Source organism: Streptomyces sp. NPDC012466 (assembly GCF_042955215.1).
Classification (GTDB): Bacteria; Actinomycetota; Actinomycetes; order Streptomycetales; family Streptomycetaceae; genus Streptomyces.
This window is the reverse complement of record NZ_JBIBEQ010000006.1, coordinates 347,005-403,955: the sequence shown is the minus strand read 5'-3', so window position 1 is coordinate 403,955 and position 56,951 is coordinate 347,005. Positions and strand designations below refer to the sequence as shown.

The window sequence follows — 56,951 nt, the reverse complement described above, 5'->3', positions numbered from 1 at the left end:
ACAGGACCGTCGGTGTACGCGAAGTGGGGCGGAAGGGTAGCGTGCGTATCTCAGCCATCCCGCAAAATGGATGAAGGACGTCGACGCGGTCCCCCGGTCCGCTCCGTCCGCCCCCCGCGCCGGGAGTGGCGCACTCGTGAGACGGCGTATGGAGAGAAGCGATACCTGTGAGCGCAGCGACAACGCGAAGCCGCACCCCTGACCGTCTGTGCGCCGAGGCAGTCGACCTCGCACGCGCCGCAGCCGAGGAGGCGGCGGCGCCAGGAATCGTCGGGGAACACGTGGGGCTGGTCTCCGAGGGGGACCGCGTTGTCACCCACTTCTTCGAATGCCGCGAGCTCGGGTACCGGGGCTGGCGCTGGGCCGTGACGGTGGCCCGGGCCTCCCGGGCGAAGATCGTCACGATCGACGAGGCGGCGCTGCTGCCCGGCCCCGACGCGGTGCTCGCGCCCGAGTGGGTGCCGTGGAGCGAGCGGCTGCGCCCCGGCGACATGGGGCCGGGCGATCTGCTGCCCACCGATGCCGAGGACCTGCGTCTGGAGCCGGGCTACACGGGCGAGGACGAGCCGGCGCCGAAGTCCCCCGTCTCGCACGAGATGGCCGACCTGGTGGAGGCGGAGGACGCGGACCTCACCGCGGATTCCCCGGCCGGCTACACGGTCCCGCCGCTGCGCGGTTCGATCCCGGCGGTCGCCGAGGAACTGGGCATGCGCCGGGCCCGCGTCCTGTCCCGCTACGGCCTGCACACCGCGGCCGACCGCTGGGAGGAGGCGTTCGGCCCCAAGACCCCCATGGCCCAGGCGGCCCCCGCGGCCTGCGTGAGCTGCGGCTTCCTCGTCCCCATCGGCGGCTCCCTCGGCCAGGCCTTCGGCGCCTGCGCCAACGAGTTCTCCCCGGCCGACGGCCGCCTGGTCTCCCTCTCCTACGGCTGCGGCGGCCACTCCGAGGCCGCGGTCATGCCCCGGCCGCCCCAGCCCGCCGCCCCGGTCATCGACGAGACCCGGGTCGACCCCTTCCCGCTGCGCCCGTCCTCGGACTCGGGCTCGGTGACACCGACCGCGGACGCCGACACGGAGGAGCTGGGTCACTCCTAGCCGCCTGCGGCCCGCCCGGCTCCGGGGCCGCTCCGGACCCGGCGGCCCGCGCCGGGCAGGCGCACGGCGGGTGCTCCCCAGGCGGTACCTTCGTCCTCACGTCCACGAGGAGAAGGAACGGAACGTGAGCAGCAAGTTCGTGCGGCCCGCCGCCGAGGGGGCCGATCCGTTCGGTACCGCCCGTCTGCGGCGCGGTGTCCTCGACGCCTGGGCCACCAGCCCCGCCCGGTTCCGCGAGGACGCCAATGCCGAGGAGGACCTGGTTCTCGGCGGCTACCGGGACCGGCTCGTCGTGGAACTCGCCCAGAACGCGGCCGACGCGGCGGCCCGGGCCGGAGTGCCGGGCCGGCTGCGGCTCACCCTGCGGGACGGGGTGCTCGTCGCCGCCAACACCGGAGCCCCGCTGGACGCGACGGGGGTCGAGTCGCTGTCCACCCTGCGGGCGTCGGCCAAGAGGGACTCGGGGGACACGTCCTCCGTGGGGCGGTTCGGCGTCGGGTTCGCCGCCGTCCTCTCCGTCACCGACGAGCCCGCCGTCGTCGGCCGGCACGGCGGTGTGCGCTGGTCGCTGGCCGAGGCCAGGGCCCTGGCCGCCGAGACCGCCCGGCACAGCCCCGGCCTCGGGGACGAGGTCCGGCGGCGGGACGGGCACGTACCCCTGCTGCGGCTGCCCTACGCCGCCGAGGGCACCGCCCCCGACCCGTACGACACCGCCGTCATCCTGCCGCTGCGGGACGCGGCCGCCGCCGACCTCGCCGAGCGGCTCCTGCGGGCCGTCGACGACGCCCTGCTGCTCACCCTTCCCGGACTCGAAGAGCTGGTCGTCGAGATCAACGGGGAGAGCCCGCGGACCCTCACCCGCCGGACCGACGGGCCCTTCACCGTCGTCGACGACTCCGCCCACGGCGTCACCCACTGGCGCAGCGCCGCCGCCCACGGCCCCCTCACCCCCGACCTGCTCGCCGACCGGCCCGTCGAGGAGCGGCTGCGGCCCCACTGGTCCGTCACCTGGGCCGTGCCCGTGGACAGCGACGGCAGCCCGGCCCGGCCCCGCACCAGCGCGGTCGTGCACGCCCCGACACCGAGCGACGAGCCGCTCGGTGTCCCGGCCCTGCTCATCGCCTCGTTCCCGCTGGACTCCACCCGCCGGCACGCCGCCCCCGGCCCGCTGACCGACTTCCTGGTCCAGCGCGCGGCCGACGCCTACGCCGAACTCCTCGGCGACTGGCGGCCGGTGACCTCGGGGATCATCGACCTCGTGCCCGGGCCGCTCGGCAAGGGCGAACTGGACGGCGCCCTGCGCCAGGCGATCCTGGAGCGGCTGCCGCGGACTGCGTTCCTCCCGCCCGCCCTCCCGCCCGGCGAGGGCGACGACCTGCCGGAATCCCTGCGGCCCCGGGACGCCGAGGTCGTCGAGGGCGCGGGCGCGGACACCGTGCGGGTGCTCGCCGAGGTGCTGCCCACCCTGCTGCCCGCCGGGCTGGAGCGCCGCGCCGAGCTGCGGACCCTGGGCGTCGCCCGGGTCCCGCTGACCGACGCGATCGACCGGCTGGCCGGTCTGGAGAAGGAACCCGGCTGGTGGCGGCGGCTCTACGACAGCCTGGCCGGGATCGACCCGGAGCGGCTGTCGGGGCTTCCGGTTCCGCTGGCTGGGGGCACCTCCCAGGCTTTCGGCACCGGGGGAGGCCGGACGGCGATCGGGCCCCGGCAGGTGCTCCTGCCCGGCGCGGAGGCCGCCCGGATCGACCCCGAGGTGCTGGCCCGGCTCGGCCTGAAGGTCGCCCACCCGGACGCCGCCCATCCGATCCTGGAGAAGCTCGGCGCCCTGCCCGCGACCCCCCGGGCCGTCCTCACCACCCCGCAGGTCCGGGCCGCCGTCGCCGCGTCCCTGGACGACGAGGGGGGCGTGAACTGGGAAGAGGACGTCCTCGACGCCGACGAACTGGCCGACACCGTCCTCGCGCTGGTGCGGGACGCCGGTCTCGAGCCCGGTGACGAGCCCTGGCTCGGCGCGCTCGCCCTGCCCGACGAGGACGGCGAACCGGCCCCGGCCTGCGAACTGGTCTACCCCGGCGGTCCCTTCGCCCAGGTCATGCGCGAGGGCGAACTCGCCTTCGTGGACGCCGAACTGGCCGCCAAGTGGGGCGAGCAGCCGCTGGCCGCCTGCGGGGTCCTGGTGAACTTCGCGGTCGTCCGCGCCAACGACGTCGTCCTCGACCCCGACGAACTGGAGCCCCGCGACGGCGACTTCGCCGAACCGGACGACGCGGGCCTGCTGGACGCCGTCGACGTGTGGTGCGAGGACATCCTCGACCGCTTCCCGGACAGCCCGGTGCCGCCGGTCGCCACCGAGATCCTCGCCGTGCGGGACCTGGACCTGGTCGACGAGGACAAGTGGGCGCAGGCGCTCGCGCTGCTGTCCCGGCCGCCGCTCAGGGACGCGATCGTGCAGCCCGTGCGGATCCTGCTGCCGGACGGGACGCACGAGGTCGTCCGGTCGTACACCGCCTGGTGGCTGCGCGGGAACCCGGTGCTCGACGGCCGCCGCCCGGCCGGACTGCGGGCCGCCGGCGGCGACCCGCTGCTGCGCGGGCTGTACGACGAGGCCGACGCGTCCGGGTTCGAGGACGAGCAGGTGCTGCGGGCCCTGGGGGTGCGCACCTCCGTCGCCGCGCTGCTGGACGAGCCCGGCGGTGCCGCCGAGCTGCTCGACCGGCTCGCCGACCCCGAGCGGGAGGTGACGGACGCTCAGCTGCACGCCCTGTACGGGGCGCTGGCCGATCTCGATCCCGAGCAGGTGACCCTGCCGGACGACCTGCGGGCCGTCATCGACGGCCGGGTGGAGGTCGTGGACGCGGCCGACGCCGTGGTGTGCGACTCGCCCGACCTGCTGCCGTTCACCGAGGGCGTCCCGCTGCTCCCCGTACGGCCGTCACGCGCCGCCGGGCTGGCCGAACTGTTCCAGGTGCGGCGGCTGAGCGAGTCCGTCACCGGGGAGGTCACCTCCGAGGGCACCGAGCACGACGTACCGGAGCCGGTGCGGGTGCTGCTGGGCCGGCGGACCCCGTCCTCGTACGTCGAGCACGAGGAACTCGTCGTCGACGGCGTGGAGATCGACTGGCGGCTCACCGACGACGGCGTCCTGCACGCGGCCACGCTGGAGGGCGTCGCCGCGGGGCTCGCCTGGGCGGCGGGGCAGTGGCCGCGGCGGTTCGAGGTGGGGGCGCTGCTGGAGGACCCGTCCCGCACGGAGGAGCTGGCGCGGGACCGGTGGTTCGACTGACCGGAATCGACCGATTCAGTGGAGACATGGGGCTGTTGGTGAAAACTGGCGCACATATTTTTCACCTGCCGTACAACCAAGCGCACTGCTGAGCTATCTGATCACGTGAGTCAACAGACTCCACGATCACTTGGGCCCCGAGAGCCGACGACGAGCACCGGGGCCCCTCTCCACCTGGAGAACGCATGCGTATCCGAGCCACCGTGGCCGCCGTCACCGGCGCCCTGGCCCTCTCCGCCCTCGCCGTGCCGGCCGCGCAGGCCGCGGAGCCGAAGGTTCCCGCGAACATCGCCGCCGCCAGCGAGGTCGTCCACGCCGACTCCGGCCGGTCGGCCTTCGCCGCCGACGCGGACGGCGAGCCGATCGCCCTGAACGCGACCTTCTCCTCGGTCAAGGTCAACAACGGCAAGAACATCTCGGTCGGCACCACCAACGTGGTCAAGGTCCCGGTGTCCTTCACGCTGACCCACGGCCAGGAAGTGGACATCCACGCCCCGGACTTCTTCGCGGCCGTCGAGCTGTACCGCGGTGCCTCGTTCGAGGAGACGGTCTTCTTCTTCGACAGCGACGACGCGACCTGCACGGACTCCTCCGCGACCGTCGCCCAGTGCAAGGCCACCGTCGCGATCGACCCGTACGCGCTGCTGAACGAGGACGCCGGCTCCTGGAAGGCGGCGGCGTTCGCGGTCGCGTTCAACGGCGAGGACCCGGAGAACCCGAACCTGGACAACGTCGGTGTCGCGGTGAAGGACCCGACGAACTCCTTCAAGCTCCAGCGCTACTCCAAGCTGACGGTCAACGCCTCGCCGGAGCCGGTGAAGAAGGGCAAGACCATCACGGTCACCGGCAAGCTGTCCCGCGCCAACTGGGACGACAACCAGTACCACGGCTACACCAACCAGTCGGTGAAGCTGCAGTTCCGCAAGAAGAGTTCCAGCACCTACACCACGGTGAAGACCATCAAGTCCAACTCCACGGGCGAGCTGAAGACCACCGTCACGGCCTCGACGGACGGCTACTTCCGCTACTCCTTCGCGGGCACCACGACCACCCCGGCGGTCAACGCCGCGGGTGACTTCGTCGACGTGCGATAACCGTCCGCACGACCGTTCGCGCGACGACGGACACCGCCGGTCCCGGTGCCATACCGGGGCCGGCGGCGCCGTCTGCACGCCGTGCATATGCCACGGGCGTGTCAAGCGTCGCGGATGAGACGGCAAAATCCGGGCCGAGCCGTACAACCCCGCCCGGGGTTCGTGGATCTGATCGCGTGAGTCAACAGACTCCTAGATCACTTCTCCACCTGGGGAACACATGCACATCCGAGCCACCGTGGCCGCCGTCGCCGGCGCCCTGGCCCTTTCCGCCCTCGTCGTCCCGGCCGCGCAGGCCGCCGACGCCCCGTCCGGCAAGCAGGCGTTCAGCTCCGCCGCGGCCGACGCGGGCACGGGCACCACCGCGTCGAACCTCGACGTCACCTTCTCCAACATGAAGGTGAACAGCGGCAAGAACATCGCCGTCGGCACCACCAACATGGTGAGCGTGCCCGTCACCTTCACCGTGACCCACGCCGCGGACCTCGACACCAGCACCGACAACTTCGCCACCGGTCCGCTGATCTACCACGGCTCCTCGCTCGACACCGCGGACAACGTCCTCATCAGCGACGACCCGGCCACCTGCACCGCCGCCTCGTCGACGGTCCTCAACTGCAAGGGCGTCATCAACATCCGCCCGGCCGACGGCGACCTGTTCAACTCCGACGCCGGCACCTGGGGCGCCGGCGCCCTCGCCGTCACCAGCGACGGCGCCGAGAAGATGCAGGGCGGCCTGGGCGCCACCAAGGTCCAGCGCTACTCCAAGCTGACGGTCAACGCCGGCCCCGAGCCCGTCTACAAGGGCAAGACGATCACGTCGACGGGCAAGCTGTCCCGCGCCAACTGGGAGGACAACGCCTACCACGGCTACACCAACCAGCCGGTCAAGCTCCAGTTCCGCAAGGCGGGCACCAGCACGTACACCACGGTCAAGACGGTGTACTCCGACGGTTACGGCAACCTGAAGGCCACGGCCACCGCCCAGTACGACGGCTACTGGCGCTTCAGCTTCGCCGGCACGACGACCACCCCGGCCGTCAACGCCACGGGCGACTACGTCGACGTGAAGTAAGACGCCCCGCAAGGGGCGCGGGCTGTGTCGATGTGCGGCTCCGCCGCGTGGGCGCGACAAGCCCGCACGGCGCCGCGCTCAAGCGGGAAAGCGGCGGTCCACCCACCTCCACAGGAGTTCCAGGGCGGCCGCCGCCACCGCCGCGATGCCGACCGCGATCCACGGCATCGTCATCCCGACCAGCTTCAGCGCGAAGAAGTGCTGCAACCACGGCACGACCAGCACCAGCAGGAACGCCCCGGCCATGGACGCGACGAGGGCGACACGCCACCAGGTGTAGGGCCGGGCGATGATCGCCAGCACCCACATCGAGACGACGAACAGCGTCAGCGTCGCCGCACTCGTCTCCGCGTCCAGCGCCCCCGCACCCGTGTAGTGCTCCCGGGCGATCAGATACGTCGCGAAGGTCGCCACCGCGGCCACGACCCCGCCCGGAATCGCGTACCGCATGACCCGCCGTACGAAGTTCGGCTGCGCGCGTTCCTTGTTGGGCGCGAGCGCCAGGAAGAACGCCGGGATGCCGATGGTGAGCGTCGACAGCAGGGTCAGATGGCGCGGCAGGAACGGGTACTCCACCTGCGAGCACACCACCAGCACGGCGAGCAGCACCGAGTAGACCGTCTTGACGAGGAACAGGGTCGCCACGCGGGTGATGTTGCCGATGACCCGGCGCCCCTCGGCCACCACCGACGGCAGCGTCGCGAAGCTGTTGTTCAGCAGCACGATCTGCGCGACCGCCCGGGTCGCCTCCGAGCCGGAGCCCATCGCCACGCCGATGTCGGCGTCCTTCAGGGCGAGCACGTCGTTCACCCCGTCACCGGTCATCGCGACCGTGTGCCCGCGGGACTGGAGCGCCCCCACCATGTTCCGCTTCTGCTGCGGGGTGACCCGCCCGAACACCGTGCCGTCGTCCAGGGCGTCGGCCATTCCCTCCTGCTCGGCGGGCAGCCGGCGCGCGTCGACGGTGGTGCCGGACAGCCCGAGCTTGGCGGCGACCGCGCCGACCGACACCGCGTTGTCGCCGGAGATGACCTTGGCCCGGACGTCCTGGTCGGCGAAGTAGCGCAGGGTGTCGGCGGCGTCCGGCCGCAGCCGCTGCTCCAGCACGACCAGGGCGGTGGGCTTCGCCCCGGTCGTCACGTCGGGATCGTCCAGGTCCCGCGCGACCCGGGCGAGCAGCAGCACCCTGAGGCCCTGCTCGTTCAGCCGCCCGGTCTCGGCGAGGGCCGGATCGTCCTCCGCCAGCAGCACGTCGGGTGCGCCCAGCAGCCATCGGCTCGACCGCCCGTCGCCCTCGCTGAACGCGGCGCCGCTGTACTTGCGGGCCGAGGAGAACGGCAGGGCCTCGGTGCAGCGCCAGTCCTCGACGGCCGGGTAGGTGTCGATGATCGCCTTCAGGGAGGCGTTCGGCCGCGGGTCCGACGCGCCGAGCGCGCCGAGCACCTTGCGTACGTACGTCTCGTCGGCGCCCTGGAGCGGCCGTAGCTCGGTGACGTCCATGCCGCCCTCGGTGAGGGTGCCGGTCTTGTCGAGGCAGACGGTGTCGACCCGGGCCAGCCCTTCGATCGCGGGCAGCTCCTGCACCAGGCACTGCTTGCGGCCGAGGCGGATCACGCCGATGGCGAAGGCGACCGAGGTGAGCAGGACCAGCCCCTCGGGGACCATCGGGACGATGCCGCCGACCGTGCGGGCGACCGAGTCGTCGAAGGCGTTCTCCTTCACGACCAGCTGGCTGATGACCAGGCCGATCGCGGTCGGGACCATCATCCACGTGACGTACTTGAGGATCGTGGAGATGCCCGACCGCAGCTCGGACTGGACGAGGGTGAAGCGCGAGGCCTCCTCGGCGAGCTGGGCGGCGTAGGCCTCCCGGCCGACCTTCGTCGCCTGGAACGCCCCGCCGCCCGCGACCACGAAGCTGCCCGACATGACCTGGTCGCCCGGGTGCTTGACGACCGGGTCGGCCTCGCCGGTGAGCAGCGACTCGTCGATCTCCAGCCCGTCGGCCTCGACACAGACGCCGTCGACGACGATCTTGTCGCCGGGCCCGATCTCGATCAGGTCGTCCAGCACGATCTCGGACGTGCTGACCTGTGCGGCGGTCCCGTCGCGGCGGACGGTCGGCCGCACCTCGCCGATCAGCGCGAGCGAGTCCAGCGTTTTCTTCGCCCGCCACTCCTGGACGATCCCGATGCCGGTGTTCGCGAGGATCACGAACCCGAACAGGCTGTCCTGGATCGGCGCGACCACCAGCATGATCAGCCACAGCACGCCGATGATCGCGTTGAAGCGGGTGAAGACGTTCGCACGGACGATGTCGACGGTGGACCGGCTGCTGCGCACCGGCACGTCGTTGACCTGGCCGCGCTCCACCCGCTCGGTGACCTGAGCACCGGTCAGGCCGGTCTCGCGGGAGGTGACCGTCGCCGGCCGCGCGGAGTCGGTCCGGGCACCCGTGTCGAGATGCGTCATGCATTCGACGGTACGTGCGGTTTTGCCGCTTCACCCGCTGAATGCGGCGAAGATCCGACCTGGGAAGGACGGACTTCGTGCCGTGGTCGTACGGCAGTTGCAGGGCGCCGGACCCCGGTGCCACGCCCCGGTGTCAGCCCGCCCGGCGTGCGGTGAACAGCAGGTACTCCCACTCCAGGACCGTCCCGTCCGCGCCCGTGCCGAGGTCGCCGTCGCGGGCGAGGTCCACCAGGGCGCCGTCCAGGGCGGCGGCGCGTTCGGGCTCACCGGCGATGTTCTTGTAGACGCTGATCGTCGGGCCGTAACGCTCCTTGAAGTAGTCGCGGAACATCTCGGGCGTCTCGAAGCGGTCGACCCTCACCGTGCGGCGCTCGGCGCCGACGTCCGTGACCCTGTCGCCGAGGAGGGCGCGCACATGGTCCTCGTCCCCCCACAGCGGGGGCGGCTGGGCTCCGGGCGGGGGCGGTGGCGCGTACGGCTTCATCGCGGCGAACATCCGGCCGATGAAGCCCTGCGGCGTCCAGCTGAGCAGCCCGATGGTGCCGCCCGGACGGCAGACCCGGACGAGTTCGTCGGCGGCCCGCTGGTGGTGCGGGGCGAACATGACGCCCACGCAGGACAGCACGGTGTCGAACTCCGCGTCGCCGAAGGGCAGGGCCTCGGCGTCGGCCTCCTGCCAGGTGAGGTGCGCACCCTGCTTCTCGGCCGCCCGACGGCCGGCTTCGAAGAGCTCCGGGGTCAGGTCGGAGGCCACCACGTCCGCGCCGGCCAGGGCCGCCGGGATCGCGGCGTTGCCGGAACCGGCTCCCACGTCCAGCACCCGCCGGCCGGAGCGTACTCCGCACGCCTCGACCAGGATCGCTCCCAGTTCCGGGATGACCTCGGCGGCCAGCGACGGGTAGTCGCCCTGGGCCCACATCGCCCGGTGCTTGGACTTCAGGGCACGGTCGGCCTCGGCCGCGCTGTCTTGCATCGTCATCGCTGCGCTCCTCACCGGTCGGGCGGCGGTTTCGCGCCGACGGTTTTCGAGCGTTTCGCCGCCTTATACGAGCGTAGGGAGGGGGCGACGGCGTGTCTCGCCGGAGAGCGGGAAGGAAGGTGCCTAGGGGGCTTCGGGCGTCGCCGTCAGGTTCTCGGCGGACGCCGCCTTCTTGATCGCGGCCTCACGCCTGCGGACGTACCAGATGCCGATCAGTCCCAGCCCGGCGCCGGCCAGGCAGGTCCACACCCACCAGGTGTGGCCGTGGTCGTCGAACCAGCCGTAGAAGGGGAGCTGGACCAGGAAGAGGACGAACCACAGGATCGTGCCGCCGGTGATGGTGGCGACCACGGGGCCCTCCAAGGGCTCCGGCGCCTCGTGTCGGGGGGTCCATTTCGCCATGGGGACAGCTTACGAGGCGATCAGGTCTACGCGCGGAGATGTGCGATCGGGGCCTTATATGTTCATACTGAAACGGTTTGTGTCTGTCCGCTTCTCTTCGTAGGAAACACCAAACACATGTCCTCCTCGGCTCCCGCCAAGGTCCCCGCCCCTGAACAGCCGGGAGCCGGGCCCACGTACGGCGCACTCGACCGCTTCTTCCGGATCTCCGAGCGGGGCAGCACCCTGTCCCGCGAGGTCCGGGGCGGTCTCGCCACCTTCTTCGCGATGGCCTACATCATCGTGCTGAACCCGATCATCCTGGGCAGCGCGAAGGACATGTACGGTCACCAGCTCGACAACGGTCAGCTGGTCACCGCGACGGCCCTCACCGCCGCGCTCACCACCCTCCTCATGGGCGTCATCGGCAACGTCCCGATCGCGCTGGCCGCCGGCCTCGGCGTGAACTCCGTCGTCGCCCTCCAGCTCGCCCCGCGCATGTCCTGGCCGGACGCGATGGGCATGGTGGTCCTCGCCGGGTTCGTGGTCATGCTGCTGGTCGCCACGGGACTGCGCGAGCGCGTCATGAACGCCGTGCCCTACGGGCTGCGCAAGGCCATCTCCATCGGCATCGGCCTGTTCATCATGCTGATCGGGCTCGTCGACGCGGGCTTCGTCTCCCGCATCCCGGACGTCGCCCAGACCACCGTCCCGCTCCAGCTCGGCGGGGACGGTCACCTCAACGGCTGGCCGGTGCTGGTCTTCGTCCTGGGCGTCCTGCTGACCCTCGCGCTCATCGTGCGCAAGGTCTCCGGCGCGATCCTGATCTCGATCGTCGCCATGACGGTCCTCGCGGTCGTCATCAACGCGGTGGCGACGGTGCCGAGCTGGGGTCTGACCACGCCGAAGTGGCCCGGCAACCCGGTCGCCAGCCCCGACTTCGGGCTGATCGGGCAGGTCAGCCTGTTCGGCGGCTTCGGGAAGGTCGGCGTGCTGACCGGGGTGCTCTTCGTCTTCACCGTGCTGCTGTCGTGCTTCTTCGACGCGATGGGCACGATCATGGGCGTCTCCGACGAGGCGAAGCTGACCGACGGCGAGGGGCAGATGCCCGGCATCAACAAGGTGCTGTTCGTCGACGGCCTCGCGGTCGCCGCCGGCGGCGCCAGCTCCTCCTCCGCGACGACCGCTTTCGTCGAGTCCACCGCGGGCGTCGGCGAGGGCGCCCGGACCGGTCTCGCGAACGTCGTCACCGGTGGCCTCTTCGCCGTCGCCCTCTTCCTGACACCGGTCGCCACGATGGTGCCGTCCCAGGCGGCCACGCCGGCGCTGCTCGCGGTCGGCTTCCTGATCATGGCCGGCTCGGTCAGGGAGATCGACTGGGCGGACTACACGATCGCCGTCCCGGCCTTCGTGACGATGCTGATGATGCCGTTCACCTACTCGATCACCAACGGCATCGGCATGGGCTTCATCACCTTCGTGGTGCTGCGGCTGGCGGCCGGGCGGGGCCGAGAGGTGCCGGTGGCGATGTACGTCGTGTCGGCGGTGTTCGCGTTCTACTACCTGATGCCGGCGCTGGGTCTGACCTGATCCTCGTCACCGGGGTCGGGTGAGCCGTAGAACCTCTCCGTCTCCTCGACGGCGGCCTGGAACCGCTGGTCGAAGTCATCGCGAATGAGCGTCCGGACGACATGGTCCTGGACGCTCATTCCCCTTTTCGCGGCCTGGTGCCGGAGCCGTTCGAGCAGGTCGTGGTCTATGCGCAGGCTGAGCACACTGGTCCCCATGACCAAGAGGGTCGCGGCACCGTTCGCCACGGTGGAGCGCGTTCCGCAGCTTTGTCACCCATATGAGTGATGTCACGCTTCAGTGGCGGGCGTCACGGGCGGTCTGTGCGTGACCGCTGGTCTTTAGCGAGAGTAATGAGTTACGCTAAAGAACATGCCGGACCTCAACCATGGCGACGACGTAGCCGCCGTGAACTCCCTCCGCTCCGCCGTGATGCGGCTGTCCCGTCGGCTCAAGCACCAGCGGGTCGACGAGTCGCTCAGCCCCACCGAGATGTCGGTGCTGGGCACCCTGTCCCTGTGCGGCAAGGCCACACCGGGCGAGCTCGCCCGCAAGGAACACGTCCAGCCGCCGTCGATGACCCGCATCGTGGCGCTGCTGGAGGCCAAGGGGCTGGTCCGGCTGGAGCCGCACCCCGAGGACCGCCGTCAGAAGGTCGTCACACGCACCGAGCAGGCCGAGGCCATGCTCGAGGAGAGCCGCGCCAAGCGGAACGCGTTCCTGGCCACGCTGGTGGAGAACCTCGACGAGGACGAGTGGGCGAAACTGCGCGCCGCCGCCCCCGTGCTGGAGAAGCTCGCGCACCTGTAAGCCGTATGCAGCAAGGAGGCGAACCCTTTGAGTTCGGGACCCGGAGCAGCTTCCGCCCCCGCACCTGATCCCCACGATTCCCCGCCCACCTCCGGCACATCCGCCGCCCGGCCCGCCCGCAAGTCCTCGATGTTCTCCTCCCTGAAGGTGCGGAACTACCGCCTTTTCTTCATGGGGCAGGTCGTCTCCAACATCGGCACCTGGATGCAGCGCATCGCCCAGGACTGGCTGGTGCTCAGCCTCACCGGCTCCTCCGCCGCCGTCGGCATAACGACCGCGCTGCAGTTCCTGCCGATGCTGCTCTTCGGCCTCTACGGCGGTGTCCTCGTCGACCGGCTGCGCAAGCGGCCCGCGCTGCTCGTGACGCAGTCGGCGATGGCACTCACCGCGATCGCCCTGGCCGTCCTCACGCTCACCGGGCACGTCCAGGTGTGGCACGTGTACGTCGCCGCGTTCGCGGTCGGTCTCGCGACCGTCGTCGACAACCCGGCCCGGCAGTCCTTCGTCTCCGAGCTGGTCGGCCCGGGGCAGCTGCAGAACGCGGTCAGCCTGAACTCGGCCAATTTCCAGTCGGCCCGCCTGGTCGGCCCCGCCGTCGCGGGTCTGTGCATCACCGGCGTCGGCACCGGCTACGCGTTCCTCTTCAACGGCCTGTCCTTCATCGCGCCGCTCACCGGCCTGCTGCTGATGCGCGCCCGCGAGCTGCACGCCGTGGAGCGCGCCCCCCGGGGCAAGGGACAGCTGCGGGAGGGCGTGCGTTACGTCACCGGCCGTCCGGAGCTGATCTGGCCGATCGTCCTGGTCGGCTTCGTCGGCACGTTCGCCTTCAACTTCCCCGTCTACCTGTCGGCCTTCGCGGACGACGTGTTCCACGCGGGGGCCGGTGCGTACAGCATGTTCAACACGCTGATGGCGGTCGGCTCGGTCGCGGGCGCCCTGCTCGCCGCGCGGCGGGGCACGGCCCGGCTGCGGCTGCTGATCGTGGCGGCCATGGCCTTCGGCGCACTGGAGATCCTGGCGGCGACGACCCCCGAGCTGTGGATGTTCGCGCTGCTCATGGTCCCGCTGGGCCTGTTCGGCATGACGGTCAACGTCACGACGAACACCAGCATCCAGATGTCCACGGACCCGGCCATGCGTGGGCGCGTCATGGCCCTCTACATGATGATCTTCCTCGGTGGCTCTCCGGTCGGCGCCCCGATCGTCGGCTGGATCACCGACACGTACGGCGCCCGGGTCGGCCTCGCGGCGGGCGGCGCGGTGGCGGCGATCGCCGCGGCCGTCATCGGCCTGGTCCTGGCCCGTGTCGGCAATCTGCGCCTCGCGGTCGGCTGGTACGGCGGCCATCCCCGGGTGCGGTTCGTGCCCCGCGAGCAGGATCAGCTGGCCCCGGCGGCGTAGGGCTCGATCAGTCCCGGGGGAATTCGCCGGTCTTGAGGACGAGGCCGACCACGGTGCCCGTCAAGTCGATCTCGTCCCCGAAGTCCAGGCTCAGCTCGCCCCGGTACTCGCCGTCCTTGGGCTTGGTGTGCAGATGCCAGCGGCCGGTGTACGGATCGACGATCAGGTACACCGGCACGCCGGCGGCTGCGTAGGCGTCCTTCTTCGGACCGTAGTCGTTGGCGCCGGTCTTCTCGGAGATCACCTCGGCGACGAACTCGACGTCCTGATAGCGCCACAGGCCCTTGGCGTTCTTGGCCGCGCCCTCCGTCATCACGGTGATGTCGGAGGCGAAGCCGTTGAGGTGGCCCGGGTAGTCGACACGGACGTCGGACTTCACGCGCTTGCGCGGGTACGTGCCGCGCAGCTGCTCGACGATGTCCAGGATGATGTCCCAGTGGGTGTCCCGCTGAGGCGCCATGAAGATGTTCCCCCCGACGATCTCGACCTTGTAACCCTCGGGGACGGGCATCGTCTCCACCCACTCGAACATCATGTCGAGGGTGAGTTCGCCGCGGCTGTCGGCCATCTCGATCCTGTCTGCAAGGACGGTCATCGTGGCGCTCCTCCCCGGCCGTGCCCCGTGGACGGGCTCGGCCGCGCGGTACAACGATACGCACGGTGACCTGGACACGCCCGGGTCAGGAGGCCGCCTGCACCCGCCGGGCCAGCAGCTGCCCGGGCCAGTCGTTCTCGCCGACGGTGAAGGCCTCGGTGCGGGTGAAGCCGTTGGCCTCGTAGTAGCGGACGAGCTTGCCGTCGTCCCCGGCGTAGCAGTCGACGCGGAGCAGGGAGATCCCGGCGCGGCGGGTCTCCTCGGCGGCGTGGGCCAGCAGGGCGCTGCCCACGCCGTGGCCCTTGAAGCGGCGGTCGGAGGCCAGCCAGTGGATGTAGCGCTCGGGTTCGCCGGGCTGGGGGAGGTGGGACAGGTAGGCGCCTGCCGAGTCGGTGAGCGTGAGGGTGCCGGCGGGGACGCCGTCCACATCGGCCATGTACACGCTGCCCTCCGCCATGTACCGGCTGACGGACTCCACGGTCTTGGGGCTCTGGGACAGGGGCCGCGTCCCCCACTGCCCCGTGCGCCCCTGGGAGACCAGCCACTCCACGCAGCTGTCGAGCATGCCGAGTATCGAGGGAATGTCGTCGGGCCCGCCGTCCCGGATGGTGATCCGCATGGCCTCATGGTGCCAGGCTGGACCCATGAGACTCTTCGCGGCCGTGCTGCCCCCCGACGAGGTGTGCCGTGAACTCGCCGCGGTGGTGGACGAGTTGCGCGCCCTGCCCGGCGCCGACGGCATGCGCTGGACCGGCCGTCCCGGCTGGCACTTCACGCTCGCCTTCTACGGTGAGGTCGACGACGGCCTCGTCCCGGAGCTGTCGGAGCGGCTGGAGCGTGCCGCGCGCCGTACCGAGCCGTTCTCGCTGGCCGTGCGGGGCGGGGGACAGTTCGGGCACGGGAAGGCGCTGTGGGCCGGGGCCGAAGGGGACCTGGCGACCCTCCGGCTGCTGGCCGAGCGGGCCGAGGCGGCGGCGCGCAAAGCGGGGGTGCCGATGGGGGAGCACCGGCGGTACAAGGCCCATCTGACCGTGGCGCGGAACCGGGCGGCGGGGGACGTGCGGGCCTTCCTGGACGCCCTCGCGGGATTCACGGGACGGACCTGGACCGTGCGCGAGCTGTGCCTGGTGCGGAGCAGTCTTCCGACGTCCGGGGTCGCGGGGGAGCAGCCCCGGTACGAGGCGGTCGGGCGCTGGCCGCTCGGGGGCGCCGGTTAGGCTCGGTGCCGTGGACCCGAAAACCCGCAACCGGATCATGGCCGGTGTGCTCGTGCTGATGTTTCTCGTCGTCGCCCTGGCTTCCGTGCTCGGCAGGTAGGGCGGCGGGGAACCGCGGACGGCCGTTTCCCGGCCGCGGGCCGGTGGGGGGCTGGTCGCGCCCACGCGGCGGAGCCGCACGCCGGACCAGCCCCGCGCCCTCACGGGGCGTTCACCAGGCGAAGGCCTCCGGGCTCGGGCCCGGGCCCGGGAAGATCTCGTCCAGGCCGGTCAGGAGCTCCTCGGACAGTTCCAGCTCGGACGCGCGGACCGCTGAGGCGAGCTGCTCGGCGGTGCGCGGACCGACGATCGGGCCGGTGACGCCGGGGCGGGTGAGCAGCCAGGCCAGGGCGGCCTCGCCGGGCTCGATGCCGTGCTTGTCGAGGAGGTCCTCGTAGGACTGGATCTGCGCGCGGGTGGCGGCGTCGGCGAGCGCGTCGGCCGCGCGGCCGGAGGCACGGCGGCCGCCCTCGACCTCCTTCTTGATCACGCCGCCCAGCAGCCCGCCGTGCAGCGGCGACCACGGGATGACGCCGAGGCCGTACTCCTGCGCCGCCGGGATGACCTCCATCTCGGCGCGCCGCTCGGCGAGGTTGTACAGGCACTGCTCGCTGACCAGGCCGATGGTCCCGCCGCGCCGGGCGGCGATCTCGTTGGCCTGGGCGATCTTGTAGCCGGGGAAGTTCGACGACCCGACGTAGAGGATCTTGCCCTGCTGGATCAGGACGTCGATCGCCTGCCAGATCTCGTCGAAGGGGGTGTCCCGGTCGATGTGGTGGAACTGGTAGACGTCGATGTAGTCCGTCTGGAGCCGCTTGAGGCTGGCGTCCACGGCCCGCCGGATGTTGACCGCGGACAGCTTGTCGTGGTTGGGCCAGGCCGGGCCGTCGGCGCCCATGTTGCCGTACACCTTCGTGGCGAGGACGACCTTGTCGCGCCGTCCCTCGCCCTTCGCGAACCAGTTGCCGATGATGCTTTCGGTGCGGCCCTTGTTCTCGCCCCAGCCGTACACATTGGCGGTGTCGAAGAAGTTGATGCCCGCGTCCAGCGCGGCGTCCATGATGGCGTGGCTGTCGGCCTCGTCGGTCTGCGGGCCGAAGTTCATGGTGCCGAGGACGAGTCGGCTGACCTTGAGTCCCGTGCGTCCGAGCTGCGTGTACTTCATGGTGCCCAAGCCAACGTCTTGAAGTGCGCTCCAAGCAAGCACGTACCCGAAGGAGCGTGCTTTGTCCGGGCTCGCCCCCGGCCCGGTGGGGGGCCGCCCGCCGGCCCGGATCGGGTGACAGCCTCAGCGCGTCGCGCCGCGCACGTCTCCAGCGTTTCCGGTCATGAGGACTTCCACGTCATCCCCCTCGCGCCGCAGCGTGCTCGCCCTCGGCACGGCCGCTGCGGCGACGCCGTTACCGGGCACGCATCCGGCTTCCGCAGCTGCTTCCGCCGCGGGCGAGGCCGGCGCCGGCGGCCCGGGCCCGGCGCCGGATCGGGCCCGACCGGGCGGCCCGGGCGCCGCCCGGGCCGACACCGCCCCCGGGGAGCTGGACGAGCTGGGCATCGCCGAGCTGCGCCGCCGGATGTCCGACGGGCGGCTCGACGCCCCTTTTGAGGGGCGGTGGGGTCGGTCGCGGGGGAGCTCGCCGGTCCTGGGGGTGAGGCCGATGTCCGTGCCGGTGGCCAGGACACGGGGGCCGTCTCTAGGGCTCGTAAGGACCGGCCAGGGCCCAGCCCTGGTGCATCGCCCCGGCGAAGGCCGCCGCGATCTTGTGTTCGCCGCTCGCGTTGGGGTGGGTGCCGTCATAGGTGTCGGTGTCCACGTCGTACGACGGCGGGGGTGAGGCGAGCAGGACGGGGGAGCCGGGCTCGTCGAGGTCCGCGGCCGTCTTGGCGAGGAGTTCGTTGAAGCGGGCGACCTCGGTGGCGAAGGCCGAGTCCGACCGAGCGCGCACGTTGGGGGTGACCGGCAGCCACACCATGCCCACCCGCCGGTTCGCCGCTCGCGCCTCGGTCACGAAGGCCCGGACGTTCTCGGCCGTCTGCTCGGCGTTCGTGTAGAAGCCCAGGTCGATCAGGCCGAGCGAGACCAGGAGCACGTCCGCGCGGCACGAGCGCACCGCGTCGCCGATCAGCGGCGCCATGTGCTGCCAGCCCTCGCCCCAGCCGGCCAGGTGGGCCCGCGGGAAGTCCGGATCGGCGTAGGCGCACGACACCGGGGCCTCGGCTGCCTTGTCGTAGAGCGTCTCGCGCGGGCCGACGAGGGTGAAGGGGCCGTCGTAGGAACGGCACAGGTGCTGCCACAGCCGGTAGCGCCATGTGTGTTCGCCCGTGCTTCCGATCGTCATGGAGTCACCGACGGGCATGAACCTGAGCATCCGCTCATCATGGACGATCAGGTCGCCCGGCGGGGTGTGAGTCGGGCCACGCCCCCCTGAACGGTCGGGCGGGATGGCAGGCTTGGGGCATGCGCAGACCGTTCGCCCTTCTCGCCGCGGCCCTTCTCACGGGCGCCCTCGCCGTGCCCGCCTCCGCCGCCGACGGCGACGAGAAGTTCACGATCAAGGACCCGCGCATCACCGAGTCCAGCGGCCTGGCGGCCTCGCGGCAGCACCCCGGCATCTACTGGACCCACAACGACAGCGACGACGGGGCCTACCTCTACGCCGTCGACAGCTCGACCGGTGAGACGGTCGCCACGATCACCCTGTCCGGCGTGGGCAGCCCGCGCGACGTCGAGGCCGTCTCCATCGGGCCGGACGACCAGATCTACGTCGGCGACATAGGCGACAACCTCGGCGGCACCTGGCCGTACGTCTGGATCTACCGGCTGCCCGAGCCGAAGAACCTGCGCGACCAGACGATCAAGGCCACGCAGTACGTCGTGAAGTACTCCGACGGCGCGCGGGACGCCGAGTCCCTCGTCGTGCACCCGAAGACCGGCCGCGTCTACATCGTCGACAAGAACGAGAAGGGCGGCCACCTGTACGAGGGCCCGGCCCGGCTCTCGCCCTCCGGGTCGAACACCTTCCGCCCCGTCGCGGCCGTCCCCGACCTGGAGGCCACCGACGCCACGCTCTCCCCGGACGGCGAACACCTGGTCGTCCGCAGCTACTTCGGCGCGATCGCCTACGACTGGAACGGCGGGAAGATCAAGCGGAAGGAACGCCTCGGAGTGCCGTTCCTCGGGCAGGGCGAGTCCGTCACCTACACCGCCGACGGCAAGAAGCTCATGTACGGCGCCGAGGGGGCGGACAGCCCCGTGGAGCCACAGGACGCCCCCGGGAGCGGCGGCTCCGACTCGTCGTCCGGGAGCGGCGGTTCGGCCGCGTCCGAGGACGGGGGAGACGGGCTGAGCGGCAATCTGAAGACCGGGGCGATCGCCGCGGGCGTCGTTCTGGTGGCGGTGCTGGGTCTGCGGGGGATGAGGCGGCGGCGCTAGCGGGTGCCCGCGAACTCCCGGCTGCCCCGCGGCGGACGAGGCGACGGCTCGGACACTCCGAGGCTGTGCCCGCCGACGACGTTACGGCGCGGAACCTCTAGGCCCTGCGCGCCGCCACCAGTACCTCCAGCCCGTCCAGGATCCGCTGCAGTCCGAACTCGAAGTGGTCGAACTCCGTGCCGAAGGCGTCCTCGGACAGGGAGGCCACGACCGGGTAGCGGCCCGAGGCCAGGACCTTCTCCAGGACCGGGACCTGGGCCTGCCAGAACTCGGCGTCCGTCAGACCCGTCCGGCGCTCCGCCTCGAGCTGGTGGACCTGGGTGCGCGCGGCGCCGACGACGTATCCGTCGATCATGACGATCGCGGAGACCAGCTCGGGGTCGCTCAGGCCCATCGGCTCGCGGATCCGGGTGAGCACCTTCTCCATGCCGTCGAGGGCGCTCGGGCCGAGGATCGGCCGGGACTGGTTGACCTGGAGCAGCCAGGGGTGGCGGCGGTAGAGGGCGAGAGTGGCACGGGCCAACGCCGCCAGGGCCGCCCGCCAGCCGCCGTCGCCGAGGTCGGCCGGGTTCTCGGTGGGGCGCTGCACCCGGTCCAGCATGAGGTCGAGCAGCTCGCCCTTGCCGGGGACGTACCGGTAGAGCGACATGGTGCCGGTGCCGAGTTCGGCGGCCACGCGGCGCATGGAGAGCCCTTCCAGGCCCTCGGCGTCCGCCACCTGGATCGCCGCTTCCACGATCCGGTCCAGCGTCAGGGTGGGCTTGGGGCCGCGGCTGGGGCGGCGTCCGGTGTCCCACAGCAGTTCGAGGGTGCGCGCGATGTCGCCGCTGCCGCTGGTCTCCGTACCGCCCGTGCCGCTCGTCATGGAGCCAAGCTTAGGTCCCCGTCCGAAAACTGAGTACGGCGTACGCGTAATCGGGTACGCTGTACTCAGTTAGATGCCGGCAGGGCGAGAGCACACGGGAGGGCGGCATGGACGGATACGCGGTGTGGGCCGAGGCGCTGGAGAAGAGGTACGGCGAGAAACGTGCCCTGGACGGGTTCGACCTGGCGGTGCGCGAGGGCACGGTGCACGGCCTTCTCGGGCCGAACGGGGCGGGCAAGACCACCGCCGTCCGCATCCTGTCCACACTGATCCGCCTGGACGGGGGCAGCGCGACGGTCGCCGGGCTCGACGTGGCCCGGCAGGCGCGCGAGGTGCGGGCCAGGATCGGGCTCACCGGCCAGTACGCGGCGGTCGACGAGGTGCTCACCGGCCGGCAGAACCTGGAGATGTTCGGCCGCCTGTTCCACCTGGGCGGCAAGCGGGCCCGGCTCCGGGCCACCGAACTGCTGGAGCAGTTCGACCTGACCGACGCCGCCGACCGGGGAGTGGGCAAGTACAGCGGCGGCATGCGGCGCCGCCTCGACCTCGCGGCGTCGATGATCCTCGCCCCGGCCGTCCTCTTCCTCGACGAGCCGACGACCGGGCTCGACCCCCGCAGCCGCGGCGAAGTGTGGGACTCCGTAAGGGAGTTGGTGGCGGGCGGCACGACCGTGCTGCTGACCACGCAGTACCTGGAGGAGGCCGACAAGCTGGCCTCGCACATCACCGTCATCGACCAGGGGCGGGCCATCGCCGACGACACCCCGGACGGGCTGAAGAACCTGGTCGGCGGCGACCGTATCGAGGTCGTGGTCGCCGAGCGGTCCGAGATCCCGCGGGTGGTGAAGGTGGTCGCCCGCGTCACGGACGGGGAACCCGAGGCGGACGAGGCGGAGTTGCGGGTGCACGCCCCGGTCACGGACCGGGTCACGGCCCTCACCGAGGTGGCGCGGACCCTCCAGGACGAGGGCGTCCGCGTCGAGGACATCGGACTGCGCAGGCCGAGCCTGGACGACGTGTTCCTGCGCCTGACCGGACACCGGACCGAGAAGGAGGCCGCCGCGTGAGTGCCCTCGACCTGAGTACGCCGGGTACCCGGAGCGGGACGTACTGGCTGCTCGCCGACTGCTGGAACATCGTCCGCCGCGGCCTGACCCACTACCGGCGCCAGCCCGTCAACATCGCCTGGCAGCTCGGCTTCCCGATCCTGTCCGTGCTGCTCTACGGCTATGTGTTCGGCAGTGCGATGAAGGTGCCGGGCGGCGGTGACTACAAGGACTTCCTGATGCCGGGCATGTTCGCGATGACCATGGCGTTCGGCTTCATCAACACGGCGACCGTCGTGGTCTACGACTCCACCAAGGGCGTCATCGACCGCTTCCGCTCGATGCCGATGGCCTCCTCGGCCGTGGTGGCCGGGCGCGGGGTCACCGACATCATCGTCGCCTGCGCCGAGTTGGCGATCATGATGCTCACCGCGCTCGCCATGGGCTGGCGGCCGGACGGCGGCCTGGGCTTCCTCGGCGCGTTCGGGTTGCTGCTGTGGCTGCGCTTCTCGCTGATCTGGATCGGGGTGTGGCTCGGCCTGATCGTGCCCAACCCGGAGGCGGCGGGCGGACTCTTCGCGGTCGCCTTCCCCTTCACGATGATCTCCAGCATCTTCGTCGCGCCGCAGCTCATGCCCGACTGGCTGGGCTGGATGGCGGCCTGGAACCCGATCTCCTCCACGGCGGCGGCGACGCGAGAACTGTTCGGGACGCCGGCCGGGGGCGGCGACTCCTGGGTGGAGCAGCACGCGCTGCTGATGGCCGGGGTGTGGCCGGTGATCGTCACGGTGATCTTCCTGCCGCTGGCGGTACGGCGGTTCAAGAAGCTGAGCCGATAGCGGTCACGGTGACGCCCACACCTCCCGGAGTCTTGACGTGTGCATGTTGCGTCAGTTCTCTGGGAGGTGCGCGGCATGATGGGAGCGCTCCCATTCTGTTCCGGGTGCCGTGCTTCCCCCTCCCCAAGAGGAACCCGAGAGGAAGCAGCCCATGTTCCGCACTCTGCGCAGAGCGCTGTGTGTCGCCGCCGCGCTCCTGTTACCGCTGGCGGGTGTGCAGTCGGCACGGGCCGACGTCTCCGCCGAGGCCGCCGGTGCCGGGTACTGGCACACCAGCGGCCGGCAGATCCTGGACGCGGCCGGGCAGCCCGTCCGGATCGCCGGCATCAACTGGTTCGGCTTCGAGACCGACATCCACGTCGTCCACGGCCTGTGGGCCCGCGACTACAAGAGCATGATCGACCAGATGAAGTCGCTGGGCTACAACACCATCCGCATGCCCTACAGCGACGACATCCTCAAGCCCGGCACCATGCCGGACAGCATCAACACCGACGGCAAGAACGCGGATCTGCGCGGCCTGACGTCCCTTCAGGTCCTGGACAAAATCGTGGCCTACGCCGGTCAGTCCGGCCTCAAGATCGTCCTGGACCGGCACCGCCCGGACGCGGCGGGCCAGTCGGCCCTCTGGTACACCTCGGCGGTCCCCGAGTCCACCTGGATCGCCAACCTCAAGGCACTGGCCGCCCGTTACAAGGGCGACTCCACCGTGGTCGGCATCGACCTGCACAACGAGCCCCACGACCCGGCCTGCTGGGGCTGCGGAGACACCTCCCGCGACTGGCGCCTGGCCGCCCAGCGCGCGGGCAACGCGGTGCTGTCGGTCAACCCCGAGCTGCTGATCATGGTCGAGGGCGTGCAGTCGTACAACGGCACGAACGGCTGGTGGGGCGGCAACCTCATGGGCGTGGCCCAGCACCCGGTCCAGCTGGACGTCCCCAACCGCCTGGTGTACTCGGCGCACGACTACGCGACGTCGGTGGCGCAGCAGTCCTGGTTCTCCGACCCGTCCTTCCCGGCCAACATGCCCGGGATCTGGGACAAGTACTGGGGCTACATCTTCAAGCAGAACATCGCCCCGGTGTGGCTCGGCGAATTCGGCACGACGCTCCAGCCGGCGGTGGACCAGAAGTGGCTGTCCGAGCTGGTGAAGTACCTGCGCTCGACGTCGGCGTCCGGTGCCGACAGCTTCCACTGGACGTTCTGGTCCTGGAACCCCAACTCCGGTGACACGGGCGGCATCCTGAAGGACGACTGGCAGACGGTCGACACGGCGAAGGACGCGTACCTGGCGCCCATCAAGGCCCCGGGCTTCGACCCCGGCACCCCCGGCCCCGGTCCGGGCGGCCCCGGGGGCTCCACGCCCGCCTGCACCGCCGCCTACACCGTCGGCAGCGACTGGGGCGGCGGCTTCAACGCCGAGGTGAAGGTGACCAACACGGGCACGCTTCCGCTCAAGTCCTGGAAGGTGACGTGGACGTGGAGCGGGTTGCAGAAAATCACGAACATGTGGAACGCGACCCACACCCAGACCGGCGCGACGGTCACTGCGGTGAACGCCGCGCACAACGGCGGCGTGGCACCGGGCGGTTCGGCGAGCTTCGGCTTCGGCGGGGCGCCCGGGGGTGGGGCTGTGCCGGGCGTGACGTGCACGGCGACGTGAGCACGGGGTGAGCGGGGGCGCCCGATGCCCCTCGGGCGCCCCCTGGCCCGCCTGACTGCTCTGCCCCTCGGCCGGCCCGCCTGGCCTCCCCCTCCGGCCTGCCGGCCTGTCCGGAATTGTCGGAACGCCCCCTCTGTGAGGGGTTTCTGAGAGCGGGCTGTGACTCGATTTGGTCAAGTCTCGGTCGAATCCGCACATGAGCGGTGCGCTCATCCGAAACGATGCGGCACGGCCCGTGTCACTCGCGGGCCTGACCCCCCTCACTGTTGCGAGAGAACTCCATGAGAAGAAGCGCAGCCGTATTGTGCGGCGCGACCGTCGTACTGGCCGGGACACTCACCGCCGTCCCCGCCAACGCCAACGCGTCGCAGTCCGCGAACACCGCCCGGACCGCCGCCGCGAAGATCACCTGGAAGAAGTGCGGGACGGACGACACCCCGACGCTCCAGTGCGCGTCGGTGAAGGTGCCGCTCGACTACGCGAAGCCGCGAGGGAAACAGATCACCCTCGCTCTCTCCCGCGTGCCGCACACCGCGCCGAAGTCGCAGGGCCCGCTGCTCGTCAACCCCGGCGGTCCCGGCGGCAGCGGCCTGTCGCTGGCCGAATTCGTCGCGTCCTCCCTGCCCAAGGCGGTCGCCGCCCAGTACGACGTCATCGGCTTCGACCCGCGCGGAGTCGGCCGGAGCCAGCCCGCCCTGGACTGCAAGCCGGGCCACTTCGACCCGGTGCGCCCCGACTCCGTGCCCAGCACGCCGGCGCTGGAGCAGGCCAACCTCGCCCGCGCCAAGTCCTTCGCGCAGGCCTGCGGCCGGAAGTACAAGGACGTCCTGCCCTACATCGACACGGTCAGTGCCGTGAAGGACATGGACTCGATCCGCAAGGCCCTCGGCGCACCGAAGATCAACTACTTCGGCTACTCGTACGGCACCTACCTCGGCGCGGTCTACGCCAAGCTGTTCCCCGAGCGGGTACGGCGCCTGGTGCTGGACTCGATCGTCGACCCGACGGGCGTCTGGTACGACGACAACATCCAGCAGGACTACGCCTTCGACAAGCGCCACAAGGCGCTCATGGCGTGGATGGCCAAGTACGACTCCACCTACCACCTCGGCACCGACCCGAAGAAGATCGAGGCCAAGTGGTACGCCATGCGGGCGGCCCTGGCCAAGAAGCCGGCCGGCGGCAAGGTGGGCGCCTCCGAGCTGGAGGACATCTTCATACCCGGCGGCTACAACAACGCCTACTGGCCCACGCTCGCCCAGACGTTCGCGGCCTTTGTCAACGACCACGACACCGCCGCGCTGGTCAAGGCCTACGACGACATCGCGGCGATCGACGCCTCCGGCGACAACGGCTACAGCGTCTACACCTCGGTGCAGTGCCGTGACGCGTCCTGGCCGCGCGACTGGAAGCAGTGGCGCAAGGACAACTGGGCGGTGTACGAGAAGGCTCCGTTCATGGCCTGGAACAACGCCTGGTACAACGCGCCGTGCGCGTTCTGGCCGACGAAGTCGCTGAAGCCGGTGAACGTCGCCAACAGCAAGCTCCCGCCGGTCCTGCTGTTCCAGGCGACGGACGACGCGGCCACGCCCTACCAGGGCGGCGTCACCATGCACCGGCTGCTGAAGAAGTCCAGCCTGGTCGTGGAGCAGGGCGGCGGCAACCACGGCATCACGCTGGGCGGCAACGCCTGCCTCGACAAGTACCTCGCGACGTACCTCACCGACGGCAAGGTCCCGCACGGCAGCGGTATGGCCGACGCGGTGTGCAAGAAGACCCCCGACCCGAAGCCGCAGTCGGCGGCGCAGAAGTCGCCGAGCACGCCGCAGCCCGCCGTCGCGGCGGTCGGTGACAGCCTGCGGGGGATCCTGGGGTTCGGTCGGTGAGTTCGCCTGGCTGAGCATCGGCTGACGTGATGTGAGGGGCGCCCGGGGCCTCCCGGGCGCCCTCTTGCGTGGGCGTGGGCGTGCAGTTGCCCACTTGATACGCTGCAACGTCCCTACGCCGCACGCCACTTGGAGTGACCGGCGCCACTCGGGGGCATCACGACCCGCGCTGGGGGCGACTTGCTGAACGACATGGTGGCCGTCCCGGCGGGGTCCGTCACGCTGTCCGACCGGCGGACGCGGCGCAGTTGGGCGGTGGAGGTCGGGTCGTTCCGGATGTCGGCGTTCCCGGTCACGCAGGAGTGGTACGCCCGGGTCACCGGTGAGTGCCCGAGCACGGCCCGAGGCGGCCGGCTGCCCGTCGAGGGCGTGTCGTGGTGGGACGCGGTCCGCTTCTGCAACGCCCTGTCCCGCACGGAGGGACTGGCACCCGCGTACCACCTGCGGCCCGACGCGGGGACGGCCGACTGGGACACCACCGCCGACGGCTACCGGCTGCCGACCGAGGCCGAGTGGGAACACGCCTGCCGCGCCGGCAGCGCCGGCCCCCGCTACGGCCCGCTCGACGAGATCGCCTGGTACCGCGGCAACTCGGACGGCGCCCTCCACCCCGTGGGCGGCAAGGAGCCCAACGCCTGGGGTCTGCACGACATGCTGGGCAACGTCTGGGACTGGTGCTGGGACCTCTACGACCCCGAGGTCTACGGCACGTACCGGGTGCTGCGGGGCGGCGGCTGGTCCGACGAGCACTGGAGCTGCCGTGCCTCGGTGCGCCGCCGGAGCCATCCGACGTTCCGGATCGACGACGTGGGGTTCCGTGTCGCGCGACCGGCATGAGCACGTGTGAGCGCGGGAGAGGGCGCCCCGCTCGCGCGGGGCGCCCTCCACACTCACGTACCCGCGAGGGTCAGAGCTTCTCGATCACGTAGTCGACGCACTTCGTGAGCGCCTCGACGTCCGCCGGGTCGATCGCCGGGAACATCGCGATGCGCAGCTGGTTGCGGCCGAGCTTGCGGTAGGGCTCGGTGTCGACGATGCCGTTGGCGCGCAGCACCTTGGCGACGGCCGCCGCGTCGACCTCGTCCGTGAAGTCGATGGTGCCGATGACCTGCGAGCGCTTGGCCGGGTCGGTGACGAACGGGTTGGCGTACTTGATGTCCTCCGCCCAGCCGTAGAGCGTGCGGGCGGAGGTGGCGGTGCGCCGGACCGACCAGTCCAGGCCGCCCTGGCCGTTGATCCACTCCAGCTGCTGGTTCAGCAGGAAGAGGGTGGCCAGCGCCGGGGTGTTGTACGTCTGGTTCTTGCGGGAGTTGTCGATCGCCGTCGGCAGCGAGAAGAACTCCGGGATGTGGCGGCCGGAGGCGTGGACGCGCTCGGCGCGCTCGATCGCGGCAGGGGAGAAGACGCCGATCCACAGGCCGCCGTCGGAGGCGAAGGACTTCTGCGGGGCGAAGTAGTAGACGTCCGTCTCGGAGACGTCGACCGGCAGGCCGCCCGCGCCGGAGGTGGCGTCCACCAGGACCAGCGCGCCCTCGTCGGCACCGGCCACGCGCTTGATCGGCATGGCGACACCGGTCGAGGTCTCGTTGTGGGTGAACGCGTAGACGTCCACGCCCGCCGCGGCGACCGCCTCGGGGTGGGTGCCCGGGTCGGCGGAGATGACGTCCGGCTCGGCCAGCCAGGGCGCGAGCTTCGCGGCCTTGGCGAACTTGGAGGAGAACTCGCCGAAGGTGAGGTGCTGCGACCTGTTCTCGATCAGGCCGTGCGTCGCGATGTCCCAGAACGCGGTCGAGCCGCCGTTGCCGAGGACCACCTCGTAGCCGTCGGGGAGCTGGAACAGCTCGCTGATGCCCTCGCGCACCTGGCCGACCAGGTTCTTGACGGGGGCCTGACGGTGGGAGGTGCCGAGCAGGGACGTGCCGGTGGCGGCCAGGGCGTCCAGCGCCTCCACCCGCACCTTGGAGGGGCCCGCGCCGAATCGACCGTCGGCGGGCTTGATGTCAGCAGGAATCTGGATCTCAGCCACGAAGGGGAGCGTAGCCGTTTCCAGAAACGTGGGCGAAACGTCGTCCGTCGGGTGAGACGGGGTGTGGACGGGTCAGTGCGACGGCGGACCGGGCCAGACGGCCGAGGCGTCGTCGCGGTGCGCGGCCGGCAGCCGGACCGGGCGGACGGGAACCGGGCGGACGCCGCCCTCGGTGGCGGCCGTCCAGGGGGCGGGGCGGCCGGAGTAGCACAGGGTGGTGAGGACGAAGACGCCGTCGGCGTAGACCTCGACGTACTCACCGACGGTCAGGATGCGCAGTGAGGCGGCGGGTTCCGGCAGGAGGGTTTCCCCGAGCAGGTTGCCCTCCGGGCCGGTGACCTGGAGGTTCTTGCCGTCGCACCCGACCGTGAGCGCGGGCCGGTCCCCGTCGGGGACATGCGTGCGCAGGGTGATCTCGGTGCGGCCGGAGATGTCGACGTCGCCGACCGCGTGCAGGGGGGCGTCGTACGTCTTCTCGCCGAGCCAGCGGTCCAGGCCCGGCCACCATGCCAGGCGGGGCGCCGCGTCCTGCGGCACGACGAGGGACTTGGGCTGGGCGAGCATGCCGCGGCAGCGGTCGCCGGTGTCGGTGAGGCCGACGCGGCGCGGGGTGGTGTGCAGCACGACGCGGGAGCCGTCGGGGGCCGCGACGACGCGCGGGGCGTACGCGCCCGTCGGGCCGAGCGGCCCCCGGCGGCTCCACGGGCCGCGCAGGCGCGGCGCGGTCCACGCCTCGAAGCCCCGGGTGGCGCCGACGGAGCCGAGCAGCAGCCAGCCGCCGTCGTCGAGGCGTTCCAGAACCGGGCACTCCAGTTCGTCGATGTCGCCGGGGGAGACGAGCGGCGGGTGGACGGTCCAGTGCTCCAGGTCGTCGGAGGTGGCCCAGGCGACGCAGCCGCCGACCTCGGCGGGCAGGGAGGCGTCGGCGGCGCAGACCAGCATGACCCAGCCGTCGGACTCGTCGTCGCGCACGACGAAGGGGTCGCGCCAGCCCATGCGTTCGCCCGTGCGGTACCAGCGCCCGTCCGCCTTGACGACCGGCCCCGTGCCGTGGCGCCGCCAGCCGGTTCCGTCGGTGCGGTCGGAGTAGGCCAGACCGACCGACTGCAGGGGCCAGCCGCCGGGGGTGAGTCCGGAGACGGCGGTGTAGAGCATCGCCATGCCGGTGCCGTGCGGGAAGGCGTGCATGGTCCACACCGCCTGCTGGTCGAAGCGGCCCGGCAGGCCGTTGCCGAAGGCCGTGCCCTGCGGCTCCCAGTGGACCAGGTCGGTGGAGGTGGCCCGGCCGTAGGAGGTCTCCATGCGCAGGTGGTCGAACTCGGCCGTCCACGGGCCCTGAAGGTGCAGCGCGGTGTAGGTGCCGTCCGCGTGGCGCAGAAGGTCGAAGTCGTTCACGCAGAGGCCGGGCGGCGCGTATCGCATGGACAGGTCCTGTCTGCCGACAGCGGCACTCAAACGTGTGCGCTGTGGTCTGGCTGGCGAGGGTTTCTCTGAGAGTCAGCCGAAGTAAATCTGAACGCAAACGCTTGCGCAACAGGATGGGCGGGTTTACGGTCTCGTCACTCCCCCTCGCACCGACGCGGTTCCGGGCCCCGGACACGCGGCGTGCACCCGATCAAGGAGCGTCCCGTGACGGTCAGCATCACCGATGTCGCCGAGGCCACCGGGGTCTCGGCGTCCACCGTGTCCCGCGCCCTGCGCGGCCGCCCCGGGGTGTCGGAGGAGATGCGGGCCCGGATCGTCGAGACCGCCGCCGAGCTGGGCTACACCGCCTCGCGCTCGGCGTCCAGCCTGGCCAGCGGACGCACCTACACCGTCGGCGTCGTCGTCCCGTACGTCGGCCGCTGGTTCTTCGGCACCGTGCTGGACTCCGCCGAGAAGGTCTTCAGCGCCGCCGGTTACGACGTCCTGTTGTACAACCTCGGCTCACCGGAGGCACGCAAGCGCTTCTTCACCAAGCTGCCGATCCGCAAGCGGGTCGACGCCGTGCTGTCCCTGCTGATCCCGGACCCGGAGGAGGCCGCCGCCCTGCGGTCCCTCGACGTGCCGCTGGCGACCACGGTCGGCGGCGCCCGGCCCGGCTTCACGGTGGTCGGCATCGACGACCGGGGCGGGGCGGAGAGCGCCGTACGGCATCTGGTGAACCTCGGCCACCGGCGGATCGGCATGATCTCCGGGGCCAGTGAGCCGCTGCACTGGACGACGCCCCTCGACCGCCGGCAGGGCTACCTGGACGTGCTGGCCGACGCCGGGATCGAGCCCGATACCGCCCTGGAGGCGGACGGCGGTTACACCGTCGAGGGCGGCGAGCGGGCCATGACCGAGCTGCTGGCGCTGCGCCACCCGCCGACCGCCGTGTTCGCCCAGTCCGACGAGATGGCGATGGGCGCGCTGCGCGCCCTGCGCCGGCACCGGCTGAGGGTCCCGGAGGACGTGTCCGTCGTCGGCTTCGACGATCACGAGCTGTCCGAGGTGGTCGGGCTGACCACCGTGGCCCAGCCGGTCGTGGCCCAGGGCCGGGAGGCGGCCCGGCTGCTGCTGGCGCGGCTGGACGATCCGGACGCCGGGCCGCCGCGCCCCGTCGAGATGCCCATCCGTCTCGTCCTCCGCGAGACCACCGCCCCGCCGAACACCGGCCGGCAGCGGTAGCTCCGTCCGTCCCCTTCCCCGCCCGCCACCGGGGCGCCGCTCCGGCCCGCCCCCGGCCCCCCTCCCCACCGTCCGCGCACCACGCCCACACCCCGCACGGAGGCACCACCATGATCACCGGTAACGGAAGACACCGTCGTACGGGCCTGACGGCCCTCGCTCTGCTGCCCTTGGCCGCGCTGGCCGCCTGTGGCGGGGGCGGCGGCGGCGACACCTCCGCCGAACAGGGCAGCGGCAAGGGCACCATCAGCGTCTGGGCCCACCAGGGACAGGCGAGCGAGACGGCCGCGCTGCAGAACGCGGTGAAGTCCTTCAACTCCTCACAGAGCGCCGTCAAGGCCGAGCTGAAGCTGATCCCGGAGAACGACTACACCAAGACCATCACCACGACCGACGCCTCCGAACTGCCGGACGTGCTGGAGTTCGACGGCCCGACGATGGCCAACTTCGTCTACAACGGCAAGCTCGCCCCGGTCGACGGCCATGTCTCCGCCAAGACCCTCGGAAACGCCACCGACGCGGTCAAGGCGCAGGGCGAGATCGACGGCAAGCACTACGGCCTGGGCATGTTCGACGCCGGGCTCGGTATGTACGCCAACAAGAAGCTGCTGGACGCGGCCGGCGTGAAGTACCCGACGAGCGTGGACGACGCCTGGACGGCCGAGGAGTTCGGCAAGGCGCTGGGGGCGCTGAAGGGCAAGGACTCCGACGGCAAGGTCCTCGACATATCGGAGCAGTACGGCCTGGCCACGGAGTGGGGCACCTTCGGCTTCTCCCCGATCGTCTGGTCGGCCGGCGGCGGCCTGCTGAAGGACGGCAAGGCGCAGGGCGCCCTCGACAGCCCGAAGGTCGTCTCCGCGATGAAGACCTTCCAGTCCTGGAAGACGTACGTCGACCCCAACACCGACGGCAACGCCTTCGCCAAGGGCAAGGTGGCGCTGAGCTGGGTCGGCCACTGGAACTACCCCGCGTACAGCGAAGCGCTCGGTGATGACCTCGTCGTGCTGCCGCTGCCGGACTTCGGCAACGGCCCGAAGACCGGCCAGGGCTCGTGGGCCTGGGGCATCGGCGCCGACAGCAAGAACGGCAAGGCCGCGGGCGTCTTCCTGGACTACCTGCTGAACGACGCCAACATCGGCGCGATGACGAAGGCCAACGGCGCGGTGCCCGCGACCAGGTCCGCCCTCGCCAAGAGCGAGCTGTACAAGAAGGGCGGCCCGCTCCAGCTCTTCGCCGACCAGCTGGCCAAGCCGTGCGGCGACAGCGACATCACCGCCTCCTGCGTCGCCGTCACCCGCCCGGTGACCGCCGGATACCCCACGGTCACCGCCAAGTTCAACACGGCCCTGAACTCGATCTACGGCGGCGCCGACCCCAAGGAAGCCCTGCAGAAGGCCGCCCGCGCCATCGACCGGGACTTCACCGACAACGCCGGCTACGAGATCCCGTAACCCGCAGGACGTATCGGCCCGGGCGGGCCGTCGGCGACGTGGCACGCAGCCATGCACCGGTCGAGCCCGCCCCGCCGGGAAGAGGACCCTGTCGTGAAAACCGTGGAACCCGCGCACCCCGCGGCCCCTGGCCGGGCGCAGGCCGCCTCGTCCGCGCCCTCCGCGAAGCCCGCGCGTCCGTCGCGCGGCAACCGCGACCGGCTGCACGGGCTGCTGATGGCCGCCCCGGCCGTCGGCGGGCTGATCGCCTTCGTCGGCATCCCGTTCGGCTACGCCGTGGTGCTCTCCTTCTACAACGTCCGCCTCGGCTCGCCGCTGGAGCCCACCTTCTTCGGCGTGGAGCACTACCGGCGGCTGTTCACCGACCCCGACCTGTCCGGCCCGTTCCTGCGGGCGCTGCTGAACAACCTGACCTTCGCCGCCGTCGTCGTACCGCTCCAGACGGGTCTGGCGCTGGCGCTGGCGATCCTGCTCAACCGCAAGCTGAAGGCCATCGGCCTGTTCCGGGCCTTCTTCTTCATGCCGGTGGTCTTCCCGATGGCGCTGGTCGCCGTGATCTGGCGGCTCATCCTCGCCCGCAGCGAGCAGGGCATGCTCAACTCCCTGCTGGACGTGGTGAGTTTCGGCAACTGGGGTGCCTTCGACTGGCTCGGCGACGGCCTCACCGCGATGGGCTCGATCATCGTGCTGTCGGTGTGGCAGGGCGTCGGCTTCCAGATGGTCATCCTGCTGGCCGGTCTCCAGCAGATCCCGGGCGAGCTCTACGAGGCCTCCCAGCTGGACCGGGCCTCCCGCTGGCAGCAGTTCCGGCACGTCACCCTGCCCGGCATCCGCGGCACCCTCGTGTTCGTCGCGATGCTGACCTCGGTGCTGTCCTTCCGGGTCTTCGACCAGGTGTACATCCTCATCCGCGGCGGCGGCCTGGACGAGGACGCCACCCGGACGGTGATGTACCAGGCCGTCACCACGGCCTTCGACCAGAACAACATCGGCCAGGCCTCGGCCGTCACGGTGGTGTTCTTCCTGATCGTCGTCGCCCTGACGATCGTCCAGCGCCGCGTCGTCCGGCCCGACCACGAGGACTGACTCCATCATGGCCATGACCCGTACGCCCGTACGCCGCGTCCTCGACTACACCGTCCTGAGCGTCCTGGCGTTCGTCTTCGCCCTCCCCGCGCTCTACCTCTTCCTCGGCAGCCTCAAGCCGTCCGACGAGGTCCTGAACGGCCTGTCCGGCTTCCTGCCCACCCACCTCTCCTTCGACAACTACACCGCCGTCCTCGACAGCCTCAGCTCCGACAGCACCGGTTACTTCTGGCAGTTCATGGGCGTGTCGGTGCTGCTGTCGTTCGTGGTGGTCACCGGCGGGCTGATCGTCAACTCGATGGCGGCCTACGGGCTGACGCGGCTGAAGTGGCGCGGGCAGAACGCCGTGTTCACCCTGGTCCTGCTGCTGATGCTGATCCCGTTCGAGTCGGTGGCGGTGCCGCTGTTCTACATGTTCAACGGCCAGCGCAACACCCTGTTCATCCAGGCCCTGCCGTTCGTCGCCAACGCCTTCGCGATCTACCAGTTCCACACGTTCTTCAAGAAGATCCCGCCGAGCATCGAGGAGGCGGCCCGGCTGGACGGCGCCGGGCCCTGGCGCACCTTCTTCGCGATCATCGTGCCGATGTCCCGGCCGGTGTTCGCCTCGGTCGCGATCCTCACCTTCCTCATCCAGTGGGGCTCCTTCCTGTGGCCGGTGCTGATGGTGTCCGACCCGTCGGTGCGTCCCCTGCCCCTGGAGATGAGCGTCTTCCAGGGGCAGCAGCCCCCGGACTGGGGCCAGATCCTCGCCTTCGGCGTGCTGCTGGTGCTGCCCGTGCTGATCGTCTTCGCGTTCTTCCAGCGCTGGTTCGTCGAGGGCGTGGCCAGCTCCGCCGTCAAGGGCTGAGCCGCGGGGGCATGCTGGTCGCATGACGGATGCCGGGGATCTGGCCGCCCTCGAGGCGGAGCTGCACCGGGTCGTCCGGGGTGACGTGGGTTTCGACGTCACCTCCCGGGCGCTGGTCACCATGGACGCCTCCAATTACCGGCGGGTGCCGCTGGGCGTGGTCGCTCCCCATGACGCCGACGACGTGGCGGCCGTGCTGGAGGTGTGCCGGCAGCGGGGGGTGCCGGTCGTGGCGAGAGGCGGCGGCACGTCGATCGCGGGCCAGGCGACGGGCACGGGCGTGGTGCTGGACTTCACCCGGTACATGAACCGGCTCGTGTCCCTGGATCCCGGGGAGCGCACCGCCGTCGTGCAGCCGGGCCTGGTGCTCGACCGGCTCCAGGAGGCCACCGCACCGCACGGCCTGCGGTTCGGCCCCGACCCCTCCACCCACAGCCGGTGCACGCTCGGCGGCATGATCGGCAACAACTCGTGCGGCTCGCACTCGGTGGCGTGGGGGACGACCGCGGACAGTGTGCGGGAGCTGGACGTCGTCACCGCGCGCGGCGAGCGCCTGCGGCTCGGGCAGGACTGGGCCGGGGCGCCGGACGGGCTGCGGGAGCTGGCCGAGGGGGAACTGGCGCGTCTGCGCACCGGCTTCCCGGACCTGCCCCGCCGCATCTCCGGTTACGCGCTGGACGCTCTGCTGCCCGAGCGCGGCGCCGACGTGGCCCGCTCCTTCTGCGGCTCCGAGGGCACCCTCGGCGTGCTGACGGAGGCGGTCGTACGCCTGGTGGAGGCGCCCCGCGCGCGTGCGCTGGCCGTGCTGGCCTACGCCGACGAGAGCGCGGCGGCGGAGGCGGCGGCCGGGCTGCTGCCGCTCCGGCCGCTGACGGTGGAGGGCATGGCGGCGGACCTGGTGCCGTCCCCGGCCGCGCTGCCGCGGGGCGGGGCCTGGCTGTTCGTGGAGACCGGCGGGGAGTCGGCGGCTCAGGCACGCGCGCGTGCGGAGGCGATCGTGCGGGCCGCCGACGTCGTGGACGCGCTCGTGGTCACCGACCCGGCCGGGCAGCGGACGCTGTGGCGGATCCGGGAGGACGCGAGCGGCACGGCGACGCGCATGCCGGACGGCACCGAGGCGTGGCCGGGCTGGGAGGACTGCGCGGTGCCGCCCGCCCGGCTGGGCGCGTATCTGCGGGACTTCCGGGGGCTGCTCACCGCCCATGGGCTGCGCGGCACGCCCTACGGGCACTTCGGGGACGGCTGCATCCACGTCCGGATCGACTTCGACCTGCTGACGGAGGCCGGCGTCGCCCGTTTCCGCCGCTTCTCGGAGGAGCTCGCGGAGCTGGTGGTGGCACACGGCGGATCGCTGTCCGGGGAGCACGGGGACGGGCAGGCGCGGGCGGAGCTGCTGCCGAGGATGTACGGGGCCGAGATGGTGGGCCTGTTCGAGCGGGTGAAGGGCGTGTGGGACCCGGACGACCTGCTCAACCCCGGGATGCTCGTCCGCCCCGCGCCCCTGGACAGCGGCCTGCGCTTCTCCGTCCTGCCCCGCGAGCCGGTCGACGTGGCCTTCGGCTACCCCTTGGACGGCGGCGACTTCTCGGCGGCGGTGCGGCGCTGCGTGGGCGTCGCCAAGTGCCGGACGACGCCGGTGAACGGCCCGGGGGTCATGTGCCCGTCCTTCCGGGCGACCGGCGCGGAGGAGCACTCCACGCGCGGACGGGCCCGGCTGCTGCACGAGATGCTCGCGGGTGAGGTGGTGACGGACGGCTGGCGTTCGCGGGAGGTCCGCGACGCGCTCGACCTCTGCCTGTCCTGCAAGGGCTGCCGCTCGGACTGCCCGGTGGGGGTCGACATGGCCACGTACAAGGCCGAGTTCCTGCACCGGCACTACGCCGGGCGGCGCCGTCCGGCCGCCCACCACGCCATGGGCCGGCTGCCGGTGTGGCTGCGGGCGGTGTCCCGTACCCGCACGGCGTGGCTGGTCAACGCGCTGTCGCGGATACGGCCCGTCGCGTGGGCGGCGAAACGGCTGGGCGGCATCGCCCCGGAGCGGGAGATCCCACGGGTGGCGCGGCGGACGTTCACCGGCTGGTGGGAGCGGAGGAGGGCGCATCGCCCCCCGGCGCGGGGCGAGCTGATCGTCCTGTGGCCCGACACCTTCACCGAGCACCTCTCCCCGTCCGTGGGCCGGGCCGCCGTACGGGTGCTGGAGGCGGCCGGGTTGCGGGTGGCGCTGCCGCCCACCCTGCACCTGGCGAAGCCGCCGGTGGGCGACGGCAGGACGGTCGCCCTCGACCCGCTGTCCCTGCTGCGCGGCCGGGGCCGGGTCTGCTGCGGGCTGACGTACGTGTCGACGGGCCAGCTGGACCGCGCCCGGGCCGTCATGCGCCGCACGCTCGATCTGATGGAACCGGTGCTGGACACCGGCGCCCCGGTCGTCGTCCTGGAGCCGAGCTGCGCCGCGGCCCTGCGCACCGACGTCCCCGAGCTGCTGCACGACGATCCGCGCGCGGCCCGTCTCGCCGCGAGGGTCCTCACCTTCGCGGAGGCGCTGGAGCGGCACGCCCCCGACTGGGCCCCGCCGCGCGTGGACCGCCCGGTGGCCGGGCAGACCCACTGCCACCAGCACGCGGTGCTCGGCGACGCCGCCGACCGCCGGCTGCGTGCGGCGGCCCTGCTCTCCGGCGAACTGAGCGGCGGCTGCTGCGGCCTCGCGGGAAACTTCGGCTTCGAGAAGGGTCACTACGAGGTGTCCACCGCCTGCGCGGAGGAACAGCTCCTGCCGTCCGTACGGGACGCCCCGGACGGCACGGTGGTGCTGGCGGACGGCTTCTCCTGCCGCACGCAGCTGGAGCAGCTGGCGGGCGTGCGGGGCAGGCACCTGGCGGAGGTCCTGGCCGAGGCGCTCGACGAGAACCGCGGGCCGGACGGCGCGTGAGGCGATCCGCGACGACCGGCGGCGCGGCGGCGCGTGAGGCGTTCGGGCCACCGGACGGGTGGACCCGAGTGTCTGAGCCGGGGGAGCGCCGGGGCCGCTCCTAGGCTCGCGGGACCAGAACCGCCCGCTGCCCGAAGGAGCCCGCCGCATGAGCGTCCGAGTCCAGCCGATCACCCGTGAGGAGCACCTCGGGTTCGTCACGGCCCGCCCCTCCGCCAGCCACACCCAGCTCCCGTCCTGGGGCGAGGTGAAGCCCGACTGGCGGGCGGAGAGCCTCGGCTGGTTCGACGACGGCGGGCAGCTCGTCGGCGTGGGACTGGTGCTGCTGCGCCCGTTGCCCGGGCCCCGGGTGCCCGGTCTGCCGCGCTACCTCGCGTATCTGCCCGAAGGGCCGCTCCTCGACTGGCACGAGCCCGGCCTCGAACGGCTGCTGGAGCCGATGCTCGCCCACCTCAGGCGGCGGGGCGCCTTCGCGGTGCGGATGGGCCCGCCGGTCGTCGTGCGCCGCTGGAGCGCCGACGTGGTCAAGGCGGCGATCGCGGACCCGGCGGCGCGGCGGCTGCGCGACGTGCGGGCGACGTCGTACGAACCGCGGGCGGGCCAGGTCGCGGACAGCCTGCGCCGCATGGGCTGGCGGCAGTCCGAGGCCTCCGGCGAGAACGGCTTCGCGGCCGGGCAGCCCCGCTACGTCTTCCAGGTGCCGTTCGCCGGCCGGTCGCTGGAGGACATCCACGGCGGCCTGAACCAGCAGTGGCGCCGCAACATCAAGAAGGCGGAGAAGGCCGGGGTGAAGGTCGTGCGCGGCGACCTGGAGGACCTGCCGGCCTTCCACGAGCTGTACTGCGAGACCGCCGAACGGGACTGCTTCCTCCCGCGCCCGCTGCCGTACTTCCAGCGCATGTGGACCGCGCTCACCGCCGAACACCCCGACCGGATGCGGCTCTACCTCGCCTATCACGACGGGGAGGTGCTCGCCGCGGCCACCATGCTGACCGTCGGCGAGCACGTCTGGTACTCCTACGGCGCCTCCACCGCCCGCCGCCGCGAGGTGCAGCCGAGCAGCGCCGTGCAGTGGCGCATGATGACCGACGCGCACGAACTCGGTGCCGCCGTCTACGACCTGCGCGGCATCACCGACACCCTGGAGGAGTCCAGCGACCTGCTGGGCCTGCTCCGCTTCAAGGTGGGCACCGGCGGCGAGGCCGTGGAGTACCTCGGCGAATGGGACTACCCGCTCAACCGGCTGCTCCACAAGGCGTTCGACCTCTACCTCGCCCGCCGCTGAGATCTCACAGCCCGAGACAGAGGCAAAAAGGGTTCACGCACCTGACGGAGTCCATTACCCTGGACTGTGCAGTGCATCGGGCTGTACGTTGAGTGCATCCGGGTGTACGCACCGCACACGCGCAGCACCCGGATACCGACCCCCGAGCACAGGACCCGCCCGTGACCACGCCGGACACCACCGCCTCCCCCGCGTCCGCGACCACCGCCGCCACCGCGCCGGGCACCGGCCCGGGCCGGCTCGGCTCCCTCGGGCCCGTGGGCCTGGTGCTCGCGGGCGGCATCTCCGTGCAGTTCGGAGGCGCGCTGGCGGTGACCCTGATGCCCAGGACGGGCGCCCTGGGAGTGGTGGCGCTGCGCCTGCTGGTGGCTGCCGTCGTCCTCCTGCTGGTCTGCCGTCCCCGGCTGCGGGGCCACTCCCGCGCCGACTGGGGCACGGTCGTCGTCTTCGGCATCACCATGGCCGCCATGAACGGCCTCTTCTACCAGGCCCTCGCCCGCATCCCGCTGGGCCCCGCGGTCACCCTGGAGGTCCTCGGCCCGCTCGCCCTCTCGGTCTTCGCGTCCCGCCGTGCGATCAACGTCGTCTGGGCGGCGCTCGCCCTCGCCGGTGTCTTCCTGCTGGGCGGGGGAGGCTTCAGCGGCCTCGACCCCACCGGAACGGCCTTCGCCCTGGGGGCCGGCGCCATGTGGGCGGCCTACATCGTCTTCAGCTCCCGTACGGGCCGCCGCTTCCCGCAGGCGGACGGACTGGCCCTGGCGATGGCGGTGGGGGCGGTGCTGTTCCTGCCGCTGGGCATCGCCGAGTCGGGGACGAAGCTGCTCGACCCGGTGACGCTGGGCCTCGGCGCGGCGGTCGCGCTGCTCTCCTCGGTCCTGCCCTACACCCTCGAACTCCTCGCCCTGCGCCGCCTGCCCGCCTCCACCTTCGCGATCCTGATGAGCCTCGAACCGGCCATCGCCGCGACGGCCGGCTTCCTCATCCTCGACCAGGCCCTCAGCGCCGCCGAGGCCGCCGCGATCGCCCTCGTCGTCGCGGCGAGCATGGGAGCGGTGCGCACCCAGGTGGGCCGCGGCCGCAAGAAGACGGCGGCGCTGGAGGGCACGGCGCTGGAGGGCTGACCGGCCTCCGAGGCTGTCCGGCCTCCGAGGCTGTCCGGCCTCCGAGATCGACCGGCCCCCGAGGCTGACCGGCCTCCGAGGCTGTCCAGTCCCCGATGTCGTCCGGCCCCGGATGTCGTCCGGCCCCCGAGGCCGACCGGCCCCCGATGTCGACCGGCCCCGACCTCGGCCGTCCCCGGAGGCGGGCAACCGCCGTTCCGGCACGGCCCGGTTGTCAGTGCCGGGTGCGAGACTGCCCGCATGACCGCACCGGACCCCAAGGCCGACCTCCTGCGCTATCTGCAAGAGGCGCGTGACGCCCTGCTGTGGAAGCTCGACGGGCTCTCGGAGTACGACATCCGCCGCCCTCTCACACCGACCGGCACCAACCTGCTGGGGCTGGTCAAGCACACCGCCGGTGTGGAGCTGGGGTACTTCGGCGACACCTTCGGCCGGCCGTTCTTCGACGAGAACCCACCCCCCTGGTGGTACACGCGGGACGCCGAACCCAACGCCGACATGTGGGCCACGCCGGACGAGTCGCGCGAGGACATCGCGGGGCTGTACCGCAGGGCGTGGGAGCACGCGGACGGCACCATCGGGGCGCTGCCGCTGGACGCGGTCGGTCGTGTCCCCTGGTGGCCCGAGGAGCGGCGCGAGACCACGCTGCACCACATCCTGGTGCGGGTGATCGCCGACACGAGCCGTCACGCCGGGCACGCCGACATCGTGCGCGAGCTCATCGACGGGTCGGTCGGCCTGACGCCGGGCAAGGACAGCATTCCCCCGGGCGACCGGGCCATGTGGGAGGCCCATCGGCACCGGCTGGAGGGAGCGGCGCGCGAAGCGGGCGGGAATGTCTGAGCCCACCGCGACGGGTCCGGCCCGGGGCGGCGGCCGGCGCTAACGGACCAGCATCCCGCGCACCGAGATCCCGTAATGCGCCCGCAGCCGGCGCAGTTCCCACAGCCCCACCACCGTCACCGACAGCGGCGCTCCGAGCATGAACACCGCCCGCACCGGCCCCGGCAGACCGGCGTACGCCCCGGTGAACAGGTCGATCAGCGTCATCTCCCACACCAGCGTCATGGCGAGCAGCGGCGGCATGGCCTGGTGGATGTCGGCCGTGCGGAACACGTGCAGCAGCGCCAGGCCGACGCCCCAGACGATGAACGGCAGCACCCACACGAGGACGAGCGCGACGAGCACCCAGGTGACCACGGTCATCGTCGGGTCGGTGGCGAACCGGCCGTCGACGAAGCCGGTGAGCACCATCAGGGGGAACACGAAGACCGCGGCGATCAGGGCCACCATCGCCCCGAACGGCTTCGCGGCCCGGCGCAGCAGATCCCGACGGGCCGAGGGGGCGGTCAGGGCCAGCAGGACGCCCACGACCACCGGGAACGTCACGGACAGCACCAGCACGCTGTTCCACGACTGGTCGATGCGGTCGTCGGCGGCGTCCCGCAGGGAGTTGCTGACCTTGTAGCTCACCGACACCCACACCACCGCGGCGAGTCCCACGAGCGTGCGGATCCTCTGCATGCGGGAGACGAAGGCGTCCTCGACGAGGTCCGGCCGGGACGGCCTGAACACCCGGCGCGCGGTGTGGATGGGGCCGATCCTCCGCCGCAGCCGCGCGACCGGGCCGGGGGGCGGCGGGGGTACCGGGTGGGGCATGTAGGGGTGGGGCACCTGGGGCGGGTGACCGCCGCCGGGCGGCACCTGCGGCGGATGGCCACCCCCCGGCGGCGCGTACGGTCCGGGGGAGGGCGGGTAGGGCCCTGGCTGGGGCGGGTACGGCCGCGGACCGTTCGGGTCGTACGGCGGCTGCCCGCCCGGATTCCAAGTGCTCATCCTTGTGTCTCCCCCGATGCGTGACCGATGGAACGAGCGCGCGGCCCCGAGTGTATTGATCGCGCCGCCCAAGAGCACGCTTCCGGCCACCGCGAGCATTTCATGCAAGCACGCTTGATTGTTTTTGGTGCCGCTGCCATGCTCCTCAGCACGCCGCACCACCCCGCACACCGACGTGCCCCGAGGGGAGCGCCCCGTGTCCGATCAGACATCCGTGATCGACGATCTGCGCGAGGAGAGCGAGGAACTCGACCGCCTCGTCGCCGGGTTGCCCCCGCGGCGCTGGTCGCTCGCGACGCCCGCACCCGGCTGGACCGTGGCCCACCAGATCGCCCACCTCGCCTGGACGGACCGCTCGGCCCTGCTCGCCGTCACGGACGCCGACGGCTTCCACGCGCTGGTCGAGAAGGCCCTCGCCGCGCCGGGCTCGTTCGTCGACGAGGGGGCCGAGGAGGGCGTCGCGCTCCCGCCCGCCGAACTGCTCGCGCGGTGGCGTGACGGCCGTGCGGCACTGGAGACGGAGCTCCGGGCGTCCCCGCCCAAGGCGCGCTTCCCCTGGTACGGCCCGCCCATGTCGGCAGCCTCCATGGCGACGGCCCGCCTGATGGAGACCTGGGCCCATGGGCGGGACGTGGCCGACGCCCTGGGTGTGGTGCGCCCACCCACGGACCGGCTGCGGCATGTGGCCTGGCTCGGGGTGCGGACCCGGGACTTCGCCTACGGCGTGCACGGCCTGACCCCGCCCGCGGGCCCCTTCCGCGTCGAACTCCGCGCACCCTCCGGCGACCTGTGGACGTACGGCCCCGAGGACGCCCCGCAGCGCGTCACCGGACCCGCCCTCGACTTCTGTCTCCTGGTCACCCAGCGCGCCCACCGCACCGACCTCGCCCTGCGGGCCGACGGCCCCGACGCCGACCGCTGGCTGGACATCGCGCAGGCCTTCGCGGGACCGCCGGGAAGCGGACGCCCACCGAAGGAGGCCGGCGCGTGACGCCCGAGCGCGGCGGCGAGGAGGCCCGGCTTGTGACGCCCGAGCGCGGCGGCGAGGAGGCCCCGTGCGTGACGCCCGAGCGCGGCGGCAGGGAGGCGGCCTCGTGACGACCCTGCGCATAGGCAACGCCTCGGGTTTCTACGGCGACCGCTTCGACGCGATGCGCGAGATGCTCACCGGCGGCGAACTCGACGTCCTCACCGGCGACTACCTCGCCGAGCTGACCATGCTCATCCTCGGCCGGGACCGCCTCAAGGACCCCGCCGCCGGATACGCCCGTACGTTCCTGCGGCAGTTGGAGGACTGCCTCGGTCTCGCGCACGAACGGGGCGTCCGGATCGTCACCAACGCCGGCGGGCTCAACCCGGCCGGACTCGCCGACGCCGTACGGGCGTTGGCGGACCGGCTCGGCATCCCCGTGCGCGTCGCCCATGTCGAGGGCGACGACCTCACCGTCGCGCACCCGGGGAGCCTCGCCGCCCACGCCTACCTCGGCGGCTTCGGCATCGCGGCCTGTCTGCGCGAGGGCGCCGACATCGTGGTCACCGGGCGCGTGACGGACGCGGCCCTGGTCACCGGGCCCGCCGCCGCCCACTTCGGCTGGGCACCGGCGGACCACGACCGGCTCGCGGGAGCCGTCGTCGCCGGGCACGTCCTGGAGTGCGGGACGCAGGCCACCGGTGGCAACTACGCCTTCTTCCGGGACGGTGACGTCCGCCGCCCCGGGTTCCCGCTCGCCGAACTGCACGAGGACGGCGGCTGCGTCGTCACCAAGCACCCCGGCACCGGTGGCTTCGTCGACGTCGGCACGGTCACCGCACAACTGCTGTACGAGACGGCCGGTGCCCGGTACGCGGGGCCGGACGTCACCGCCCGGCTGGACACCGTACGGCTGAGCCAGGACGGCACGGACCGGGTGCGGATCGAGGGCGTGCGCGGGGAGGCACCGCCGCCCACCCTCAAGGTCGGGCTCACCCAGCTCGGCGGCTTCCGCAACGAGGTCGTCTTCGTGCTCACCGGCCTCGACGTCGAGGCCAAGGCCGCCCTGGTGCGGGACCAGATGGAACCGGCCCTCGGCAAGGCCGCCGACGTGCGCTGGGAGCTGGCCCGCACCGACCGCCCCGACGCCCCGAGCGAGGAGACCGCGAGCGCGCTGCTGCGGCTCGTCGTGCGGGACCCGGACCAGGACGCCGTCGGGCGGGCGCTGAGCGGGGCGGCCGTGGAGCTGGCGCTGGCCAGTTACCCCGGCTTCCACGTGCCGGCCCCACCCGGAAAGGGCTCGCCCTACGGGGTCTTCGAGGCGGTGTACGTCCCCCAGGAGACCGTCGGCCATGTGGCGGTCCTCCACGACGGGCGCCGGATCCCCGTGCCACCGGCCCACGACACGGCCGCCCTCGACGACGTGCCCGAGCCGCCCCTGCCCGAGCCGCCGACGCCCGGGCCCACCCGGCGCGCCCCCCTCGGCCTCGTCGCGGGCGCCCGCAGCGGGGACAAGGGCGGCAACGCCAACGTCGGGGTGTGGGCGCGCACGGACGACGCCTGGCGGTGGCTCGCGCACGAGCTGACCGTCGACCGGTTCCGGGAGCTGATCCCCGAGAGCCGCGAACTGGCCGTCGCACGGCACGCGCTGCCGAACCTGCGCGCCCTCAACTTCGTCGTCGAGGGCATCCTCGGCGCCGGCGTCGCCGCCCAGCACCGCTTCGACCCGCAGGCCAAGGCCCTCGGCGAATGGCTGCGCTCCCGCCACCTGGAGATACCGGAGGCCCTGCTGTGACCGTCCTGACCTCCGCGCTCGACCCCGCCGGCCCCGAGTACCGGGCCAACCGCGAGGCGATGCTCGCCAAGCTCGCCGCACTCGACGCCGAACACGCCAAGGCCCTCGCCGGCGGGGGCGAGAAGTACGTCGCCCGGCACCGGGGGCGCGGCAAGCTCCTCGCCCGCGAGCGCATCGAGCTGCTCCTCGACCCCGACACGCCGTTCCTGGAGCTGTCGCCGCTGGCCGCCTGGGGCAGCGACCACACCGTCGGCGCGTCCCTGGTCACCGGCATCGGCGTCGTCGAGGGCGTGGAGTGCCTGATCACCGCCAACGACCCGACCGTGCGCGGCGGAGCGAGCAACCCCTGGTCGCTGAAGAAGGCCCTGCGCGCCAACGACATCGCGCTGGCCAACCGGCTGCCCTGCATCAGCCTGGTCGAGTCCGGCGGCGCCGATCTGCCGTCCCAGAAGGAGATCTTCATCCCCGGTGGCGCCATCTTCCGGGACCTCACCCGGCTGTCCGCCGCCGGGATCCCGACCGTCGCGGTCGTCTTCGGCAACTCCACCGCCGGCGGCGCCTACATCCCCGGCATGTCCGACCACGTGATCATGGTCAAGGAGCGGGCGAAGGTGTTCCTCGGCGGTCCGCCGCTGGTGAAGATGGCGACCGGGGAGGAGAGCGACGACGAGTCCCTGGGCGGCGCCGGGATGCACGCGCGGGTGTCGGGCCTCGCCGACTACTTCGCCGTCGACGAGCCGGACGCGCTGCGGCAGGTCCGGCGTGTGGTCGCCCGCCTCAACCACCGCAAGGCGTACGAGGATCCAGGGCCCGCCGAGCCGCCCGAGTACGACGCGGAGGAGCTGCTGGGCATCGTCCCCGGCGACCTGAAGAGCCCCTTCGACCCGCGCGAGGTCATCGCCCGCATCGTCGACGCCTCCGACTTCGACGAGTTCAAGCCGCTGTACGGGACGAGCCTGACCACCGGCTGGGCCGCCCTGCACGGCTATCCGGTCGGCATCCTCGCGAACGCCCGGGGGGTGCTGTTCAGCGAGGAGTCGCAGAAGGCCGCCCAGTTCATCCAGCTCGCCAACCAGCGCGACATCCCCCTGCTGTTCCTGCACAACACCACCGGCTACATGGTCGGCAAGGAGTACGAGCAGGGCGGCATCATCAAACACGGGGCGATGATGATCAACGCGGTGAGCAACAGCCGCGTCCCCCACCTCTCGGTCCTCATGGGCGCCTCCTACGGCGCCGGGCACTACGGCATGTGCGGCCGGGCCTACGATCCCCGCTTCCTCTTCGCCTGGCCCAGCGCCAAGTCGGCCGTCATGGGCCCGCAGCAGCTCGCCGGCGTGCTGTCGATCGTCGCCCGCCAGTCCGCCGCCGCCAAGGGGCAGCCCTACGACGACGAGGCGGACGCCGCGCTGCGCGCCATGGTGGAGCAGCAGATCGAGTCCGAGTCGCTGCCGATGTTCCTGTCCGGGCGGCTCTACGACGACGGTGTCATCGACCCGCGTGACACCCGCACCGTCCTCGGCCTGTGTCTGTCCGCGATCCACACCGCCCCCTACGAGGGTGCGCGCGGTGGCTTCGGCGTCTTCCGGATGTGAGGCAGCAGATGATTTCCACCGTGCTGGTGGCCAACCGGGGCGAGATCGCCTGCCGCGTCTTCCGCACCTGCCGTGACCTGGGCATCCGTACCGTCGCCGTGCACTCGGACGCCGATGCGAACGCCCTCCACACGCGCGTGGCCGACGCGAGCGTACGACTGCCGGGGGAGGCGCCCGCCGACACCTATCTGCGCGGCGACCTGATCGTGGAGGCCGCCGTCGCGGCCGGCGCGGACGCCGTGCACCCCGGCTACGGCTTCCTCTCCGAGAACGCCGATTTCGCCCGGGCCGTGCTGGCCGCGGGCCTGCGCTGGATCGGCCCGCCCCCGCAGGCCGTCGAGGCGATGGCGTCCAAGACCCGCGCCAAGCAGCTCATGGGCATCGAGCCCCTCACCGAGGTCACCGAGGCCGACCTGCCGGTGCTGGTGAAGGCGGCGGCGGGCGGCGGCGGCCGCGGCATGCGCGTCGTACGGCACATGGCGGACCTGGAGGCCGAACTGGCCGCCGCACGGGCCGAGGCCGCCAGCGCCTTCGGCGACGGCGAGGTCTTCGCCGAGCCGTACGTGGAGAACGGCCGCCATGTCGAGGTGCAGATCCTCGCCGACACCCACGGCACCGTCCGGGCCCTCGGCACCCGCGACTGCTCCCTCCAGCGCCGCCACCAGAAGGTGATCGAGGAGGCCCCGGCGCCCGGCCTCTCCGGCGCGCTGGAGGACGAGCTGTGCGCCCTCGCCGTACGGGCCGCCCGGGCCGTCGACTACGTGGGCGCCGGAACGGTCGAGTTCCTCGTCGCCGACGGCAGGGCGCACTTTCTGGAGATGAACACCCGCCTCCAGGTCGAACACCCCGTCACGGAGGCCGTGTTCGGCGTCGACCTGGTGGCGGAGCAGATCCGGATCGCCGAGGGCCACCCCCTCGGCACCGACCCTCCCCGCGCGCGGGGCCACGCCGTGGAGGCCCGCCTGTACGCCGAGGACCCCTCCCGCGACTGGTCCCCGCAGACCGGCACCCTGCACCGCCTCTTCGTCCCCGGACCGGTCCGCCTGGACACGGGGTACACGGACGGCGACGAGATCGGCGTCCACTACGACCCCATGCTCGCCAAGGTCGTGGCGCACGCCCCCACCCGCACGGAAGCCGTGCGCAGGCTCGCCGCCGCCCTGGAACGCGCGGTGATCCACGGCCCCCTCACCAACCGCGACCTCCTGGTCCGCTCGCTGCGCCACCCCGAGTTCACCGCGGGCCGCATGGACACCGGCTTCTACGACCGCCACCTGCCCGATCTGACCGAGCCGTCCCCCGACCCGCTCGCCCCCCTGGCCGCCGCCCTCGCCGACGCCCACGGCCGCTCCCGCTTCGGCGGCTGGCGCAACATCCCCGCACAACCGCAGACCAAGCGGTACCTGATGGCGGGCGAGGAGCACGAGGCCCGCTACCGGCACACGAGGCAGGGCCTGGAGGCGGACGGGGTGCGGGTCGTACACGCCGACGCGCACCTCGTGGTCCTCGAAGTGGCCGGGGTGCGGCGGAAGTACGAGGTCACCCGCTACCGCGACCGGGTCTACGTCAACACCACGGCCCTGACCGCCCTGCCCCGCTTCCCCGACCCCACGGCCCAGCACGCCCCGGGCTCCCTCCTGGCCCCCATGCCGGGCACGGTCGTCCGTGTCGCCGACGGTCTCACGGCGGGAACACCGGTGAAGGCGGGTGAGCCCCTGCTCTGGCTGGAGGCGATGAAGATGCAGCACAAGATCACCGCCCCGGTCACGGGAACGCTGACCGAGCTGTGCGTCGCACCCGGACGACAGGTGGAGCCGGGCGCGCTCCTGGCCGTGGTGACGGAGACCTCGTAGGGGCGCGGGGCTGTATTGACATGCGGCTCCGCCGCGTGAGCGCGACAAGCCACGACGAGCCCACACGCGAAAGGACCCCCATGGCCACCGAAGACCACAAAGCCCTACGAGACGCCGTCGCCGCACTCGGCACACGCCACGGCCGGGGAGGCGACACCGCACAACTCTGGTCGGAAGCCGCCGAACTGGGTTACACAGGCGTCAACCTCCCGGAGGAGTACGGAGGCGGAGGCGGAGGCATCTCGGAACTCTCCATCGTCCTCGAAGAGCTCGGCGCCGCAGGCTGCCCGCTCCTGATGATGGTGGTGTCCCCCGCCATCTGCGGCACGGTGATATCCCGCTTCGGCACGGCCGCCCAGAAACAACAGTGGCTCCCCGGCCTCGCCGACGGCACCCGCCTCATGGCCTTCGGCATCACCGAACCCGACGCCGGCTCCAACAGCCACCGCATCACCACCACCGCCCGCCGCGACCAGGACACCGGAGGCTGGATCCTCACCGGCCGCAAGGTCTTCATCTCCGGCGTCGACATCGCGGACGCGACCCTCGTCGTCGGCCGCACCGAGGACGCCCGGACCGGCCGTCTCAAGCCCTGCCTCTTCATCGTCCCGCGCGACACCCCCGGCTTCACCCGCCGCGCCATCGACATGGAACTCAACGCCGCGGAGAAGCAGTTCGAGCTGTTCCTGGACGACGTACGGCTGCCCGCCGACGCCCTGGTCGGCGACGAGGACGCGGGGCTCCTCCAGCTCTTCGCCGGCCTCAACCCCGAACGCGTCATGACGGCGGCCTTCGCGATCGGCATGGGCCGCCACGCCCTCGCGAAGGCCGTCGCGTACGCCCGCGACCGCACCGTCTGGAACACCCCCATCGGCGCCCACCAGGCCATCGCCCATCCGCTGGCCCAGGCGCACATCGACCTCGAACTCGCCCGCCTGATGATGCAGAAGGCCGCCGCCCTCTACGACGCGGGCGACGACATGGGCGCCGGAGAGGCCGCCAACATGGCCAAGTACGCGGCCGGGGAGGCGTGCGTGAAGGCGGTCGACCAGGCCGTGCACACCCTCGGCGGCAACGGCCTCACACGCGAGTTCGGCCTCGCCTCGCTGATAACGGCCGCACGCGTGGCTCGTATCGCGCCGGTGAGCCGGGAGATGATTCTCAACTACGTCTCCCACCAGACTCTCGGCCTGCCCAAGTCGTACTGAGACGGCCCGCGCGCGAGGAGGAACCAGTCATGTTCCGCAGCGAGTACGCAGACGTCCCGCCCGTCGAACTGCCCATCCACGAAGCGGTCCTGGCCCGGGCCGCCGAGTTCGGCGACACCCCGGCGCTGATCGACGGCACGGACGGCACCACCCTCTCGTACGAGCAGGTGGACCGGTTCCACCGGCGCGCCGCCACCGCCCTGGCCGAGGCCGGGGTCCGCAAGGGCGACGTCCTCGCCCTGCACAGCCCCAACACCATCGCCTTCCCGACCGCCTTCTACGCGGCCACGCGCGCGGGTGCCACCGTCACCACCGTGCACCCGCTCGCCACCGCCGACGAGTTCGCGAAACAGCTGCGGGACTCGGCGGCCCGCTGGATCGTCACCGTCTCACCGCTGCTGGACGTCGCCCGCCGGGCCGCCGAGATCGCGGGCGGCGTACGCGAGATCTTCGTGTGCGACAGCGCGAGGGGCCACCGCTCCCTGATCGACCTGCCGGCCTCCACGGCCCCCGAACCGCAGGTCGCCATCGACCCCGCCGAGGACGTCGCGGCCCTGCCGTACTCCTCCGGGACCACCGGCATCCCCAAGGGCGTGATGCTCACGCACCGGCAGATCGCCACCAACCTCGCCCAGCTGAACCCGGCGATCCCCGCGGGCCCGGGCGAACGCGTCCTGGCGGTCCTGCCCTTCTTCCACATCTACGGGCTCACCGCTCTGATGAACGCGCCCCTGCGGCAGGGCGCCACCGTCGTCGTCCTGCCCCGCTTCGACCTGGAGCAGTTCCTCGCGGCCATCCAGAACCACCGCATCACGGCGCTGTACGTGGCCCCGCCGATCGTCCTGGCCCTCGCCAAGCACCCGGCCGTCGCCCAGTACGACCTGTCGTCCCTGAAGTACATCATCAGCGCCGCCGCACCCCTGGACGCGCGTCTCGCCGCCGCCTGTTCCGAGCGGCTCGGTCTGCCGCCCGTCGGCCAGGCGTACGGCATGACGGAACTGTCACCCGGTACGCACGTCGTGCCCCTGGACGCCATGGGCGAAGCCCCGCCCGGCACCGTCGGCAAGCTCATCGCCGGCACCGAGATGCGCATCGTCTCCCTCGACGACCCCGGCGAGGACCTCCCCGCCGGCGCATCCGGCGAGATCCTCATCCGCGGCCCCCAGATCATGAAGGGCTACCTCGGCCGCCCCGACGCCACCGCCGCGATGATCGACCCCGACGGCTGGCTGCACACCGGGGACGTCGGCCACGTCGACGAGGACGGCTGGCTGTTCGTCGTCGACCGCGTCAAGGAACTCATCAAGTACAAGGGCTTCCAGGTGGCGCCCGCGGAACTGGAGGCACTGCTCCTCACCCACCCGGGCATCGCCGACGCCGCCGTCATCGGCAGGTACGACGACGACGGCAACGAGGTCCCGCACGCGTTCGTGGTCCGCCAGCCGTCCGCCGCCGAACTCACCGAGGCGGAGATCATGATGTACGTCGCCGAACGCGTCGCCCCGTACAAGCGGATACGCCACGTCACCTTCACCGTCGGCGTCCCCCGCGCGGCCTCCGGCAAGATCCTCCGCCGACAGCTCAGGGAGAGCGCATGTCGCTGATCACCCGCACCCGCGCGCGTGCCGTGGAGACCCTGGCCCTGGACTCACCACGCAACCGCAACGCCCTGTCGGCGGCCCTGGTCGGTGAACTGGCCGACGCGCTCGCCGACGCCGGCAAGGACACCGGCGTGCGCGCCGTCGTCCTCACCCACACCGGCAACACCTTCAGCGCGGGCGCCGACCTCAAGGACCCGCCGCCCCCGGAGGCGCTGGTCGCCCTGCTGCGGCAGATCATCGAGCTGCCCAAGCCGGTCGTCGCCCGGGTCACCGGGCACGTCCGCGCGGGCGGCCTCGGCCTGCTGGCCGCCTGTGACATCGCCGCCGCCTCCACGCAGGCCACCTTCGCCTTCACGGAGGTCCGCATCGGGGTCGCCCCCGCGGTCATCTCCCTGCCGCTCCTGCCCCGCACCGACCCCCGCGCTCTCGCCCGCCACTACCTCACCGGCGAGCGTTTCGACGCGGTGGAAGCGAAGGCGACCGGCCTGCTCACCACCTGCGCGGACGATGTCGACACGGCCCTGGACCCCATCCTGGAAGGCCTGCGCAAGTCCGGCCCCGACGCCCTGGCCGAGACGAAACGGCTGCTCACGGCTAGGGTGCTGGAAGCCTTCGACCGGGACGCCGCCGACCTGACCGCGCTCTCGGCCCGGCTGTTCTCCTCCCCGCAGGCCCGCGAGGGGATGACGGCCTTCCTCGAACGACGGGATCCGGCATGGGTGGTGTGAGCACGGTCGACCGTGCGGAGAGAGTCCCCAAGCAGGACCGCAGCCGGGCCACCCGGCAGCGGCTCCTCGAAGCCGCCGTGTCCTGCCTGGCCGAACACGGCTGGGCAGGCTCCACCGTCTCCGTCGTCGCCGAACGCGCCGGAGTCTCCCGCGGCGCCGCCCAGCACCACTTCCCGACCCGCGAGGACCTCTTCACGGCGGCCGTCGAGTACGTCGCCGAGGAACGCTCCACGGCCCTGCGCGCGCTGTTCCCCGAGGGCGCGGCCGGAGACCGCCACGCCGTCGTCGCCGCCCTGGTCGACCTCTACACGGGGCCGTTGTTCCGCGCGGCCCTGCACCTGTGGGTCGCCGCCTCCAACGAGGACCAGCTGCGGCCCCGCGTCACCGAGCTCGAATCCCGGGTCGGCCGCGAAACCCACCGCATAGCCGTCGACCTCCTCGCCGCCGACGAATCCGTCCCCGGCGTCCGCGAGACGGTCCAGGGCCTCCTCGACATGGCCCGCGGCCTCGGCCTCGCCAACCTCCTCACGGACGACGCGGCCCGCCGGGAACGGGTGGTGGCCCAGTGGGCGGGGCTGCTGGACGAGACGCTGGGCTGACCATGGGAGACCGGTTCCAGACGATCGTCGACCTCGACGCGGGCGCGGCCGACGCCGAACCCCTGGCGGAGCGGGTCGTCGAGTGGCTCGTGACAGAGGGCGTCGTCCTCGCCGACCGCACGGACTGCGTCCTCGGACAGCCACTCGGCCATCCCCCGGGACCCCACTGGGAACGGGCCGTGACCGACGACTGGGACCATGAGCCCTGGGACGGTCTCGCCGTCCACACGGGTCGTACGGGCTTCACCAGCGGCGCGGACATGCCGGGGGCGGCCGTCTGCCCCCGTTGCCGGGCGGCCACCCCACTCGACGACGGCACATGGCCCCGCTTCAGCACCGCGACGCAGACCTGGTACGAGACCGGTAGCGCGTCCTTCCCCTGCCCCGCCTGCACGGCGCCCGTCGCCGTCCCGGACTGGACCTGGGACGAGTCCCCCCTGGCCTTCGGCCACCTCGGCTTCGAGTTCTGGAACTGGCCCGAGCTCACCGCGGACTTCCGCGCGCGCCTGGCCGCACTGCTCGACGGCCACCGCACGGCCTACGTGTGGGGAAAGCTCTGAGTCTCAGGGACTGAGCCGCTCCACCCGCCAGCTGCCGTCCGGCCGCTCCACGTACCGCAGCCGGTCGTGCAGCCGGTTCTCGCGGCCCTGCCAGAACTCCACCGTCTGCGGGGCCACCCGGAAGCCGCCCCAGTGCGGGGGCACGGGTACCTGCTCGCCCTCCGGGTAGCGGGCCGCCAGCTCGGCGTAGGCGCCGTCGATGTCGGCGCGGGTGGGGATCACCGAGGACTGGGTGCTGGCCCACGCCCCCAGCTGCGAACCGTGCGGCCGGGTGCGGAAGTACGCCGCCGTCTCGTCCCGGCCGGTGCGCCGGGCGACTCCGGTCACGATGACCTGCCGGGCCATGGGGTGCCAGGGGAACAGCAGCGAGACGTACGGGTTCTCCGCCAGGTCACGGGCCTTGCGGGAGTCGTAGTTCGTGTAGAAGACGAAGCCCTGTTCGTCGAAGTGCTTGAGCAGCACCGTACGGGCGCTGGGACGCCCCTCGGCGTCGGCCGTCGAGACGATCATGGCGTTCGGCTCGAACAGCCCGCCGTCCATCGCCGCCTGTTTGAACCAGCGCGCGAACTGCTCGACGGGGGTGGTGGCCAGCTCGGTCTCGGAGAGCCCCTCCGCCCGGTACTGCTTGCGCATCGAGGCCAGATCGAAGGGGACGTCGTCGCGGTCGGTCACCCGGTCATCTTGCCGTATGGACGGTGTCCTTCGTCACTGCATGGCACTGAGTGCCGTGAACCCTCCCCAACGGTGGCACTCGGAGATATCGTTTCCGTGCCGTTGCGGTGGGGTGACCGCCGACCGTACGGGGCATCACAGGGGCAGCCGGCCGGGACCGCGAGTCGCCGCAGACGACCGTGGATCCGCTGGACGGCCGCCCGCTTCGCCAGCTGACTGACACATGGTTCGTTCGTTCCACCCCACATCACACCATCTGTCACTTACATCACGAGGAGCCGCCTGATGTCCGACTTCGTACCCGGGCTCGAGGGAGTCATCGCGTTCGAGACGGAGATCGCCGAACCGGATAAGGAGGGCGGCGCACTCCGGTACCGGGGCGTCGACATCGAGGACCTCGTCGGCCACGTCTCGTTCGGCAACGTCTGGGGCCTGCTCGTCGACGGCGCCTTCAACCCCGGTCTGCCGCCCGCCGAACCGTTCCCCATCCCCGTGCACTCCGGTGACATCCGCGTGGACGTCCAGTCCGCCCTGGCCATGCTGGCGCCCGTCTGGGGCCTCAAACCGCTCCTCGACATCGATGCCGAGGAGGCCCGCGAGGACCTGGCCCGCGCGGCCGTCATGGCGCTGTCCTACGTCGCCCAGTCGGCGCGCGGCCAGGGCCTGCCGATGGTTCCGCAGCGCGAGATCGACAAGGCCCAGTCCGTCGTCGAACGCTTCATGATCCGCTGGCGGGGCGAGCCGGACCCCAAGCACGTGGCGGCGGTGGACGCGTACTGGACGAGTGCCGCGGAGCACGGCATGAACGCCTCCACGTTCACGGCGAGGGTCATCGCCTCGACCGGCGCGGACGTCGCGGCCGCGCTCTCCGGTGCGGTGGGCGCGATGTCCGGCCCGCTGCACGGCGGCGCCCCCTCCCGCGTCCTGCACATGATCGAGGAGATCGAGCGCACGGGCGACGCCGAGGCCTACGTCAAGCGGACCCTGGACAAGGGTGAGCGCCTGATGGGCTTCGGCCACCGCGTCTACCGCGCCGAGGACCCGAGGGCCAGGGTGCTGCGCCGCACGGCCCGCGAGCTGGGAGCCCCCCGCTTCGAGGTCGCCGAGGCCCTGGAGAAGGCGGCCCTCGCGGAGCTCCACGCCCGCCGTCCCGACCGGGTCCTCGCCACGAACGTCGAGTTCTGGGCGGCCATCGTCCTGGACTTCGCGGAGGTCCCGGCGCACATGTTCACGTCCATGTTCACCTGCGCCCGCACGGCCGGCTGGTCCGCCCACATCCTGGAGCAGAAGCGCACGGGGCGCCTGGTCCGTCCCTCGGCCCGCTACGTGGGCCCGGGCACCCGCAACCCCCACGAGATCGAGGGCTACGAGGACATCGCCCACTGACCGCGTCCCCCCACGGCCTCACCCGGCTCCGGGTGGGGCCGTCGGCATGTCCCGTCCCGCGAGCCGATCCAGCTCCTCGCCGATGGCTTGCCGCAGCCGGTCATGACGGGCCCCGAGCGCGTGCCGCTCCTCGCCCCACATCCGCCGCGGATACAGCCACACGGGCAGCCGCACCAGCTCCTCGGGCTCCCAGTCGTAGCGCGGCCACACATGCGCGTGCAGAAACCCGTCGGTGTTCCCGAGGATCTCCAGATTGACCCGCCGGAACCCCGTCTCCACCCGCCGGCAGGCCCGCTCGACGGCCTCTCCCAGGTGGTCCATGCCGTCCAGAAACGCCAGCCGCCTGCTCCGCGGCAGTTCGGACAGCCGCCGCACCGCCGGATCATCGGTCAGCAACACCGAGTAGCCGGGCAGGAACTGCACATCACCGATGACCGCGAACCCGGCCTCCAGCCTCCGCATCACGGCCGGGTTCTCACCCCGCAGGGCACTGCCGATCCGATCGTCGCGCCACGCGTCCACCACCATCGCCCCCGGAAAGCCGCAGAAAAACGCAGGCGACCCGCGAGTCTGGTTCCTCCGGAGGAGGAGCCGGCCGGACGTACCGGCGACTCGCGGGTCGGGTGACTGCTGGAGATTGGGCCGGCTGCGCGCTTCACTCACGCGCTGGTCCGGCACCGCACTGTGTGTGGTGTCGGGCCGCTAGCCCGCAGCCACCTCACGCGTCCGGTTCTCATACATCTGCCGAACCACCTCCCTTCTCGTGTACCTGGAACCCTAGGAAACCGATCGGCCTCGGATCAACCGTTTTTTTGAGACCTTGACTCCATGACGCAGCGGCAGGCGATTCTCAGCGGTTCGGTGTTCGAGGAGCGGATCGGGTATGCCCGGGCCGTCGTGGACGGGGACTGGGTGCACGTGTCGGGGACGACCGGGTTCGACTACGCGGACATGACGATCTCCGAGGACGTGGTGGAGCAGGCGGAGCAGTGTCTGCGCAACATCGGGGCCGCGCTGGAGAAGGCCGGGTGTTCGTTCGCGGACGTCGTGCGGGTGCGGTACCTGCTGCCGGAGCGCGAGGACTTCGAGCCGTGCTGGCCGGTGCTGCGCGCGTGCTTCGGCGAGGTGCGGCCGGCCGCGACGATGTTGGTGTGCGGGCTCGCGGACCCCCGGATGAGGATCGAGATCGAGGTGTACGCGCGGCGGGGGAGCGGCGAGGGGGCCCTGCCGTTGATCGACTGAGGGCGTGGGCCGCCCGGCGGTGTGGTCGCCCGGGCGGTTCCCGTGGCGTTGACGTGGGGATTGCCGCCGTACAACGATTCCTTCAATGTTCTGGGAACTCGGTGTGCGCTGGGTCACGTTCCAGTTGAATGATGGCAAGGAGCGAACCGACGTGCCGGACGTACGGACGCAGCCTGCAGGGGGTCCAGGTGAGTGCTTCCCGGCGTAGTGGGACCACCGACGAGCTGGGGCCGGAGGAGCCCGAGCGGGACGGTTCGGATGGTCAGGATCTGCTGGCCGCGTTGCTGGACGGGATGGACGCGGCGCTGTGCGCGTTCGACGCCGACGGGGTCGTGACGCACTGGAACCGTGAGGCCGAGCGGATCCTCGGCTGGAGCGCCGACGAGGCCGTGGGGCGGCGCGGGCTGGCCGGGTGGGCCGTGCGCAGCGCGGACGCCGAGGAGGTCGAGGGCCGGCTGCTGTCGGTGATGCACGCGCCGGGGCGGCAGGTGCACGAGTTCGCCCTGCTGACGAAGGACGGCGGGCGGGTGCTCGTGCGGACGCAGTCGGCGGCGGTGCGCGGGCCCGACGGAAAGCCGGCGGGGGTGTACTGCGCGTTCAGCGAGGTGCACGCGCAGATCGATCTGGAGCGGTCGATCGCGCTGAGCGAGGCGCTGTTCGAGGACGCCAGCTGGGGTGTCGTGCTGGTGGACGTGGACCTGCGGCCGGCCGTGGTGAACGCGCACGCGGCCCGGGCGCTGGGCACCGGTCGCACGTCGGTGCTGGGGCGGCCGCTCGGGGAGTTGCTGTCGCAGGGTGTGGAGGAGCTGGAGAGCGCGCTGCAGCACGTGCTGGCGGAGGGTGCGCCGCCCGCGCCGGCCGAGGTGTGGGTGAGTGTGCGCGCGTCGGAGGGCGAGAAGCGGCGGTGCTGGCGCAGCGGCTTCCTGCGGCTGGCCTCGCCCCTCGCGGAGGAGCCGGTCCCGCTGGGTGTGGGCTGGCTGTTCCAGGACGTGACGGAGGCCAGGCAGGCCGAGCAGGAGGCGTCCCTGCTGCGGTTCCGCATGCAGCAGCTGCACCGGGCGTCGCGGGCCGCCGCCGAGTGCGAGGACCCGGCGGAGGCGGCGACGGTCCATCTGGACTTCGCCCTGGCCGGTTTCGCCGACCACGCGCTGATCGACCGGGTCGCGGGGGGCGCGCTCACCGACGCGGAGACCGAGGGGCCCGTGCGGCTGGTCCGGGTCGCCGCGACACCTTCGGGGGCGCCGGGCCCGAGCAAGCTGGCCGACCGCGCGGGCCTGCCCGTCCGGTACGCCGAGGGGCACCCGGCCCTGCAGTGCGTGGAGCGCATGGGAGCCCTGCGGGCGAGCGCGGGCACCGCCCCTCCCGAGGCGGCCCGCGAGTGGGCCCTGGCCCGTCAGTGGCCCCCGGACGCGGTGCACGCCCTGTGCGCGGTGCTGCGCAGCCGGGGCCGGACGCTGGGCGTCGTGACGTTCCTGCGGGGCGCGGGCCGCAGCGCCTTCGAGCGCTCCGACGCGATGTACGCGGAGGACGTGGCGGTGCGGATCGCGACGGCGCTGGATCTGGCCGGGCTGCCGCAGGAGCGGTGAGGCGCGCCCGCACCCGGGTCTCCTCAGTGCCGGTAGAAGATCCGGTCGCGGTACTGCTCCATCACCCGGGCGTTCCAGTCGTGGCCGCCGTCGACGTTGCCCGAGCGCAGCAGCGGCGGCTCGATGCCGCGGTCGGCGAGCGTGGTGGCCGCCGTCGCCATGACGGCCTGCAGGAGCGCCGAGGTGAC

The 56,951-nt window shown here is 72.0% G+C and carries 49 protein-coding genes (1 of these 49 running past the window's edge); 34 read left to right on the top strand and 15 right to left on the bottom strand.

What is annotated here, in order from left to right; genetic code table 11:
- Positions 1 to 167 precede the first annotated feature (167 nt).
- From ACFY9E_RS23880 to ACFY9E_RS23865, 4 genes are all read left to right on the top strand, one after another.
- The gene (locus ACFY9E_RS23880) at positions 168 to 1,094 is read left to right on the top strand and encodes a DUF3027 domain-containing protein (RefSeq protein WP_390987355.1); all 927 of its coding nucleotides are present in this window, start codon (positions 168 to 170) and stop codon (positions 1,092 to 1,094) included.
- A 124-nt stretch (positions 1,095 to 1,218) separates the two neighbouring features.
- On the top strand, positions 1,219 to 4,377 hold the full coding sequence (locus ACFY9E_RS23875) for a sacsin N-terminal ATP-binding-like domain-containing protein (protein WP_390987354.1): 3,159 nt from the start codon (positions 1,219 to 1,221) through the stop codon (positions 4,375 to 4,377).
- A gap of 185 nt (positions 4,378 to 4,562) precedes the next feature.
- Entirely contained in the window at positions 4,563 to 5,471 is a 909-nt protein-coding gene (locus ACFY9E_RS23870; protein ID WP_390987352.1) for a hypothetical protein, read from the top strand.
- 220 nt (positions 5,472 to 5,691) lie between these two features.
- Positions 5,692 to 6,546 carry a hypothetical protein gene (locus ACFY9E_RS23865; RefSeq protein WP_390987350.1) on the top strand — a complete coding sequence of 285 codons (855 nt, stop codon included), beginning with the start codon at positions 5,692 to 5,694 and terminating at the stop codon, positions 6,544 to 6,546.
- A 78-nt stretch (positions 6,547 to 6,624) separates the two neighbouring features.
- Here ACFY9E_RS23865 and ACFY9E_RS23860 read toward each other — a convergent pair whose 3' ends face one another.
- The 3 genes from ACFY9E_RS23860 to ACFY9E_RS23850 all read right to left on the bottom strand — a co-directional run bounded on the left by ACFY9E_RS23860 (position 6,625) and on the right by ACFY9E_RS23850 (position 10,399).
- Positions 6,625 to 9,018 (bottom strand): HAD-IC family P-type ATPase, encoded by a 2,394-nt coding sequence (locus ACFY9E_RS23860; protein ID WP_390987349.1) that lies wholly within the window; start codon positions 9,016 to 9,018, stop codon positions 6,625 to 6,627.
- Between the two features lie 133 nt (positions 9,019 to 9,151).
- Positions 9,152 to 9,997, bottom strand: coding sequence for a methyltransferase domain-containing protein (locus ACFY9E_RS23855; protein WP_390987347.1), 846 nt, complete (start codon positions 9,995 to 9,997; stop codon positions 9,152 to 9,154).
- A gap of 123 nt (positions 9,998 to 10,120) precedes the next feature.
- A complete protein-coding gene (locus ACFY9E_RS23850; RefSeq protein WP_390987345.1) occupies positions 10,121 to 10,399 on the bottom strand; it encodes a DUF2530 domain-containing protein in 279 nt (92 codons plus the stop codon).
- A gap of 117 nt (positions 10,400 to 10,516) precedes the next feature.
- Here ACFY9E_RS23850 and ACFY9E_RS23845 point away from each other — a divergent pair, with 117 nt between their 5' ends.
- Complete coding sequence (locus ACFY9E_RS23845) at positions 10,517 to 11,968, top strand: solute carrier family 23 protein (protein WP_390987343.1); 1,452 nt, start codon at positions 10,517 to 10,519, stop codon at positions 11,966 to 11,968.
- On the opposite strand, the gene ACFY9E_RS23840 is transcribed toward ACFY9E_RS23845, so the two are convergent.
- Positions 11,938 to 12,165: a ribbon-helix-helix protein, CopG family gene (locus tag ACFY9E_RS23840; protein ID WP_390987341.1), complete on the bottom strand. Its 228-nt coding sequence runs from the start codon at positions 12,163 to 12,165 to the stop codon at positions 11,938 to 11,940. The genes ACFY9E_RS23845 and ACFY9E_RS23840 overlap by 31 nt on opposite strands.
- A 154-nt stretch (positions 12,166 to 12,319) precedes the next feature.
- On the opposite strand from ACFY9E_RS23840, the gene ACFY9E_RS23835 reads away from it, so the two are divergent.
- Together ACFY9E_RS23835 and ACFY9E_RS23830 are read left to right on the top strand one after the other, a co-directional pair.
- The gene (locus tag ACFY9E_RS23835) at positions 12,320 to 12,757 is read left to right on the top strand and encodes a MarR family transcriptional regulator (RefSeq protein ID WP_390987339.1); all 438 of its coding nucleotides are present in this window, start codon (positions 12,320 to 12,322) and stop codon (positions 12,755 to 12,757) included.
- Positions 12,758 to 12,784: 27 nt separating this feature from the next.
- Complete coding sequence (locus ACFY9E_RS23830) at positions 12,785 to 14,158, top strand: MFS transporter (RefSeq protein WP_390987337.1); 1,374 nt, start codon at positions 12,785 to 12,787, stop codon at positions 14,156 to 14,158.
- 7 nt (positions 14,159 to 14,165) lie between these two features.
- Here ACFY9E_RS23830 and ACFY9E_RS23825 read toward each other — a convergent pair whose 3' ends face one another.
- Complete coding sequence (locus tag ACFY9E_RS23825; protein ID WP_390987335.1) at positions 14,166 to 14,753, bottom strand: Uma2 family endonuclease; 588 nt, start codon at positions 14,751 to 14,753, stop codon at positions 14,166 to 14,168.
- A gap of 85 nt (positions 14,754 to 14,838) precedes the next feature.
- Positions 14,839 to 15,372, bottom strand: a complete 534-nt coding sequence (locus ACFY9E_RS23820; RefSeq protein WP_390987334.1) for a GNAT family N-acetyltransferase — start codon at positions 15,370 to 15,372, stop codon at positions 14,839 to 14,841.
- A gap of 25 nt (positions 15,373 to 15,397) precedes the next feature.
- Here ACFY9E_RS23820 and thpR point away from each other — a divergent pair, with 25 nt between their 5' ends.
- Positions 15,398 to 15,970 (top strand): RNA 2',3'-cyclic phosphodiesterase, encoded by a 573-nt coding sequence (thpR, locus tag ACFY9E_RS23815; protein WP_390987332.1) that lies wholly within the window; start codon positions 15,398 to 15,400, stop codon positions 15,968 to 15,970.
- Between the two features lie 211 nt (positions 15,971 to 16,181).
- Here the strand turns inward: thpR and ACFY9E_RS23810 are convergent, their stop codons facing one another.
- Positions 16,182 to 17,174, bottom strand: coding sequence for an aldo/keto reductase (locus ACFY9E_RS23810; RefSeq protein ID WP_390987331.1), 993 nt, complete (start codon positions 17,172 to 17,174; stop codon positions 16,182 to 16,184).
- A gap of 526 nt (positions 17,175 to 17,700) precedes the next feature.
- Positions 17,701 to 18,375, bottom strand: coding sequence for a GDSL-type esterase/lipase family protein (locus ACFY9E_RS23805; protein ID WP_390987329.1), 675 nt, complete (start codon positions 18,373 to 18,375; stop codon positions 17,701 to 17,703).
- 89 nt (positions 18,376 to 18,464) lie between these two features.
- Here ACFY9E_RS23805 and ACFY9E_RS23800 point away from each other — a divergent pair, with 89 nt between their 5' ends.
- Positions 18,465 to 19,439 (top strand): WD40 repeat domain-containing protein, encoded by a 975-nt coding sequence (locus tag ACFY9E_RS23800; RefSeq protein WP_390987327.1) that lies wholly within the window; start codon positions 18,465 to 18,467, stop codon positions 19,437 to 19,439.
- Positions 19,440 to 19,536: 97 nt separating this feature from the next.
- Here ACFY9E_RS23800 and ACFY9E_RS23795 read toward each other — a convergent pair whose 3' ends face one another.
- Positions 19,537 to 20,304, bottom strand: coding sequence for a TetR/AcrR family transcriptional regulator C-terminal domain-containing protein (locus ACFY9E_RS23795; protein WP_390987325.1), 768 nt, complete (start codon positions 20,302 to 20,304; stop codon positions 19,537 to 19,539).
- A gap of 107 nt (positions 20,305 to 20,411) precedes the next feature.
- On the opposite strand from ACFY9E_RS23795, the gene ACFY9E_RS23790 reads away from it, so the two are divergent.
- From ACFY9E_RS23790 to ACFY9E_RS23770, 5 genes are all read left to right on the top strand, one after another.
- A complete protein-coding gene (locus ACFY9E_RS23790; RefSeq protein ID WP_390987323.1) occupies positions 20,412 to 21,371 on the top strand; it encodes an ATP-binding cassette domain-containing protein in 960 nt (319 codons plus the stop codon).
- Positions 21,368 to 22,189 carry an ABC transporter permease gene (locus ACFY9E_RS23785; RefSeq protein ID WP_390987321.1) on the top strand — a complete coding sequence of 274 codons (822 nt, stop codon included), beginning with the start codon at positions 21,368 to 21,370 and terminating at the stop codon, positions 22,187 to 22,189. The genes ACFY9E_RS23790 and ACFY9E_RS23785 overlap by 4 nt, the downstream gene beginning before the upstream one ends.
- A 151-nt stretch (positions 22,190 to 22,340) precedes the next feature.
- Positions 22,341 to 23,852, top strand: a complete 1,512-nt coding sequence (locus ACFY9E_RS23780) for a cellulase family glycosylhydrolase (protein ID WP_390987320.1) — start codon at positions 22,341 to 22,343, stop codon at positions 23,850 to 23,852.
- 281 nt (positions 23,853 to 24,133) lie between these two features.
- A complete protein-coding gene (locus tag ACFY9E_RS23775; protein WP_390987318.1) occupies positions 24,134 to 25,738 on the top strand; it encodes an alpha/beta fold hydrolase in 1,605 nt (534 codons plus the stop codon).
- A gap of 192 nt (positions 25,739 to 25,930) precedes the next feature.
- Positions 25,931 to 26,575, top strand: a complete 645-nt coding sequence (locus tag ACFY9E_RS23770; protein ID WP_390987622.1) for an SUMF1/EgtB/PvdO family nonheme iron enzyme — start codon at positions 25,931 to 25,933, stop codon at positions 26,573 to 26,575.
- A 70-nt stretch (positions 26,576 to 26,645) separates the two neighbouring features.
- Here ACFY9E_RS23770 and serC read toward each other — a convergent pair whose 3' ends face one another.
- Together serC and ACFY9E_RS23760 are read right to left on the bottom strand one after the other, a co-directional pair.
- Positions 26,646 to 27,764 (bottom strand): phosphoserine transaminase, encoded by a 1,119-nt coding sequence (gene serC, locus ACFY9E_RS23765; RefSeq protein ID WP_390987316.1) that lies wholly within the window; start codon positions 27,762 to 27,764, stop codon positions 26,646 to 26,648.
- A 72-nt stretch (positions 27,765 to 27,836) separates the two neighbouring features.
- Positions 27,837 to 29,186, bottom strand: a complete 1,350-nt coding sequence (locus tag ACFY9E_RS23760; protein WP_390987314.1) for a mucin-1 — start codon at positions 29,184 to 29,186, stop codon at positions 27,837 to 27,839.
- Between the two features lie 207 nt (positions 29,187 to 29,393).
- Between ACFY9E_RS23760 and ACFY9E_RS23755 the strand changes: the two genes are divergently transcribed.
- From ACFY9E_RS23755 to ACFY9E_RS23720, 8 genes are all read left to right on the top strand, one after another.
- Positions 29,394 to 30,413 carry a substrate-binding domain-containing protein gene (locus ACFY9E_RS23755; protein ID WP_390987313.1) on the top strand — a complete coding sequence of 340 codons (1,020 nt, stop codon included), beginning with the start codon at positions 29,394 to 29,396 and terminating at the stop codon, positions 30,411 to 30,413.
- Positions 30,414 to 30,523: 110 nt separating this feature from the next.
- Entirely contained in the window at positions 30,524 to 31,864 is a 1,341-nt protein-coding gene (locus ACFY9E_RS23750; protein ID WP_390987311.1) for an extracellular solute-binding protein, read from the top strand.
- Between the two features lie 93 nt (positions 31,865 to 31,957).
- A complete protein-coding gene (locus ACFY9E_RS23745) occupies positions 31,958 to 32,950 on the top strand; it encodes an ABC transporter permease subunit (protein ID WP_390987309.1) in 993 nt (330 codons plus the stop codon).
- Positions 32,951 to 32,957: 7 nt separating this feature from the next.
- Positions 32,958 to 33,800: an ABC transporter permease subunit gene (locus ACFY9E_RS23740; RefSeq protein ID WP_390987307.1), complete on the top strand. Its 843-nt coding sequence runs from the start codon at positions 32,958 to 32,960 to the stop codon at positions 33,798 to 33,800.
- Positions 33,801 to 33,822: 22 nt separating this feature from the next.
- Positions 33,823 to 36,726 carry an FAD-linked oxidase C-terminal domain-containing protein gene (locus tag ACFY9E_RS23735; protein WP_390987305.1) on the top strand — a complete coding sequence of 968 codons (2,904 nt, stop codon included), beginning with the start codon at positions 33,823 to 33,825 and terminating at the stop codon, positions 36,724 to 36,726.
- Between the two features lie 148 nt (positions 36,727 to 36,874).
- Positions 36,875 to 38,011 carry a peptidoglycan bridge formation glycyltransferase FemA/FemB family protein gene (locus ACFY9E_RS23730; protein WP_390987304.1) on the top strand — a complete coding sequence of 379 codons (1,137 nt, stop codon included), beginning with the start codon at positions 36,875 to 36,877 and terminating at the stop codon, positions 38,009 to 38,011.
- Positions 38,012 to 38,172: 161 nt separating this feature from the next.
- Positions 38,173 to 39,132 carry an EamA family transporter gene (locus ACFY9E_RS23725; protein WP_390987302.1) on the top strand — a complete coding sequence of 320 codons (960 nt, stop codon included), beginning with the start codon at positions 38,173 to 38,175 and terminating at the stop codon, positions 39,130 to 39,132.
- A 240-nt stretch (positions 39,133 to 39,372) separates the two neighbouring features.
- Positions 39,373 to 39,975, top strand: a complete 603-nt coding sequence (locus tag ACFY9E_RS23720) for a DUF664 domain-containing protein (protein ID WP_390987300.1) — start codon at positions 39,373 to 39,375, stop codon at positions 39,973 to 39,975.
- 39 nt (positions 39,976 to 40,014) lie between these two features.
- Here ACFY9E_RS23720 and ACFY9E_RS23715 read toward each other — a convergent pair whose 3' ends face one another.
- On the bottom strand, positions 40,015 to 40,791 hold the full coding sequence (locus ACFY9E_RS23715; protein ID WP_390987298.1) for a hypothetical protein: 777 nt from the start codon (positions 40,789 to 40,791) through the stop codon (positions 40,015 to 40,017).
- Between the two features lie 373 nt (positions 40,792 to 41,164).
- Between ACFY9E_RS23715 and ACFY9E_RS23710 the strand changes: the two genes are divergently transcribed.
- From ACFY9E_RS23710 to ACFY9E_RS23670, 9 genes are all read left to right on the top strand, one after another.
- Positions 41,165 to 41,959, top strand: coding sequence for a TIGR03084 family metal-binding protein (locus ACFY9E_RS23710; protein ID WP_390987296.1), 795 nt, complete (start codon positions 41,165 to 41,167; stop codon positions 41,957 to 41,959).
- 103 nt (positions 41,960 to 42,062) lie between these two features.
- Positions 42,063 to 43,733, top strand: a complete 1,671-nt coding sequence (locus tag ACFY9E_RS23705; RefSeq protein WP_390987295.1) for an acyclic terpene utilization AtuA family protein — start codon at positions 42,063 to 42,065, stop codon at positions 43,731 to 43,733.
- Positions 43,730 to 45,328, top strand: coding sequence for a carboxyl transferase domain-containing protein (locus ACFY9E_RS23700; protein WP_390987294.1), 1,599 nt, complete (start codon positions 43,730 to 43,732; stop codon positions 45,326 to 45,328). Before ACFY9E_RS23705 ends, ACFY9E_RS23700 begins: the two co-directional genes overlap by 4 nt.
- 8 nt (positions 45,329 to 45,336) lie before the next feature.
- Positions 45,337 to 47,181, top strand: coding sequence for a biotin carboxylase N-terminal domain-containing protein (locus tag ACFY9E_RS23695; protein WP_390987292.1), 1,845 nt, complete (start codon positions 45,337 to 45,339; stop codon positions 47,179 to 47,181).
- A gap of 80 nt (positions 47,182 to 47,261) precedes the next feature.
- Complete coding sequence (locus tag ACFY9E_RS23690) at positions 47,262 to 48,389, top strand: acyl-CoA dehydrogenase family protein (RefSeq protein ID WP_390987291.1); 1,128 nt, start codon at positions 47,262 to 47,264, stop codon at positions 48,387 to 48,389.
- A 29-nt stretch (positions 48,390 to 48,418) separates the two neighbouring features.
- Positions 48,419 to 49,993, top strand: coding sequence for an AMP-binding protein (locus ACFY9E_RS23685; protein WP_390987290.1), 1,575 nt, complete (start codon positions 48,419 to 48,421; stop codon positions 49,991 to 49,993).
- A complete protein-coding gene (locus tag ACFY9E_RS23680) occupies positions 49,984 to 50,718 on the top strand; it encodes an enoyl-CoA hydratase family protein (protein ID WP_390987288.1) in 735 nt (244 codons plus the stop codon). Before ACFY9E_RS23685 ends, ACFY9E_RS23680 begins: the two co-directional genes overlap by 10 nt.
- Entirely contained in the window at positions 50,706 to 51,317 is a 612-nt protein-coding gene (locus ACFY9E_RS23675; protein WP_390987287.1) for a TetR family transcriptional regulator, read from the top strand. Before ACFY9E_RS23680 ends, ACFY9E_RS23675 begins: the two co-directional genes overlap by 13 nt.
- 2 nt (positions 51,318 to 51,319) lie before the next feature.
- Entirely contained in the window at positions 51,320 to 51,877 is a 558-nt protein-coding gene (locus ACFY9E_RS23670; RefSeq protein WP_390987285.1) for a hypothetical protein, read from the top strand.
- Positions 51,878 to 51,880: 3 nt separating this feature from the next.
- Here the strand turns inward: ACFY9E_RS23670 and pdxH are convergent, their stop codons facing one another.
- Positions 51,881 to 52,549: a pyridoxamine 5'-phosphate oxidase gene (pdxH, locus tag ACFY9E_RS23665; RefSeq protein WP_390987284.1), complete on the bottom strand. Its 669-nt coding sequence runs from the start codon at positions 52,547 to 52,549 to the stop codon at positions 51,881 to 51,883.
- Between the two features lie 285 nt (positions 52,550 to 52,834).
- On the opposite strand from pdxH, the gene ACFY9E_RS23660 reads away from it, so the two are divergent.
- A complete protein-coding gene (locus tag ACFY9E_RS23660; protein ID WP_390987282.1) occupies positions 52,835 to 53,935 on the top strand; it encodes a citrate synthase in 1,101 nt (366 codons plus the stop codon).
- Positions 53,936 to 53,953: 18 nt separating this feature from the next.
- On the opposite strand, the gene ACFY9E_RS23655 is transcribed toward ACFY9E_RS23660, so the two are convergent.
- Positions 53,954 to 54,460 carry a diadenosine tetraphosphate hydrolase gene (locus tag ACFY9E_RS23655; RefSeq protein ID WP_390987621.1) on the bottom strand — a complete coding sequence of 169 codons (507 nt, stop codon included), beginning with the start codon at positions 54,458 to 54,460 and terminating at the stop codon, positions 53,954 to 53,956.
- A 303-nt stretch (positions 54,461 to 54,763) separates the two neighbouring features.
- On the opposite strand from ACFY9E_RS23655, the gene ACFY9E_RS23650 reads away from it, so the two are divergent.
- Positions 54,764 to 55,177 carry a Rid family hydrolase gene (locus ACFY9E_RS23650; RefSeq protein WP_390987280.1) on the top strand — a complete coding sequence of 138 codons (414 nt, stop codon included), beginning with the start codon at positions 54,764 to 54,766 and terminating at the stop codon, positions 55,175 to 55,177.
- Positions 55,178 to 55,308: 131 nt separating this feature from the next.
- Positions 55,309 to 56,763, top strand: a complete 1,455-nt coding sequence (locus ACFY9E_RS23645) for a PAS domain-containing protein (RefSeq protein WP_390987278.1) — start codon at positions 55,309 to 55,311, stop codon at positions 56,761 to 56,763.
- A gap of 23 nt (positions 56,764 to 56,786) precedes the next feature.
- On the opposite strand, the gene ACFY9E_RS23640 is transcribed toward ACFY9E_RS23645, so the two are convergent.
- On the bottom strand, positions 56,787 to 56,951 hold the 3' end of the coding sequence (locus ACFY9E_RS23640; protein ID WP_390987277.1) for a sugar isomerase domain-containing protein. 591 nt of this gene lie beyond the right edge of the window; only the last 165 of its 756 coding nucleotides appear in the window; its start codon lies beyond the right edge, outside the window; the stop codon is at positions 56,787 to 56,789.

What these genes read in the sequence shown, in the direction of transcription:
- ACFY9E_RS23675 (WP_390987287.1), top strand. Translation starts at nt 50,706, where the DNA reads ATGGGTGGTGTGAGCACGGTCGACCGTGCGGAGAGAGTCCCCAAGCAG.
- ACFY9E_RS23840 (WP_390987341.1), bottom strand. Translation starts at nt 12,165, where the DNA reads ATGGGGACCAGTGTGCTCAGCCTGCGCATAGACCACGACCTGCTCGAA.
- ACFY9E_RS23670 (WP_390987285.1), top strand. Translation starts at nt 51,320, where the DNA reads ATGGGAGACCGGTTCCAGACGATCGTCGACCTCGACGCGGGCGCGGCC.
- ACFY9E_RS23800 (WP_390987327.1), top strand. Translation starts at nt 18,465, where the DNA reads ATGCGCAGACCGTTCGCCCTTCTCGCCGCGGCCCTTCTCACGGGCGCC.
- ACFY9E_RS23870 (WP_390987352.1), top strand. Translation starts at nt 4,563, where the DNA reads ATGCGTATCCGAGCCACCGTGGCCGCCGTCACCGGCGCCCTGGCCCTC.
- ACFY9E_RS23645 (WP_390987278.1), top strand. Translation starts at nt 55,309, where the DNA reads ATGGCAAGGAGCGAACCGACGTGCCGGACGTACGGACGCAGCCTGCAG.
- ACFY9E_RS23780 (WP_390987320.1), top strand. Translation starts at nt 22,341, where the DNA reads ATGTTCCGCACTCTGCGCAGAGCGCTGTGTGTCGCCGCCGCGCTCCTG.
- ACFY9E_RS23825 (WP_390987335.1), bottom strand. Translation starts at nt 14,753, where the DNA reads ATGACCGTCCTTGCAGACAGGATCGAGATGGCCGACAGCCGCGGCGAA.
- ACFY9E_RS23715 (WP_390987298.1), bottom strand. Translation starts at nt 40,791, where the DNA reads ATGCCCCACCCGGTACCCCCGCCGCCCCCCGGCCCGGTCGCGCGGCTG.
- ACFY9E_RS23735 (WP_390987305.1), top strand. Translation starts at nt 33,823, where the DNA reads ATGACGGATGCCGGGGATCTGGCCGCCCTCGAGGCGGAGCTGCACCGG.
- ACFY9E_RS23820 (WP_390987334.1), bottom strand. Translation starts at nt 15,372, where the DNA reads ATGCGGATCACCATCCGGGACGGCGGGCCCGACGACATTCCCTCGATA.
- ACFY9E_RS23695 (WP_390987292.1), top strand. Translation starts at nt 45,337, where the DNA reads ATGATTTCCACCGTGCTGGTGGCCAACCGGGGCGAGATCGCCTGCCGC.
- ACFY9E_RS23810 (WP_390987331.1), bottom strand. Translation starts at nt 17,174, where the DNA reads ATGAAGTACACGCAGCTCGGACGCACGGGACTCAAGGTCAGCCGACTC.
- thpR (WP_390987332.1), top strand. Translation starts at nt 15,398, where the DNA reads ATGAGACTCTTCGCGGCCGTGCTGCCCCCCGACGAGGTGTGCCGTGAA.
- ACFY9E_RS23680 (WP_390987288.1), top strand. Translation starts at nt 49,984, where the DNA reads ATGTCGCTGATCACCCGCACCCGCGCGCGTGCCGTGGAGACCCTGGCC.
- ACFY9E_RS23690 (WP_390987291.1), top strand. Translation starts at nt 47,262, where the DNA reads ATGGCCACCGAAGACCACAAAGCCCTACGAGACGCCGTCGCCGCACTC.
- ACFY9E_RS23760 (WP_390987314.1), bottom strand. Translation starts at nt 29,186, where the DNA reads ATGCGATACGCGCCGCCCGGCCTCTGCGTGAACGACTTCGACCTTCTG.
- ACFY9E_RS23685 (WP_390987290.1), top strand. Translation starts at nt 48,419, where the DNA reads ATGTTCCGCAGCGAGTACGCAGACGTCCCGCCCGTCGAACTGCCCATC.
- ACFY9E_RS23650 (WP_390987280.1), top strand. Translation starts at nt 54,764, where the DNA reads ATGACGCAGCGGCAGGCGATTCTCAGCGGTTCGGTGTTCGAGGAGCGG.
- ACFY9E_RS23750 (WP_390987311.1), top strand. Translation starts at nt 30,524, where the DNA reads ATGATCACCGGTAACGGAAGACACCGTCGTACGGGCCTGACGGCCCTC.
- ACFY9E_RS23740 (WP_390987307.1), top strand. Translation starts at nt 32,958, where the DNA reads ATGGCCATGACCCGTACGCCCGTACGCCGCGTCCTCGACTACACCGTC.
- ACFY9E_RS23775 (WP_390987318.1), top strand. Translation starts at nt 24,134, where the DNA reads ATGAGAAGAAGCGCAGCCGTATTGTGCGGCGCGACCGTCGTACTGGCC.
- ACFY9E_RS23835 (WP_390987339.1), top strand. Translation starts at nt 12,320, where the DNA reads ATGCCGGACCTCAACCATGGCGACGACGTAGCCGCCGTGAACTCCCTC.
- ACFY9E_RS23720 (WP_390987300.1), top strand. Translation starts at nt 39,373, where the DNA reads ATGACCGCACCGGACCCCAAGGCCGACCTCCTGCGCTATCTGCAAGAG.
- ACFY9E_RS23845 (WP_390987343.1), top strand. Translation starts at nt 10,517, where the DNA reads ATGTCCTCCTCGGCTCCCGCCAAGGTCCCCGCCCCTGAACAGCCGGGA.
- ACFY9E_RS23860 (WP_390987349.1), bottom strand. Translation starts at nt 9,018, where the DNA reads ATGACGCATCTCGACACGGGTGCCCGGACCGACTCCGCGCGGCCGGCG.
- ACFY9E_RS23850 (WP_390987345.1), bottom strand. Translation starts at nt 10,399, where the DNA reads ATGGCGAAATGGACCCCCCGACACGAGGCGCCGGAGCCCTTGGAGGGC.
- ACFY9E_RS23805 (WP_390987329.1), bottom strand. Translation starts at nt 18,375, where the DNA reads ATGCTCAGGTTCATGCCCGTCGGTGACTCCATGACGATCGGAAGCACG.
- ACFY9E_RS23660 (WP_390987282.1), top strand. Translation starts at nt 52,835, where the DNA reads ATGTCCGACTTCGTACCCGGGCTCGAGGGAGTCATCGCGTTCGAGACG.
- ACFY9E_RS23730 (WP_390987304.1), top strand. Translation starts at nt 36,875, where the DNA reads ATGAGCGTCCGAGTCCAGCCGATCACCCGTGAGGAGCACCTCGGGTTC.
- ACFY9E_RS23865 (WP_390987350.1), top strand. Translation starts at nt 5,692, where the DNA reads ATGCACATCCGAGCCACCGTGGCCGCCGTCGCCGGCGCCCTGGCCCTT.
- ACFY9E_RS23855 (WP_390987347.1), bottom strand. Translation starts at nt 9,997, where the DNA reads ATGACGATGCAAGACAGCGCGGCCGAGGCCGACCGTGCCCTGAAGTCC.
- ACFY9E_RS23770 (WP_390987622.1), top strand. Translation starts at nt 25,931, where the DNA reads ATGGTGGCCGTCCCGGCGGGGTCCGTCACGCTGTCCGACCGGCGGACG.
- ACFY9E_RS23795 (WP_390987325.1), bottom strand. Translation starts at nt 20,304, where the DNA reads ATGACGAGCGGCACGGGCGGTACGGAGACCAGCGGCAGCGGCGACATC.
- ACFY9E_RS23790 (WP_390987323.1), top strand. Translation starts at nt 20,412, where the DNA reads ATGGACGGATACGCGGTGTGGGCCGAGGCGCTGGAGAAGAGGTACGGC.